The organism is Microcoleus sp. AT3-D2 (genome assembly GCF_036705715.1).
Classification (GTDB): Bacteria; Cyanobacteriota; Cyanobacteriia; order Cyanobacteriales; family Microcoleaceae; genus Microcoleus.
Genome location: NZ_JAUBVE010000069.1, coordinates 1 through 42,112, shown reverse-complemented (window position 1 = coordinate 42,112; position 42,112 = coordinate 1). Strand labels below are relative to the sequence as shown.

Genomic DNA, 42,112 nt, shown 5'->3' with positions numbered 1-42,112 from the left:
GCCGCGATGAACAATGACTATATGATGCAAATTCTCAAGTGCTTTTGTCAAGCATGATTGAGATGCTCTTACCCTGGTTAAATTACCCGTTGAGAACTCTATTTTTTAACGGGCAAAGCCACAGGAAAGCTGGTATGTGTCAACCATCGCAATGCTGTTCCCGACTTTTAATAACTGTTAGGCTGATCCCAGCCGCATCATTCCGGCTCCACCAATTAATACCTACAGGATTTATTGTCACCTCAAAAACAAACATTATATAACTACATACTACAAGCATTTCTCTTCCTTGAGGCAGCTTAGTGATAAGGTTTGAGGGGCAGTTCAACCTGAAACGTTGAGCCTTTGCCCACTGCACTCGTCACCTGTATTTGTCCGCTGTGTGCCTTGACAATTTGTTGGACGAGCGCTAACCCCAGCCCAAAGCCTCCACTCTCCTGCGAGCGATCGGTGTCTACTCGATAGAAGCGATCGAAAATATAGGGTAAGTCCGCTTCTGGAATACCGATTCCGGTATCGATAATCTGAATGACTGCCAAATTGGAATGAAGAACTAGGCGTATCTTTACAGTTCCGCCAACCGGAGTATATTTACAGGCATTGTAAAGCAAGTTTTCGACTACTTGCCGTAGCAAATCAGGATCAGCCAATAATTCAATCCGTTGTTCCGGGAATTCGCAGGTTAGTTTGATATTTTGGGCTTCTGCAAGTGCGAGAAACTGGGTTGCTAAATTGCTCAGCAACTCGTTGAGATTGATTAACCTGAGCGATTCCGGCGCAAGGTTCCCCTGATGACGAGCCAACAGCAGTAAATTATTCACGAGCGCTCCCATTGATTTTGCGCTATCTACAATGTTTTCTAAGGGAGGATGGTAACGTGAATCATCAGCCGCGATCAGCAACCCAAGCTGGGCATTAGTGAGAATGGCAGACAGGGGCGATCGCAACTCATGAGAGGCATCGGCTGTAAAGCGTTGAAGCTGTTGATAGGCTTGCCGAATGGGTTGCATGGCCAGCCCACTGAGAAACCAACCTGTGATGGCAATTAAGCCCAGTGTCAGCGGGACAGCGAGAGTTAGCACAATCTGAAGCTGAGTGAGCCTGTTTTGAGTTTCTGTCAGGGGAGTTGCAACCTGAAGATAGCCAAGCACTCCGGTTCTGCCTTCGACTGGTAATGTCACCTGACGCAGCCAGATTCCTTTTCCCAAAAGTGGATCGGTCGATCGAACTGTGAGATAACCAAAGGGCGTATTTAACTGCTCTGATGAAGGAGTCCCAAAAAAACGAACTAACCGCCTTTGTGCGTTATACCAGCGTACATAAATCAGATCTTCTGCAAGCGGATGAGACCCACTGCCTAACAGGGAGACATGACTCAGATCGACCTGGCTCTGGTTTTTGCGAACTTCATAATGTACGCTGGCAGCCATGACTCTAGTCTTGTCATAGAGCAGTCGGTCAAGGGCTTCTAGTTTATCTTTTACCTCAATCTGGTAAATCACCCCTGCAAACAGCACGAGAATGCTTCCCATGGAGAGGGTGAACCAACGAGCCAGATTGCGACGACTTTGATTAAACATGACTTGCCTTCACGATCGTTACTTTTCAGGGGAAGTGAGGCGATAACCCATACCGTAAATGCTCTCAATCCAGTCTGCAGCTCCTACAGCCTGCAAGCGTTGGCGGAGTTTGCGAATTAGAACCGCGATCGCATTGCTCTCTGGTTCAGTCCCCCATTCCCACACGGCTTGTTGAATCTGATTCCGAGTCAAAACCTGTCGAGGATGACGCATAAAATACTCCAACAACTGAAACTCGCGACTGGAGAGGGAAACGGTTGCCCCTTGTCGCTCAACAGTAAGAGTATCGAGGTGGAGGTGTAGATCCTCAAGGCTGAGCGTATCTCCTTGCCAAAGTGGTGATCGCCGTCTTAATGCCCGGACTCGTGCCATGAATTCAACCAAATCGATCGGTTTCACCAGGTAATCATCTGCACCTGCGTCTAACCCAGTCACTTTTTCAGGCGTGGTATCTCTTGCCGTGATCATCAAAATCGGCGCTGTTTTCCCTGCTGCTCGATATTGACGACAGAGATTTACCCCACTGATATGTGGCAACATCCAGTCCAAAATCAACAAATCATATTCTTTTTCTGATAACAGCCACTGTGCCGTCTCTCCATCTTTTACCCCATCCACGCTATGTCCTGCTTGAGCCAGCACTGTTTGAAGTGGCATCAGTTGCTTTGGGTCGTCCTCCACCAGCAAAACTCTCATATCTCGGCTCGCCTCCTTCGCAGCTTGCAGTTTTCAGAATTATTAGAGTTTGAGGTGATTCGCGCATCTTCTTTAAGCTAGATTTTAGGAGAGAGCAAGTTCTATTAAAGTGCCAATAGATATTATTAGCCTCAGAAGGGATGGGAAAGAATAGCGGATGATTAGACGTTGGCTAAAAGTATCAGGCGCAGAGTTTTGGTTGCCATTGCCGTTTGTGGCGATCGCGTTTTGGGTTGGTTCCAGTTTCCTAATGGCTCAAGAATTACAACAACCTCAGATCGCAAAGAATAAACTTCAGGCAGATACCCAGCTTAAAGCAACGGTGTCTGTCAATATATTGCTGATCAACGCGGTGATTAACCGAAAACAAGGAACCACCCAGGTTGCGGTAGAAACAGCAGAACCCATTTTGAAGCGATTGGAATTAGAATTGCCAATGACTGACGCAACCCAGATAGAGGCAGCGATCGCGCAAGAACTCCAGTTATCACGTCAAAATGTTCGCCAGTTAGTTCGTTACGAAATTGTTGAATAAGTTTATTGTTTCAATATTGCGATCGCATCCAGTCAAATAAGGTTGTTAAATTTATAGGTTTTCTCGCTGCGATCGAGCAATTCCTCAAGCAGCAAGAAGCGTCCAATACTCTTGCTGCTTGAGGATTAAAACTACTGAGTAACGATTTCGTTATTGATGGAAACATTCGCTGCAGTTTGCCGAGCAATTTGTTCTGCCAATGCTTTTTGTTCTGCCGTTTGAACGCGCCCTGTTAACACAATCGAATTATCCCGATCGTCTGCGTCCAAATCGAATTGCTTGAGGGTAATATCGGAGTCTAAAGCCTCTTCTACGCGATCGGCAATATCGTCAATGTCTTGATTCTGAGGCGTCTGTGCGGTCGTGGTTGCAGGCGCTGGAGTGGTTGGAACAGTCGTATTTCCAGTGGCAGTTGTGGGAGCAGAAGTAGATGGAACAGTTGTCTGTGGAGTATTGGGGGAGGTGCAAGCACCTAAACCCAAAACTGCAACTGTGCTGACGCTGATTCCTTGCACCAATAGCTTTAATAATTGCATATTCTTTGTTTGTTTTGTTTGTTGTGAAACGCAATTTTGCCCATAAACCTCAGCATGAAGTTTTTGAGCTTTCAAATTAACAAGTAAATGTACCATAGTTCATCTATCAAAAGTAATGCTTTTGACAACCCTATTAATAAAAGGCAACAATCAATCAAATCCAGTGAACTAAAGTTGGCAATTCTATAAGTTATCTTAATCGGTTCTCTGCCTCAGTATAGGAAGCAAATGTGATCCAAATATGATTAACAGAAATCAGTCCATCACTTTTGGCTCACATTCATCAATAACGCTAGAAACAAGACGAAATAACAGATAAGCACTTGGCTTGACAAGAAACGTTAAGCTGTTCAGCATTTAAATTTTTTGCCTGAAAGCCAGGGTGCAAGGAGTCTAGGGTTCAAAAATCCCAATTTAAATGCGTATCAGCTTATGACTGCAACCAATGTAGAAAAATTAGTAGAACACTCTTGGCACCACCTCTCTGTCGAGAAAGTGGCTCAGATTTTAGAGACTGACCTGGAAATAGGTCTATCTTCTGAGGTGTCAGCCGAACGGCGCGAGATCCTCGGCCCCAATCAACTAACGGCTCAAAAGCAGCAAAGTGCCTGGTTGCGATTTTTTCAGCAACTGAATCAGCCGCTAATCTACATTTTGTTAGCTGCTGGGATAGTAACAGCATTTCTGAAAGAGTGGATTGATTCAGGGGTAATTTTTGGGGTTGCTCTGACGAATGCCACCATTGGTTTCGTTCAAGAGTCAAAGGCAGAGAATGCGATCGCCGCTTTAGCAAAATCTGTTGCAACTGAGGCAACCATTCTCCGCAATGGTCAAAAGCAAGTGGTTTCATCCAGTGAACTGGTTCCTGGCGATCTCGTCTTGCTGTCTTCAGGGGATAAAGTGTCTGCAGATCTACGGCTGATCGAAGTCCGTGACTTACAGGTCGATGAGTCAGCGTTAACGGGAGAATCTGTCCCGGTTGAGAAGCAATCCCAGGCGCTAGAGGCAGACGCTGCACTGGCAGAGCGCACGAACATGGCGTATACCGGAAGCCTGGTAACGTTTGGACAGGGACGCGGACTGGTCGTCAGCATTGGTGACATGACCGAGACCGGACACATCTCCCAACTCATGCAGCAAAGTACCACACTGGAAACCCCACTGAGTCGCAAAATTGACAAATTTAGCCAAACCTTGCTCTATGTCATTTTAGGTTTGGCTGCCTTCACCTTTGTCGCAGGCATTGCCCAGAGATTTTCTTGGGTTGAGGTGTTCAAGGCATCTGTGGCCCTTGCCGTCAGCGCAATTCCTGAAGGCTTACCCGCGATTTTAACGGTGACACTGGCGATCGGGGTTTCCCAAATGGCAAAGCAGCACGCGATTATTCGCAAACTTCCGGCAATTGAGACACTCGGCAGCACCACCGTGATTTGTTCCGACAAAACCGGAACCTTGACTGAGAATCAAATGACTGTTCAGGAGATTGATGCCGGTGGAAAGCGATATCGGGTTAGCGGTGGAGGATATGCACCAGACGGGGAAATTTCTGTAAATGGACATTCCGTTGACTTGAGGAACGCACCTGCCTTATATGAATGCCTGCAAGCAGGACTGTTGTGCAACGATTCGCATCTAGAAGTGCAAGATGGAAACTGGACTGTAGTCGGTAGTCCAACGGAAGGGGCGCTGGTTGCGGTAGCCCAAAAAGCGGGGTTAATTACTGAGAAACTGGAGGAATCGCTTTCCCGGCTCGATACACTGCCGTTTGAATCTCAGTTTCAATACATGGCAACCTTACATGACGATCGTCCAGAACGGTTGATTTATGTCAAGGGTTCGATCGAGGCAATTCTCAAGCGGTGTCGCCAGATGCTCGATGAAGAGGGAGAGGCGAGATCCCTCAACGCCGCGCCGATCGAGCAAACCGTGGACAGAATGGCGAAAAAAGGGTTACGAGTTCTGGCACTTGCCAAGAAAGTTGTACCTGCTTCTCAATCTTCCATTGAGCATTCTGATATTGAGGAAGGGTTAACTTTTGTGGGTCTGCAAGGCATGATCGACCCGCCTCGCCCCGAAGCGATTCAAGCGATTCAAGTCTGTCGGTCTGCAGGAATTCAGGTCAAGATGATTACCGGCGACCATGCCAAAACAGCAGCAGCGATCGCGCACCAAATGGGACTAAATCAAACCCAAGAGGCTCCCGTTTTTACGGGTCAAGAACTCGCTCAAATGAATCCGCAGCAATTAGCCAATGCTGTTGAACAAAGCTGCGTGTTTGCTCGTGTCGCACCAGAGCAAAAGCTCCGCATTGTCGAAGCACTTCAGTCTAAGGGCGAGATTGTGGCGATGACTGGAGATGGAGTTAATGATGCTCCCGCCCTGAAGCAAGCTGACATTGGGATAGCGATGGGTATTACAGGCACCGAAGTTACAAAAGAAGCAGCGGATATGCTGTTGACAAACGACAACTTTGCTTCGATTGAGAAAGCAGTTAAGGAAGGGCGCACGGTTTATAAGAATCTGCTGCGGGCGATCGCCTTCATCCTGCCCGTGAATGGTGGAGAGTCCATGACCATCTTGATTGCCGTACTTCTGGCAACCCCACTACCCATTTTGCCAGTACAAATTCTCTGGCTGAATATGGTCAGTTCAGTTGCGTTGAGCTTACCGTTGGCATTTGAGCCGCCCTCTCCCAATGTCATGCAACAGCCGCCTCGACCTGCCAATGAACCGCTTCTGTCTCGCAGGCTGACTGCTCGGATTCTGACAGTTTCGGTATTTAACTGGATTGTGATCTTTGGGATGTTTGAATGGATCGTCCAAACCACAGGTAATGAAGCTCTAGCCCGGACGATGGCAATTCAAGCATTGGTTGCGGCAGAAGCTTTTTACCTATTAAGCATCAGTCGCTTCGTTCCGGCGATCGTCGCCAAACTACGCGGTAAAGATGAATCAGTTGGCTATGCTGTAGCGATCGGCATTGGGGCTATTTTCATTCTCCAATTCCTGTTTAGCCAATGGGGCATGATGAATCTGTTATTCAACACTGAAGCTTTGAACACAATCCAAGGCTTAATTTGTATCGGATTCGGACTGCCAATGATTGCTTTGTCAGCTTTGCTAAAGCGTTTTGCACCTCTGAATTAATACTAAATCCTGGTTTGTCATCCTGTAGATTGATCGGCGGTTAAAACCGCTTCTATACAAACACAGTCGGCCTGCGCCGACTAAAGAATAACAGAATCTCCAAACCAGGATTCGGTATAAGTAGATTGATCGGCGGTTAAAACCGCTTCTATACAAACAAAGTCGGCCTGCGCCGACTAAAAAATAACAGAATCTCCAAGCCCGGATTCGGTATAAGCGGTTTTTGTGATGCGGTCATTCAAAGCGGCTTTACACACTATTTACCAATTTTGTAGCGTTGAATATTGAATATTTATCATGACTTCCCAAAATCTCAAACGTGCTAGCGGCCTATTTACTAATTATCGAAATGTAAAGCAGGCGCTTGTTGAGCTAAAAAGCAGGGGGTTCCCCATGCACAAGATTTCAGTGATTGCTAAACCTTCTGACAATGATGATTTAGACTCTCTGGGTGTGCAGCAAATTTTTATCACAAGAGCAGCAGGCGCACAAGTAGGCGGGATCTTAGGCAGCATACGACTAGGTTCAGTAGCCTTAATTGTTGGACTCAGCAGCCTGCTAATTCCCGGTATTGGTCAGGCATTAGCGGTAGAAAGCCTTTTAGCAACTTTCGCTGGAAGTGGGATTGCTGCAACTGCTGGTGGTCTATATGGCGCACTTCAAGGATGGTTGATGCCCGAAGAACAAGCAAGAATTTACAATGACAGATTTAAGCAGGGAGATTATTTGATCGTCATGGAGGCAAGAGAAAATGAGGTTTTGATTGCTGAACCTGTCCTTAAACGTTGGGAGATTCTGACGTGGCGTGTCTATGATGCTACATAAATTTAAGGTAAGAAAGGACGAGGGAGCATCTCAATGAAAGCAGCCAAGCTAGAAATTAGAGTTGCGAGCTAGGAGCGAGGAAGAAAGAGGAAGAAGGAAGAAGGAAGAGCCAGAACAAGTGTTTTTACAAATATGAGATGCTCCCAAAGTGTGAAGTTTTACGCTCAGTATCAGATTGTTGCTTTTTTAAGGCAGTTTGGACTCAACAGAAGGTAATGACATCGCAACGATATCAGATTGTTGTCTTGGTGAGATAGTTTGGTAACAAGAGCTCAGGACGATCGCCCCTAGCGCCCAACCAACCCAGAAATCCTGTTTCAGCTTCATTGGCATTCATCCAAATAAACCATATAAATTGCAGTTACGCCTACAGCATAGTGAACCGTCTCCTGTAGACTAAAACCGTAGTTAATCTGTCAATTTCTGTGAGGAAAACGAGTTTATGACAGGAGTATCGGTGATCGAGTCGATTGTAGCGCAACCAACTCCCTTGGGCAGCGATCCTGCTACAAATAGCCAAACAGCAGGAGTTATTTCTGAATTGGTCATCATCTTGATCATTCTGCTGCTGATTGCAACTGTTGTGGCACTCGTAACCCAACGGTTGCGAATTCCCTATGTGACGGGCTTAGTGTTAGCAGGCTTGCCCATTACGGAGGTATTGTCACGTCGAATTGGTTTAGACCCCTCTTTAGTATTAAATCTTTTCCTACCAATTCTGATTTTTGAAGCAGCTATCAATACTGATATCAGCCGTCTCCGCAGCACCTTTAAGCCGATCGCCCTGCTGGCGGGCCCAGGCTCGATCTTATCCTCAGCAATTATTGCTGTTCTGGTTAAATTTGGGCTAGGGCTAGACTGGATTCCGGCGTTGCTGATCGGAGTCATTCTGGCAAACACTGATACAGTCTCAATGATCGCAGTCTTTAAGGAGATCCGTGTACCTTCCCGGCTATCCACCATCGTGGAAGGAGAAACTCTGTTCAATGATGCGGCTGCCCTGGTTTCATTCAATTTGATTCTAGTCGTTTATGCTACAGGTTCTCTTACCGTTGTGGGAGGACTTAAGGAACTGCTCGTGGTTGCCTTGGGCGGGGGACTCGTGGGTGTCATCTTAGGTTACTTGAGTCTGCCGATATTTGTTCGATTAAATGACCCGTTGAGTAGTCTCTTGCTGACCGTTGCGCTGGCGTTAGGAACATTCCAAATCGGGCAATTTTTTGGGGTATCCGGTGCGGTGGCTGTGGTTATCGCCGGACTCATTTTTGGCAATCTGGGGCTTTCTCGCACTACATCAGCCTCGGATCGAATTACGCTACTGAGCTTCTGGGAGTACGCTGGTTTTGGGGTCAATACATTTATTTTTCTGCTGATCGGCATTGAGATTAACCCGCTGACGCTGTGGAGAATTTTGCCATCCATCCTATTCGTCATTTTGGCCTATCAACTGGGAAGGATTCTTTCAGTCTATCTGTTGTTAGCGGGGCTGCGGTGGTTCGATCGTCCGATTCCCCTGCGCTGGCAACACGTTCTGTTTCTGGGAAACATCAAAGGCTCACTCTCGATGGCACTGGCGCTTAGTATTCCTCTGGGATTGACAGGACGAGATAATATCATTGCGCTGGTTTTCGGTGCAGTTTTATTCTCCTTGGTAGGACAGGGATTAAGTTTACCCTGGCTGGTAAAACGGTTACAAATCAGCCGTGTTTCTGATGTAATGCAGGAAGCTGGGCAGTTACAGATTCAGTTGATTGCTTCCAAAGCGGCTCAAGATGAGCTAGATAGTTTGCTGAAAGCAGGCGTGTTGCCGAAGGCAGTTTACGAAGAGTTATGGGCATCATATCAAGCACGAGTAGCACACTCGGAGCGAGTGCTGCGCGATCTCTACAATCAACATCGGGCCGGGCAAGTAAAGGGCGATCGCAGCGGGCTAGATACGATTCGACGGCGATTGCTTTTAGCAGAAAAAGGAGCCGTTAGCGATGCCCTCCGCAAGCGAATTGTCCCAGAGGATCTGGTTCATCCTTACATCAAAGATTTGGATGAGAAACTTCTAACGTTGGCAGATGACTAGCGCGAATGCCGAGGTAATCAATCATCTGGTGAACTAGCTCTGGACGGGTGACGACCAAGATAGTAGAGCCTGCTTCAAGAACTGTATTGCCGTTCGGAATCTCCAGATTGGCGCAGGCATGGCATTGATAACCAATAATCAGCGAACCTGTTGGAAAACGAGGGTCTTGAGCAATTTGAGCAACAGTGCGACCTGCCACCTTGCAATCGCCTGGAACTGGCAACTTTAGTACCTCGACTTGCCCGTGTTCAAAGTGCATCATAGACTCGATTTGGGGGTATTCAATCGCATTCGCCATTGATGCAACTGCCAAATCAATAGTGCTGATGATGTGACTGGCTCCGGCAAGTCGATAGGCTTCCATGAATTCGCGATCGCGCATTCGCACCACAATATGGGAAATGCCATAGCTTCTGGATAGGGTGATCAGCGCTAAATTCAGTGCATCGTCCCTGAGTGCAGCAACGACGGCGTTTGCTTGTTTAATTCCGGCTTCCAGAAGCACCGTTGTGCTCACGGCACTGCCTTCAAATGCCATCACTCCGATTTTTTCTCGAGCAAAGCGACAGGCCAGCGGGTCGGCATCGATGATTGCAACCGTATGACCGACTTTTAATAACTGCTGGGCTAAACCTAGCCCCATCATTCCTGCTCCACCAATTAATACGTACATGACTATTTGTTACCCCAAAAATGAACTTTACAGAGCGATCGCTATGAGCGATCTTGTGTTGGGTTTCTATCAGTTTAATCGGCTTGTGGGGTGGCTTATACCGGGCTTACTTATTACCTGTTCCACAGTTAATTTAATCTGTTTTTGGGGTAGGCATTGCTAGCCCGCCCCTCAAGGGATGTTCCTCAGTTAGGTGCGTAGGGGGAACGCTACATAATCTTAGGCACTTTAAAAAACTCTCCATCGCGATCGGGAGCTCCCTCCAAAATACTTTCTCCCTTAGCAAAAGGTTGCAAATCGTCCGATCGCATTACATTACTAACATCGATCGCCCGCGTTGTCGGCTGCACCTTACTTGTATCTAGTTCACTCAATTGCTCGAAATAATCCAAAATACCGTTAAGTTGACCAGTAAACTGCTCTTCTTCTTCCGGCGTTAATTCCAATCTCGCTAAATTCGCTACTTTCCGAACTTCTTCTCTGTCTATCATAAAAATCGGGAATGGGGAATGGGGAATGGGGAATTGGGCATAGGGAATTGGGCATAGGGAATTGGTTATTTGTTATTAGAGAAACGACTAACTACCAACTATTAACTACTAACTATGCCCCATGCCCCATGCCCATCCTAGTTAAAAATACACATCAATTTGCGATCGACCTGTCGTCTTCAGCCAATTTTGTACCTCAATGTAATTGTTCGGGGCCAAGCGAATAGCCTCCTTCCAATAATCCGCAGCTTTATCAAACAGCCCTTCCGCCCCTTCAATATTGCCAGCTTCCTTTTCCTTTTCCCCTTGATAGTGGTAAATCACAGCAATATTATTGAGTGCTTGTGGCATTCTCGGATTGAGATCCAAAGCCTCGCTGTAATATTCCAAAGCTTTATCGTGTTCGCCGTTGCTAGTATGGATCAGCCCCATATTGTACAAGACATAACTGCGATCGTAAGGATCTTCCTCCAGCTTCAGCGCTTCATGATAATTGTCCAACGCTTCAGCATATTCGCCATCTGCTTGAGCTGACATACCATCCCGGTAATAAGCAAAAGCTTCCTTCGCCTGCTTTTTAGCCGGCATAATCTTTAGGATGATATCAGCCATTACCGTGAAACTTTTGTCAATAAAGTTATCGTTGCGTTGAGTTCTTGGCATATGCGATTGTTTGGTTAGTGGCTAATCAGAAAAATTAGCCTGTAAAGTTTTCCTATTAATAATTGCGCCACTGTTGTAGTGGGCCGTTGTGTTGAGGGCGCTAAAAAGTTTAGTCGATCGCACCTGCGAACCTTAAAACACGCCCTTGGGTTTAACACCCGCGCAAGCTCTATCTATTTTATATAAGTCTTGCAAGACTGGCAAAAAAACTAGATTTCTTTAACATATCTCTGGCACTCTACACAAAACTTACAAAAACCCGCGCCGAAGGGAAAAGTTCTGCTGGAGGGTGCAGGGGCAATCATCCCCTCTTCGATGGCTTTCCTTCGGATTGCTTTGCTAACGCCAACGGGCGATCGCACACCGTACCTTACTAACTGTACCCATAATCCCCCCTCTTGACCCTCAGAGCAAACAAGCAAATAGCCTGCCGAGAAGAAATTCAATCACAAAGTTTTATTAAGTTATCCGAGTTCAGCCCATACTTAAAAGTTATTCGGCAAAACACTAGCAATATTTTGCCCCAAAGTCAAGGGCAGCCTAAAAAAAAATCAGAAACCCGATCGCCAAAACCAGCTCGAATTCCCGCAATATATAATAAAAATAACCGGGTAATTTTCACAGAGAGAAACCTATGGCTCCGAATCCCACCATTATGCAAGCCGTCGAACAACTTGGCTACCGCGTTACGGTTGGAGACGTGGTGGCAAAAGCTGGATTAGATGTCAATTTTGCCCAGCGAGAACTGTTAACCCTCGCCTCCGAAGCAGGTGGCAACCTGCAAGTAGCAGAATCCGGCGACATTGCCTACCTATTTCCCAAGAACTTTCGAGATATTTTGCGAAACAAATTCTTGCGATTGCAGTTGCAGGAATGGTGGCAAAAAATCTGGCGCATTTTATTTTATCTGATTCGGATATCTTTCGGCATAGTGCTGGTAGCTTCTATCCTCTTAATTTTTGTTGCTATCACGATTTTACTCTCCAGCGGCGATAACAATAACGGGGGAGGAGGAGGAGAGGGTGGCGGCGGGGGCGGCAGAGGTGGCGGCTTTTCCTTTTTTCCCTACTTCTGGAACGACTTAATCTGGATATTTTACTGGAACCATGACCAACCATACTACCAGCAGCGATCGCGCTTAACGGGCCAAAAACCCCAGATGAGTTTTCTGGAAGCAGTTTTCTCCTTTCTATTTGGAGACGGCAATCCCAATCACAATCTAGAAGAGCGCAAGTGGAGCGATATTGCGACTGCAATTCGCAACAACCGAGGCGCCGTCGCCGCCGAACAAATTGCTCCATATCTAGATAATCTCGGACAAGGATACGCCCGAGAATACGAAGAATATATGTTACCGGCTCTCGCCCGTTTTGACGGCCGCCCCGAAGTCAGCCCTGAAGGGCAAATAATTTACCATTTTCCGCAATTGCAAACCACAGCCGTCCAGAAAAATCCTCAACCAGTAGCAGCTTATTTGCGAGAAATGCTGTGGCGTTTCAGCAACGCCAGTTCCGGCCAAATCATGCTCGCAGCAGGGTTAGGAGCCGTCAATCTTGTCGGTGCGTTAGTTTTGGGGAATCTATTAACTAATAATTTAATCGTCGGTGGATTTATCGGTTTCGTGAGCGCTGTTTATCCCATGCTCCTAATTTACGGCGTCGGATTTCTCGCAATTCCTTTAATTCGCTACTTCTGGATTCAGTGGAAAAATAGCCGGATAGAAGCCCGCAATCAAGAGCGTCAGCAGCGAGCAATGTTATTAAACGAACCCGATGCCAACTTGCTCAAAAAACTGACCTACGCCCGAGAATTTGCGGCAGAAAACGTTCTGACTGGAGAAGACTTAGCTTATACAACAGAAACAGAATTAACCCAACAAGAACTAGAACAGTCAGCCAAAATAGATGCGGAATGGCAGCGCCGGATTGGTCGCTCGGACAACTTGTAATAATAATAAAAAAAACAGTTCTTTGTTGTTAAGTTAGGTTGCACTAAAATCTTGCACCCTTTTAAAGAATAGACAGGATGCCAGTTCCACAATGAAATATCTTTGTTGGGGAACTGGCTTTTATCTCGTTGCTAAGAATTGTGGAAAATATCAATCTTTATTGATGTCAGAAGTTTTTATACTCCGAGTTTTATTAAATAAGCTTAGGGCGTTTAAAAATCAAACAATTTTGGTCATACTTCGAGTCGTGATCTAGAGCCACAAGTTCCCATCCCTCCTCGCCCAAATGATTGACAAATAGATGAAGCGAGCCTTGTTTCCAATCTCGCTGTTCTTCACCGTTTACATATAAACTAATCAGCTTGTTTCCAAAAGGATACATATTCGCATCCACAAATAAATACTCCCACTTTTGCATAGCAATCCTTAATGTAGTTAGTCATGTAGTTAGTGATCAGTCATTAGTCATTAGTCATTAGTCATTAATCATTCCCAATTCCCAATTTCCAATACTTCGGCTACGCGGTTCCTGGTCTGCCACTACGCGGTTCCTGAGCGTAGTCGAAAAGCCGTACAAGTTCTCAATTCTCAATTCCCTGTATTCAGGACAGGGAAGTCACGGATACACGAATAGCTGTTTTTCCCTTCTTCCTTCTTCCTTCTTCCTTCTTCCTTCTTCCTTCTTCCTTCCCCTTGACATCCGTTACATCCGTTACATCCGAAGAAAGCGAATCCGTTGCCGAACTTTCTTGCCCATTCCCAGCAGTTACTGGACTGCAATTCTAGCCAAAGTAGCACCTCGGTAATAGTGCAACAAAATCTGCTGGTAGCCGTATCCTTGTCTGGCCAAATTGTAGGCCCCCCACTGACTCATTCCTACAGCATGGCCGAAACCTTTGCCAGCAACTTGAAAACCGGTAGGAGCTTGGCCACTGTTCCTTGGGTTCCCACCGCCCGCATACTGAGGAATCACGGTAAACCGCGTACTCCTCAAATTTAAAACCCGGCGTAAATCTGCGCCAGTCATGACCCTAGAACCGCCATCTCCAACTACTTTCATCCTCAAAACGCTGCCGTGAGCGGTAGTGCGTTCTGGCTTCATCGAGATCACATTGCCCACGCCAGAAATCTTACTGCTGATTTGAGCGCGAGAAAAATTTTCTTTCCATTGATAAACCGGCGCCCCTTGGTCGAAGTCAGGAACAGCACGCAGGTAAGGCAGGGGTTCCGTCCAAACATCTTCGACATTTTCAGTATGTCCCCCAGAGGCAGAGTGGAAAGCGGCTAAAATAATTTGACCGTTGTAGGCCAGAACTTGACCGGCGGTTGCATCGACTGCGGAATAAGTGCCAGAAGATTCTGTTTGCAGTCCTTTGTAAACCTGCGAATACTGAGTGCTGTCCACGTCGTAAAGGTCGGTTTCGCTTTTCAGGCGCTGGTGGATAGCGTAGGAACGGGCGGCGACTGCTTGGGCTTTCAAAGCCTCTTGAGGCCAATTGCCACTCATCTCGGCGCCGAGAACGCTGTAGAGATATTGTTCGATATTGACGTAGTTGATGGCAGTCAAGCCTCCTTTTTGGGGAACTAGAAGCGTGCGTCCCCGATACCAACGATCGCCAATCCAAACATAACCATTTCCCGTCGGCTCGATCCAAACTTGGTTGGCCGCCCAGCGACCAATTGCCACTGTTCCCGATCGAAATTGAGCCGACTGAGAACTGTTTGCCGACAGTTCGCCCAAATTGCGCCCGCTACCGTCGCGGATTGCAGCTTTGGTAGAACTGCCGACTTTTACCTGACTTGCTCCGTCTTGTACCGCCACTCGCAAGATCAGTGCGGCCTGTGCTGGGGCTACCATTGCCAGCCAAAACAACAGCGAAATCCAAAAGTAGCGTTTTTTTAATGTCGAAAGAACGGAAGCAAAAAATACTCCTGACTGCATTTGAAAATTTTCCTTTTATGCTGTATATGTTTGACAAGTTTTAAGGGGAAGCTGGGGTTCGGGAAAAAGGAAGAGGAACGAAAGAAAGAAAACGTTAGAATTGGGTTTGGCACTCTGTGCCGTTGTCGAAAATGATTTTAGCAACTAGATGTTCGCAGGAACAGCGATTTATCCAGGTTCCTGGCTGCGACTATTTCCTGTATGTCGGATTTGCCGCACTCTGGATATATGTAACATATTTTTAAAGACTTAATTGAGGTGATTTGACTCTTGCAGATTACATTTCTCGGAACTAGCTCCGGCGTCCCCACGCGATCGCGCAACGTTTCCAGCATCGCCCTCCGCTTGCCCCAGCGAGCGGAACTCTGGCTGTTTGACTGCGGCGAAGGAACTCAGCACCAGTTTCTCCGCAGCGACCTAAAAGTCAGCCAACTAAGCCGCATTTTCATCACTCACCTGCACGGCGACCATATTTTCGGCTTAATGGGTTTGCTGGCTAGCTGCGGTTTGGCGGGGAATGTCAAGCGCATCGATCTTTACGGGCCTCCGGGACTTGAAGAATATTTGCAAGCTGGCGTTCGCTATTCTCAAACTCATTTTTCTTACCCGGTGAAGGTGCACAAAAGTCACGAGGGAGTCATCTATGAAGATGATGAATATATTGTTAGCTGCGGTCTTTTGAAGCACCGAGTTACTGCTTTTGGTTATCGAGTAACTGAGAAAGACCGTCCGGGACATTTTGATGTAGAAAAAGCTAAGGCGGTGGGTATTCCTTCCGGGCCTGTTTACGGTCAATTAAAACAAGGAAAGACGGTAAAGTTAGAGGATGGGCGACAGTTTAAAGGTACTGATTTTTGTGGCCCGGATCAAATCGGGCGCAAGTTTGTTTATTGTACTGACACGGTTTTTTGTGAAGGGGCCGTAGAATTGGCGAAGGATGCTGATTTGTTGGTTCATGAAGCTACTTTTGCTCATCAAGATGCTCAAATGGCATTTGATCGCCTGCATTCAACTTCAACAATGGCAGCTCAAGTTGCTTTGATTGCTGGGGCTAAACAGCTAATTATGACGCATTTTAGCCCGCGTTACGCTCCAGGGAATGCGATCGTCCTGGATGATTTGCTCAAGGAAGCGCAGGCAATTTTTCCGAATACGAAAATGGCTTATGACTTTTTGACTTACGAAGTGCCGCGGCCTGTTTAAAACTAGGGTTGATCTGACCTGAGATGTGACAGCATTTTCAATAAGGGCGATCGGGCGGGCTTTCCGGCACACCCGACAAAAACATTAATCTCTTGTGGAACAGGCCCGGAAGCCTGTTGCTGAAATTAGCAACAAAAACATTAATCTCTGGTTGAACCGAGAGATTGCCTGTTACGCCCTGCAATTGTCAGTAAGCACATATACCTGGGTTGCGATCGCGACCCACCTTCACCAACTTCAATCGAAAATCCAAAATCGAAAATCCAAAATCGGTCGCTCGACCCCAGCGACGGCCCAGGAGAGCCAATGGTTGCTACAATCGGGGAGGGTATATGTTGTGGCTAACACTACAGCCCGTAACCCTGAAAGCTAATAGCTAAATTATTAAAAATCTGCCTCTCCTGCCATGTTTAAAAATCTGCTAGGCGATCCCAACGCGCGCAAACTAAGAAAATTTCAGCCTTGGGTAGCTGATATCAATATTTTGGAAGAAGACATCCGCGCACTCTCAGACGACGGCCTCAGAGGCAAAACGGCGGAGTTTCAAGAACGTCTGGCAAAAGCTAAATCTCTCAACGAGGAGAAAGAGATCCTAGACGAAATCTTGCCGGAGGCTTTTGCAGTGGTGCGGGAAGCGGGACAACGGGTTTTAGGAATGCGCCACTTTGATGTCCAACTCCTCGGCGGCATTATTCTGCACAAAGGCCAAATTGCCGAAATGAAAACCGGTGAGGGCAAAACTCTTGTGGCGACGCTGCCAGCTTACCTCAACGCCCTCAACGGTAAAGGCGTACACATCATCACCGTCAACGATTATCTCGCAAGACGGGACGCGGAATGGATGGGACAGGTGCACCGCTTCCTGGGATTGACTGTGGGACTGATTCAGCAGGGCATGGATCAGGTGGAACGAAAGAAAAATTATAACTGCGATATTACCTACGCGACTAACAGCGAAGTCGGCTTTGACTATTTGCGGGACAACATGGCTACTGTCATGGAAGATGTAGTGCAGCGTCCTTTTAATTTTTGCGTGATTGACGAAGTTGACTCGGTGCTGATTGATGAGGCGCGGACGCCTCTGATTATTTCCGGCCAGGTGGAACGCCCCAGTGAGAAGTATATACGGGCGGCTGAGGTAGCTGCTGCTCTGAGAAAGGAAAATGAAGAACATTACGAGGTTGACGAAAAGGCTCGGAATGTGCTATTGACCGATGAAGGCTTTGGTGAAGCTGAGCGGTTGTTGGGTGTTACGGATTTGTACGACCCGGCTGACCCTTGGGCGCATTACATTTTTAATGCGATTAAGGCCAAGGAATTGTTTATTAAGGATATTAACTACATCGTCAATCCCGATCGCGAAGTCGTGATTGTTGATGAGTTTACCGGCCGCGTGATGCCGGGACGGCGCTGGAGTGACGGTTTGCACCAGGCGATCGAAGCCAAGGAACGGGCGGAAATTCAGCCGGAAACTCAGACGCTGGCGACAATTACTTATCAGAATTTCTTTTTGCTTTATCCGAAGCTGTCGGGGATGACTGGGACGGCGAAGACTGAAGAGACGGAGTTTGAGAAGATTTACAAACTGGAAGTGACGCTGATTCCCACTAACCGGATTACCAGCCGCACAGACCTTTCGGATATGGTTTACAAGGCGGAGGCTGGGAAGTGGAATGCGATCGCCCAAGAATGCGCGGAAATGCACGAGGTGGGTCGGCCGGTGCTGGTGGGCACGACAAGCGTAGAAAAGTCGGAGTTGCTGTCGCGGCTGCTGCTGGAGAGGAAAATTCCTCACAATTTGCTTAATGCTAAACCGGAAAATGTGGAGCGGGAATCAGAAATTATCGCTCAAGCCGGACGCAAAGGCGCTGTGACGATCGCGACAAACATGGCGGGACGCGGTACTGATATTATTTTGGGCGGTAATTCTGAGTACATGGCGCGCCTGAAGTTGCGGGAGTATTTTATGCCCCGGATCGTGCAACCCGAAGATGACGAGGGGTTTTCGTTGGTGCAAGTGCCTGGTATTAATGCCCGCCCCGCACCTCAAGGTTTTGATCCGACTAAGAAAAAGGTAAAGTCTTGGAAAGCTTCGGCGCAGATTTTCCCGACGCAGCTATCGAAAAATGCCGAGCAAATGCTCAAGGCGGCGGTGGAATTGGCGGTGAAGGAGTACGGCGAGCGATCGCTCTCGGAATTGCAAGCCGATGATATCGTGGCTATAGCTTCGGAAAAAGCGCCGACAAAAGACCCGGTAATTCAAAAATTGCGGGAAGCTTACAATTTAACTCGCAAGGAGTACGATGCTTTTACCAGCACCGAACACGATGAAGTCGTGCAGTTGGGAGGCTTGCACGTCATCGGTACGGAACGCCACGAATCGCGCCGGATCGACAATCAGTTGCGCGGCCGGGCGGGACGGCAAGGAGACCCTGGTTCAACGCGGTTTTTCTTGAGTTTGGAAGACAATTTGCTCAGGATTTTCGGCGGCGAACGGGTGGCAGGTTTGATGAAGGCTTTTAATATTGAGGATGATATGCCGATCGAATCTGGAATGCTAACTCGTTCCCTCGAAGGCGCTCAGAAAAAAGTCGAAACCTACTATTACGATATCCGCAAGCAGGTATTTGAATACGACGAAGTGATGAACAATCAGCGTCGAGCAATCTATGCAGAACGTCGCCGAGTATTGGAAGGTTTGGACTCCAAAGAACAGGTAATTAAGTATGCCGAACAGACGATGGACGACATCGTGGGAGCATACATCAATCCCGATTTACCCTCGGAAGAATGGGAACTCGACAAACTTGTGAGCAAGGTGAAGGAATTTGTTTATTTGCTGGCTGACATGACACCGGATCAGCTAGAAGATTTGTCCGTTGAGGAAATTAAAACTTTCTTACACGAACAAGTCCGCAACGCTTACGACATGAAAGAAGCGGAAGTTAATGCAATCCGAGCTGAATTGATGCGAGATGCGGAACGGTTCTTTATTTTGCAGCAAATTGATACTTTGTGGCGGGAACACTTGCAGCAAATGGATGCTTTGCGCGAGTCTGTAGGGCTGCGCGGTTACGGGCAGAAAGACCCGCTGATCGAGTACAAAACTGAAGGTTACGAGCTGTTTTTGGACATGATGACGGATATCCGCCGCAATGTGGTTTATTCGCTATTCCAGTTCCAGCCGCAGCCGGCAATGCAAGTTTCGCCAGAGATGGTTTGAAGATAGTTAACTGTTGACTGTTGACTGTTGACTGTTGACTGTTGCTGGTTCCCAGGCTCTTCCTAGGAACCAGTTGATTTTACACCGCCCGTATTATGGAAGAAGAATAAAAGAAAACCAAATACAGATAAGCTGTTCAGCATTTAAATTTTTTGCCTGAAAGCCAGGGTGCAAGGAGTCTAGGGTTCAAAAATCCCAATTTAAATGCGTATCAGCTTATTCGCATTGAAATATTGTATAACCTGCAATTATGCCAACTATTTTACGAATAGGCCCTTACCGACTTTACTTTTACAGCCATGAACCAAATGAACCACCTCATGTTCATATTGACAGAGACAAATCATCGGTTAAATTTTGGTTGGAGCCAGTCAGTTTAGGAAACAACCTTGGTTTTAGTGCTAAAGAACTTCGTAAAATAGAGTCGGTAGTACAAGAAAATAAACAAACGCTATTGGAGGCTTGGTATGGGTATTTTGGCGATTCGAGCGGACGAGAGAGTTAAGCACATTCATTTTACAGAAGAAACCATTAGTGTTGATTTGATGGATGGACGAATCATTACCGTGCCTTTAATTTGGTATCCAAGATTGTTTCATGCAACGCCTGATCAAAGGGAAAAATGGGAAGTATGTGGAGGAGGCTATGGCATTCACTGGGAAGAAATTGATGAAGACCTCAGTACAGAAGGAATGCTGCGAGGTGCACCTGCTCCGAGGCCTAAAATTACTCATTAATTTCGATCGCTAGTTCACTTCTAAGCTTTCATAATATAGCCTTTTTCATGTAAGAGATAGAGCAGGTATTTAAGCGAGATTTGAGATTAAACCCAATCTTCTTGGTCGCTTTTTTGTTTCCTGTAAACCTCACCTGTAGCGTGAATTTTACGGGTTTGTTCGTAAAGAGTTTCTTCGGTATGATTCCATTTTTGCAGAACTTTTTTTAAGTCTAATTGAATATCTCTAGCACCGGGAAAGCCTCGGTAGCGAATTATTAATCTTGCTAATTCCGATAAATTGTAGTCGGTTGCTTCTCCTGCTAATAAAGTATTGACACTGGCTCGATCGCGCTTGTATTGCGGATGCTGCTGATCTTGATTTTTTTCTACTGAATCCATACTATTTTATGTTTCCCAATCATTTGAAAATGTTGCTACAAGCAACCGCCACCCAAAAGCGCGGACATAAATAACTATCATGAATAGAGTCTTAAATCCGCGCTTCATAAACGGTTTGATTCGGGTATCATAACAGTCAACAGTCAACAGTCAACAGTCAACAGTTCAGTCATCCCCAGAAATTTTTGTGTTTGTTCAGTAATACCAAATAGTCGATCGCCGTGACAAAAGATTTCCCAGGCACGAATTCCCATAAAACCAATACCTGCAACCGCCAAGGGCATCGCAGCGGCACCTAAAAGCGCGGCAATTGGGGGAAATATCATGCACAGCGTTAACAGAATGCCAGTAACAACACCCCCAGCAATGCCAGCTTTGGCGGTGGCGGTGGCAACTTGTTCGACTAACTCTGACTGGGTAATTTTGCCTTCCACGCACAATAGCGAGTTTTCTAAGATAGAAAATATTAACTCAATTACTGCTGCGGCGATCGCCCCTTTCATTGCAGCCCCAACGATTTCCGCAACTGCTGCTTTAAACGCTGCATCCGCTAAAACTTGCTTAGCGACTGCTAATTCTGCAGCAGTCATGTCTTTACCACCGCGAGCACGATTTACCCAAAAATATTCAAAAATCCCGTTAGCAGCTTCGCTTCCGCCTCCATTGACGTGGGCTTGGATGTGACTCCAATCTTTATCTTGACAGAAGTTGCGAATTGCTTCTGGGCCTTGGGCACGAATTTGGGCGGGTATGGATTCAAATACTTTTGCTGCTTCTTGCACATCTCGCATTCCGTCACGCATCCCAGCCCTAGCAAATTTGGATTGCAGATTTCTTGGCAGGTTTTCAAAACGGATGTTATGTGCTATTTTAAAAGCTTCTTGAGTAGCGATCGCCCCGGCACTAACAATTGAACTTGGCGCTGATTGTCCCCACGCCGTTAATACAGTTGTACTTTCCTCAACTTTAGCAGCGATTTCGTTGGCTAAGTTTTGGGTATCGGCAACAGCTTTTTGTACTTTAGCCGTTAGGAATTCGAGCGGATTCTGGTTAATTTCCATTTCGATCCAGCTTGCATCGTTAATGATTGAATCATTCCGACTATAGCATTTCTCTTCAGTAAGTGGGATTTTTTACTAAATTGCTTCTACCTTCTAACTCCGGCTGTAAATTTAGAGCTTTTTTTTGATAAAATAAACCTTCATTGATTCGACCTTGCTCTTCCAAACTTTTGCCTAAATTCCAATAAGCGACGGCTAAATCTGGTTGAAGAACTAGAGATTTTTGATAGTAAGTTATGGCGTCATCGAGCTGCCCTTGTTTGTAAAACATACTGCCCAAATTAACATATGCTTCGACAAAATTAGGGTCGAATTCGATCGCCTTGGAGTATGCACGAATCGCCGCGTCTATTTTGCCTTGGGCTTGCAGGATATTGCCTATAGTTTTGTAGGCGGCGGCGAAATTGGGTTGCTGGCGAAGTGCTTGGTAACAGGAGGCGATCGCCTCTACATATTTCTGTTGCGTATAATAAATTTCTGCGATCTTGTTGAGTGCGATCGCATTATCTGCTGGAATGGCTAGTAATTTTTGATATTGAGCGATCGCCTCCTCAAGTTTTCCTGATTTCTGGAGGCTCTCGCCCGCTGACAAATACTGCTCTGCTAACTCGGAATTTGCGGTCATAGATTTTAGTTTAACAGCCAAAACTACTTTACCACAACTGTTAGTTAGCAACCGCGATTTCTAGGGATATTCTGACTATTTTCAATTTTAAATTTGTTTTTGTACCAACAGTTCGGACAGTTTTTGATTACCAACCGTAGCATAGAGGTTTTAGGGAACTCCGATTAAAGCGAGATAAAAGTCAGCAAAGTTCTGGACGCACTCTTGACGATCTGAAACGCGGTTGCTGACTATATTTCTCGTTCCTGTTAGCAAAACTCATAGAAAGCGGGTTTCTAACACCCCATGCGTCAGCCTTGAAACTGTCCGAAGTGTTGATATATCAATTAACTGAATGTTCGATCGCCCTAGCTGTTCAAAAATTAATTGAACGGGCGATCGAAAAAATTAAGGAGACAGTCGCCACACCTTAATCGTGTCGTCAAAACTGCCACTTATCAGAGTTTTGTCTTGAGGATTAAAAGCCAAATCCACCCAGGTAGAATGACCCTTCAGCGTGCCCACCGTGTCGGCGGGACTCATCTGCCACCGCTCGCCGGGACTCATCCGCCACAGCTTGATAGTGCCGCTCAAATCGGCGCTGGCCAGCTTGTCTCCGTCGGGACTGAAAGCCAAGGACTTAACCTTGTCGGAATGGCCGATTAAAGTCCGCAGCAGAGAACCGTTGGGCTGCTGGGACTGATTATTTGCGCTGATATCCCACAACTTCACTGTCTTGTCCCAACTGCCACTGGCGAGAGTTTGCCCGTCCGGACTGATGGCGAGAGACCAAACCGCCTCGGAATGACCCCAAAGAGTTTCTTTGAATTCCCCAGTCTGCCAGTTCCACAGGCTGATCTTACCGTCGCTGCTGCCGATCGCCAAAGTTTCTCCATCGGCACTGAAAGCCACCGACTGCACCTCGTCAAAAACCCCGTTGAGAGTTTCCAACTCGGCCCCGCCTTCGACTTGCCACAGCTTCAAAGTTTTGTCCTTACCGACACTGGCAACAGTCTGGCTATCGGGACTGAAAACCACCGAGAACACGCCGTCTGTGTGTCCGTCCAAAGTCTGAATTAACTTGCCAGAATAGAAATTCCACAATTTAATCGTACCGTCCACGCCACCGCTGGCGATCGTCCTGCCGTCGGGACTGACGGCCACCGACCACACCGGCCCCAAATGTCCTGCTAAAACCTTGAGCAGCTTGCCATGACGCTTGTGCAGCAGGTGAATTGTGCCGTCGTTATTAGCGCTGACTATCACGCGGCCGTGGGGAGCTACTGCTACCGCCCAAACCGGGTTTTTGTGTTGATCCGCCAGAGTCCGTACTGCAGGCCGGGACTGCGATGACTCAGCTTTGAAATCCTGCATCGGGGGCGGATTGAACCGAATTTCGGGAATGCTAGAAACAGGCTCAGAAGAAGTGAAAGCCTGCGGTGCTGGAGATGGCAAGCGAGAGCCCAGCACTACGGACAGCAGGGCAACCGCACTTGCTCCCCACATGGCCAAAGTCCACTTGGGTTTGCTGAGAATCACGTCTACCGGTGCCGGGCCGTATTTCATGTCTGTGAGAATTGCCTCGGTTGATCGATAGCGTTTTGATGGTTCTCGCTGCACCATTTTATCCAGGATGCGGCCGAGTCGCGCCGAAACTGGTACTTTCAAATAATGCCTCCAAGCCCAACTCTCGGCTTTGATGTCAAACAAATCAAAGGGCGACATTCCCGTTAACAAGTGAATGCAAGTGACGCCCAAACTGTAGATGTCGCTGCTCTTAATTGCTTGACCTTTAATTTGTTCCGGGGCCGCGTATTCGGCAGAACCTATCACCGTTTCTGTTTTGAGTGGCCCGCTGTTTGCCGGAATTGCCGCGCCGAAATCGACTAAAACTAGCCCAGAGGCACTTTCTTGGGACACGGAATGTAAATCCTCTTTCCCTGCCAAAGCTGGGGATGCTTGGGGAGTTTTCCGGTGAATAATATTGGACGGTTTGATATCTCCGTGAATCAGTTGATTTTCGTGAACAAATTGCAGGACTGGCAACAATTCGCTCAGCAGATACCAAATTTGAATTTCTTTAACAACACCTTTTTCTGAAAGCCGATCGGCTAAATTGCGGCCTTCGATGTATTCTTGCACTAAATACTGGCAGCCTTCGAGTTCAAAAGATGCCAGCAGTTTCGGTATTTGGGGATGTTTGCCCAACTCGCCGAGAACTGAGGCTGAGCCGCGAAATGTCCGGTTTAGCTGGTTTTGACCGTCTGCGGCTGCTGCGGGTTGGCAGAACTGTTGAATGACGCAGCGGGGTTGCGAAGGTTGGTCTTCATCGACGGCTAAGAAGGTGCGGCAAGTGAGACTTTGACCGAGGGTGTGAAAGACTCGGTAGCGACCTTTTAGCAGCAGATTCGACTCGCAACTTTTGCAGACTGTCGCGCGATCGAGATTTTGGGGATTCTGGCAATGGGGATTGATGCAGTAACTCATTTGTCTTTCCGCTGGAGACCCCCGTCCGACATGGTTGCTGGTGGGGGAGGAAAGCGGGGCGGTGCGTGCCGCTTCCTGTGGACAAATTAAATAATTAATTGGAATCTTTGCTTGATCATAATTGTTTCCCAGATTTTCGCCACAATTGCTGCCGTCGATCGCGCGTAAATTATTGCTGACTTTCCTGCGAGCGAGGTTTAATAGGTCGATCGTACCGAGCTCATTCGAGCGATCGGCGGGATTTGCTGTTACCGAATTACGTTATACTGTCATTGCGAATACTTTCAGTGCGATCGCAAGCATTGCCAAAGCAATCGCGAGGCATTGCCAAATATCCGCGATTCTTTGTTCTATGGAGTGAATCTAAAACGTCAAATTTCCCACCTCAAATCGACGAACAGATTAAAACTTAGGCAATTTTCGCCCAACTAACTACTAACTTTTAACTATTACTTATGCCGTTAATTCGCGTACCCAAGTCTTGGGAAATTCTCAACCCACAAATTACCCCAGAAACAGCCTTTCTCAACCGCCGCCGGTTCATGACAAATTTAATTGGCGCCGGCGTGACGGCTTCGCTGCTGCCGCTGACCGGCTGCCAAAGCAATCCTAGCTCAAAAACTGCTCTCGATCAAGGCTCAACCCAAGCATATTCGGGATTGACCCGGAATCGGGCCTTTGCGAAAGTCGATCGAGCGATTACCGACGAAGCCTTAGCTACAAAATACAACAATTTTTACGAATACGGCGGCACAAAATCTATTTGGCAAGCCGCTCAAGCTTTGCCAACAGAAAACTGGAAAGTAGAAGTAGGCGGTTTAGTAAAAAATCCCCGCACTTATGATATTGACGACCTCTACAAAAAATTTCCTATAGAAGAACGAGTTTATCGATTTCGCTGTGTAGAAGCCTGGGCGATGGTAGTTCCTTGGGTCGGATTTCCCATGAAATTACTGATGGCTGATGTCGAACCGCAATCGAAGGCTAAATTCGTTCGCTTCACCTCATTTTACGACCCCAAAATTACTCCCGGCCCCGGTTTGATGTCGCAATTTTATCCTTGGCCTTATACCGAAGGTCTGCGAATTGAAGAAATGGCCAACGATTTAGCATTTTTTGCCACAGGCTTGTACGGCCGACAATTACCTAAGCAAAATGGTGCGCCGCTGCGGCAAGTGATTCCTTGGAAATACGGTTTTAAGGGCGCAAAGTCGATCGTAAAAATTGAATTTGTCGAAAAACAGCCAGCCACTTTTTGGAATACAGTCGGTCCTAACGAATACGCCTTTGAAGCAAATGTCGAACCCGACAAACCTCACCCCAGATGGTCGCAGGCCAGCGAACGCATAGTCGGCCCCGGTAACAGTTGGTCGTGGGAAACTCGCCCGACTTTGCCCTATAACGGTTACGGCGAATATGTAGCTAGTTTGTACAGTTAATTGACTGATTTCCCCTCGTTTCTAGGCTCTGCCTAGGAACGCAAATCAGGAGGCTATGCCTCCCTATTTCTGAGAGGTAGAGCCTCCAATCCCCTCGTTTCTAGGCTCTGCCTAGGAACGCAGATCAGGAGGCTCTGCCTCCCTATTTCTGCGAGGCAGAGCCTCGGATTCAGGCATTCCCAGGCAGAGCCTGGGAGCGAGAAAAAACATCCTATTACCCTCTATAATAAAAATTGATGAAGCTACCAAGGAATTGTTAAATGGTAACAACAACATCAACTCCCGTAGAGCAGCAAACTACCCCAGAAAACCGAGTTACTTTAAAAGGTGTCAGTTGGTCAACTTTTAAAGCATTGCTGGCAGATGTTGGGGACGATAGAGCTTGGAGAATTGCTTACGATGGAGGAGTATTAGAAATCAGGATGCCACATCTAGAACATGAAGTTCCGAAAGGACTGATAGAAAGCTTTATTGAAGCTACAGCAGACGAGCTAGAAATCGAAGTGATGAAAGCTGGTTCTCTGACTCTCGAACGAGAAGATTTAACTCGTGCTGTCGAACCTGATACTTGTTTCTACATTCAAAATGAAGCCAGCGTCAGAGGTAAAAGAGATATCAACCTCCCAGAGGATTTGCCGCCTGATTTAGCAATAGAATCGGCTTACACGAATTCTTCAGTTAATAAAGATTCCATATATGCTGCTCTTGGTGTTCCCGAACTTTGGAGGTATCGGCGGGAATCTCTGCAAGTTTATCGCCTTGTAGAGGGAAAATATGAAATGTGCGATCGCAGTTTAGCTTTTCCCTTTTTACCCGTTGCCGAAATTCCCGGTTTCATCGAACAAAGCAGAACAATCGGACAGCGTGCTGCTGTGCGTTTGTTTCGGCAAAGAATTAGAGAAATTTTACCGAGTCAAAGTTAACGAAAAAATCCGGCTTAATTTAGTTGAATAACTAGCAAGTCAATTTAACTTACATCAACGTTCATCTGCGGTAAAAAAATTAATTTCGATATAAAAAATCACTTGATAAATTCCTGCACTCTCTGCCAAACTCTTTCTAGCAAATCAGGTGCGCTAACATCAAACCATTCAATTTCAGGATAAGCTCGAAACCAGGTGCGCTGTCTCTTGGCAAATTGCCGCGTGTGCAAAATTGTTAATTCTTTGGCTTCTTCAAGCTTAATGTCGCCAGCCAAATATTGTTTCATTTCCTGGTATCCCAGCGTGTTCAATAGTGGCAAGTCGCAGCCGTATTTTTTACACAAATATTCTACTTCAGCAATCCAACCGCGTTCTAGCATTTGTTCTGTGCGCTGTTTGATACGATCGACCAAAACATCAATATCACAATCCAACCCAATTTGTAAAATAGGATAATTAGGAGGATTTTCGCCCTGCTGCTCCGATATAGGGCGACCGGTGACATAAAATACTTCCAGTGCTCTTAAAGTTCTTACTGGGTCATTGAGGTGAATTTTCTCAGCGGCAGAGCGATCGACCTGCTGCAACATCGCGTAACATTGAGATTGTCCGAGTTCTGCAAGTTGCGATCGCAATTCGGGCATCGGTGCTACCCTCGGAATTTTCAAACCGCGCACGATCGATTTAATATATAAGCCCGTCCCTCCAACCAGCAACAGAGGAGGAAACAGCGGAAAATCGACATCAGCAATTAATTTTTGAGCTTGCTGTTGGTAATCTGCTAATGTCAGAGTTTCTGTCGGACCGCAGATGTCTATTAAGTGATGCGGTACACAAGTGCGATCGACCGCCGTCGGTTTTGCCGTTCCGATGTCAAATTCGCGGTACACTTGACGGGAGTCCGCACTCAGGATCGAGGATTGCAGTCGCCCCGCCAAAGCCAAAGCCACTCCCGACTTCCCAGTCGCCGTCGCCCCGCAAATCGTCATTAATCTAGGCATAAGCTGTCGCACATTTCCCTATAAAAACTCTCAAATCCTCTCCTATCAATGCTTTCCCCTCTCTCCCTTCACTGATTCACCGCGATCGGGCTGGGCAGTCCTCAAGCAATCTCAAAACTATTCCCCTCCCTCCCCACGATAAATTTCCCTTCAGAAAGCCCTAGCATCGCCTTTAACGGTTTTGTGCTATAATTTTAGGAGTTTTCCCATTTTAGAAGCTTTCGGGGCTTTAGGCCTCATTATTGGAGCTATTTTTGTATGACCAGCAGCTACAGCGCCGACCAGATTCAAGTTCTCGAAGGTCTCGAAGCAGTCCGTAAACGGCCGGGGATGTACATCGGTACCACCGGTCCGCGAGGACTCCACCATCTAGTTTACGAGGTTGTGGACAATTCCATTGATGAGGCGCTGGCTGGCCACTGCACTCACATCGAGATTGACCTCAACGCTGACGGTTCCGTTACCGTGACAGACGACGGACGGGGCATTCCGACCGGCATAGTTGCCAAGACTGGCAAATCGGGAATAGAAACAGTAATGACTGTACTCCACGCCGGCGGTAAATTTGGCGGTGGTGGCTACAAGGTTTCTGGAGGATTGCACGGTGTAGGTATTTCTGTTGTTAACGCGCTGTCCGAGTGGGTAGAAGTGACAGTTTGGCGCGACCAAAAAGAACATTTACAGCGCTACGAAAGAGGCAATCCAGTTACTGAACTTACTGCCAAGCCCAACAAAGGCAGTCGCACCGGCACTTCAGTTTCTTTCTTGCCAGATACTCAAATATTTAGCACTGGCATTGAATTTGATTACACTACACTCGCCGGGCGCTTGCGAGAATTGGGTTACTTGAATGCGGGCGTGAGAATTACGTTTAGCGACCACCGTTTGGAACTCCTCAAAAGTAGCGAACCTCGCATCGAAACATACTGTTACGAGGGCGGAATCAAGGAATATATCGCCTACATGAACCGCGAAAAGCAGCCTCTGCACGAAGAAGTGATCTACGTGCAAGGCGAACGCAATAACGTGCAGATAGAAGTGGCTTTGCAGTGGTGTGTTGATGCTTTTAGCGACAACGTTCTCGGTTTTGCTAACAACATTCGGACGATCGACGGTGGCACGCACTTAGAAGGTTTGAAGGCTGTTTTGACGCGGACAATGAATTCGATCGCCCGCAAGCGCAACAAAATCAAAGAAAACGAGCCCAACCTCGCCGGCGAAAACGTTCGCGAAGGTTTGACAGCAGTGATTTCGGTCAAAGTCCCAGACCCGGAATTTGAAGGCCAAACTAAAACTAAACTGGGCAATACCGAAGTCCGGGGAATTGTCGATTCCTTGGTAGGCGAAGTATTGACAGAATATTTAGAGTTTCGCCCCCAAGTAGCCGACGCTATTTTGGAAAAAGCAATTCAGGCATTTAAGGCCGCTGAAGCAGCCCGTCGTGCCCGCGATTTAGTCCGCCGCAAATCAGTCTTAGAATCGTCTCCTTTGCCTGGAAAATTAGCGGACTGTAGCTCCAGAGACCCCGCCCTGTCTGAGATATACCTGGTCGAGGGCGATTCCGCGGGGGGCTGTTTTTTTTCATCTCAAGAAATAAAATTAGCTGACGGTACGACAAAAACTATCAAACAGATAGTTGACGAACAAGCAGAAGGCAAAGAACACTTTTGCTACACCATTCGCGAGAGTGGAAACATCGGGTTTGAGCGAATAACTAATGCTCGGATGACTAAAGCAAATGCTGAAGTTGTCAAACTGACATTAGACAATGGGGAGACAATAACTTGCACTCCCGACCATCCATTCATGTTGCGGGATGGCACTTACAAAGCAGCCGCCATGCTGACACCGGAAGATTCATTAATGCCGTTCCACAGCAAGTTGTCGGAAAAAACCAAACAGGGTCAGGGACTTAACGGTTACGAAATGGTTTGGAATCCCAACAGTGATAAGTGGATTTACACCCATCTTTTAGCGGATTTCTACAACCTGAAACACGGCGTTTATCTCGCATCTGACGGCAATCACCGCCATCACGTTGACTTTAACAAACTCAACAACAATCCGACAAATATTCAGCGATTGCCTGCTGAGGATCACTTGGCTCTTCACCGCGCGAACCTTGAGAAAACCTTGCACAGGCCCGATGTCATTGAAAAGAGCCGTCAAGCTCACATGACCGATGAATTTCGGGCGATGATGAAAGAGCGGATGCGGCAGCCCGAAACGCGACAAATTCTTTCAGAACAGGCGAAAGCTCAGTGGGAAGATGAAGAGTATAAAGCTTACATGACGAGCAAGTGGCGGGAGTTTTACGATACTGATGAAACTTATCGCCAGCAGAATAATGAACTGCTGAACCAAGCCCAGCAAGAGTATTGGAGTTCCGAAGAAAACCGTTTGGCTCAGTCGGAACGGGTTCGCAATCATTTTGCTAACAATCCTGAAGCACGGCAGACTAATTCGCAATTTGCGAAAGAGCAGTGGCAAGATGAGAATTTGTTGGACTGGCGGCGCGAAAAAACTAAGGAACAGTGGACGCCGGAGTTTCGCCAGAAACGTAAAGAAGCTTTGAACGAAACTTATTACCGCAAAACTCTTGAAGCTTTGAAGGCTGTTGAGATGAAAATGGGCTGGATTGATGTTGATTATTACAATATCTACCGCCGCACGAAAAAAGATAAGTGTTTGTTGAAGTATGAGAGTTTTTGCGATCGCTACTTTAATGGTGATGCACTATATGCTCGCCAAGCGGTTCGGAATTACAACCACCGGGTTGTCAAGATCGAACATTTGGAGGAGCGGTACGATGTCTACGACATCGAAGTGCCCAACAGTCACAACTTTGCATTAGGGGCGGGAATTTTTGTCCATAACAGTGCCAAACAAGGGCGCGATCGCCAATTCCAAGCAATCCTGCCTTTGCGCGGTAAAATTCTCAACATTGAGAAAACAGACGATGCCAAAATCTACAAAAATAACGAAATTCAATCGTTAATTACAGCCCTGGGTTTGGGCATCAAAGGCGAAGAATTCGATCCGGGGCAATTGCGGTATCACCACATCGTAATTATGACTGACGCTGACGTTGATGGTGCCCACATCCGCACCCTGTTGTTGACTTTCTTCTACCGCTATCAGCGCGCACTTGTAGAACAAGGTTACATCTATATTGCTTGTCCTCCTCTCTATAAAGTGGAACGCGGACGCAATCATTACTACTGTTACAGCGAACGCGAAAGGAATGCTCTCATCCGCAATGAATTTCCGGCGAATGCTAACTACACCATTCAGCGGTTCAAAGGTTTGGGTGAAATGATGCCGACACAGTTGTGGGATACAACGATGAACCCAGAAACTCGGACGCTGAAACGGGTGGAGATTGAAGACGCTGCTGAGGCCGATCGCATATTTACGATCTTAATGGGCGATCGTGTCGCCCCCCGCCGCGAATTCATCGAAACCTACGGCCCCAAACTCAACCTCCTCGACTTGGACATCTAAATTAGCCAGTAGTCAGTAGTCATTAGTCATTAGTCAGTAGTCATTCGCTAACAGCCAATGACTGAGGACTAATGACTAAACTGTTTGTGCCTTCTACCTTCGGATGCCTTCTACTGAGTCTAGGTTTTGTTATAAAAATTAATACAATCTCTCATCAAATCGATCTAAGGTAAATGCTTAGGTAAATTTTAGATTTTTGGCGCATCCATCAACTACCACAAAAATAGAAGGTTGGACAATATAGCATGAGCATCAATTTAGCGACCAAATTGCGTGAGGGAACCAAAAAGTCCCACACAATGGCAGAAAACGTCGGTTTTGTCAAGTGTTTTTTAAAAGGCGTTGTAGAAAAAACTTCTTACCGGAAGTTAGTAGGAAACCTCTACTTTGTCTACTCGGCAATGGAAGAGGAAATGGAACGGCAAAAGCAGCATCCGGTTGTTTCAAAAATATACTTTTCTGAGTTGAATCGCAAACAAAGCTTAGAGCAAGATTTATTTTACTACTACGGTGCCAATTGGCGCGAACAAGTAGCTCCGTCAGCCGCAGCTAAAGCTTATGTGCAGCGCATTCACGAGATTTCGGCGACCGCACCGGAACTGTTAGTAGCTCACTCTTACACTCGCTACCTTGGCGATTTATCTGGCGGACAAATCCTGAAGGGAATTGCCCAGCGCGGGATGAATCTTTCCGAGGGAGAAGGCACTGCTTTCTATGAATTCCAGGATATTCCTGATGAAAAAGAATTCAAGGCTAACTACCGTCAGGCAATGAATGAACTGCCGATTGACGAAGCAACAGCAGAGCGAATTGTTGACGAAGCTAATGCAGCTTTTGGCATGAACATGAAGATGTTTATGGAGTTAGAAGGCAATTTAATTAAAGCTGTCGGTCAGATGCTTTTCAATACCCTGACGCGGAAGCGCGGTGGCGCCAGTACGGAATTGGCTACTGCTGATTGAGTTAAAGCTCACTGGGAATAATTTGAGCCTCGTTTAAGAGGAAAAACTTAAATCCTGGGGGTTTGATGGCTGCTTTTACAGTCACCAAATCTCCGGGATTTTGCATTGTGTTCCTCTGCAAAATCAGTCCGCGCGAGCGGAGCTATCTCGAAGGGAATCATCCGCCAGTAACTCCTCAAATTTTTCCGCTGTATCTCCGGCTACACCCAGAATTTGACCTGTTAAGGGAAACATCGCCGGCAACAGTTCAATCAACGCCACCATTTCCACCATCCGCACAATTCCCAACGCTTTCGCCTCAGTTGGTAGCAGTGCAGGTGTGGGGTATTTCGCCTCCAGATCAACCAGAATTGCCAGCGACTCAACCAAAGTCAAATCTTCATCTATTCATACAGGAATGCGATGGAAAGGGTTGATTGCGGAGAATTCCGGCCCAAATTGGTCGCCATCTAGGTTAAGGGCGATCGGCTCAAAAGCAATCTGCTTTTCCAGCGCCACCCACAGGCGGCGATCGTTCAGAGAAATTGGAGTGTAGTACAACTTCAGCATCGGATTCACCACCCGCGACACTACCAGTTTAGCTCCCAAACATCTTGATTGATCAGGGGTTTACCGAATAGGTAATTAGTCATGTCACATACTTTTGGACAGGCTTGACTGCAAGTGCGATCGCCCCCTTGGGTTGTAGTACGCGAAGTCAAGCGCCACCCCGTCCAAACAGCAATTTGTGAGGCTGTAGCTCAATTGGGAGAGCGTCGCTCTGTCACAGCGAAGGTAGCGGGATCGAAACCCGTCAACCTCGTCTCCGTTTCCGGGAGTTACGAGTTTTAAAGTCCCATAGGCAAATTGGTTTAAGCCGTCTGCCCCTCAAGCAGAAGATTGCGAGTTCAAACCTCGTCGGGAATCCCAGGTTAGGTGGCCGATCAGAAGTATTTTTAGATTGGCAATTCTGAGATAGTTAAGTTAAACTTCTAAGTGTTAAATAAGAGTTTGTGTATTGCAGGCAATGAATAATTTTGTTCTTGAACCAACTCATGAAAATCTCGAACGCTATAAAAGAGTACAAGGTGAAGAGACTTATTGGCATACCGCAGATTTCTTTCTGTTTGACCCCAACATTAAAAATGAACTCTCGATCATTTTCGATTCTTATATGGAGGCATTTATGGAGTCTGACGAAGATGAGGCTAGTCGCAAAATTGCTTTTTCGCTTGGCAGAATGATCGTCAAAGCAGCTAGAGAGATTGGAGTCTCACCCAAAGACTTTCGAGATCAGTTTAATAACTACGCAACAGTGATTTGGACTCCCATTTGTATATGGCGGAAGGATAATTTAGGTGAAATCAGCTATTCCTTAATGAGTGGTTTACAATGCAGCTCAGAAAAAATTTTATTACCCCCTTTCTAAAACAAAAAATAGCGAACGCCTATATTATTAACCTTTCCAGGGCGATCGCTTTAGTTGTTATCGCTTTAGTTGTTGAGGTAATTGCCTCGTGATGACGATGGCTTAGTTTGCAAAAGCGGGAATTGAGCCTATCCCCAACCCAATTTTGATAGCTTCCATCCACTGTTGCACCATATCTTTCAAGGTTTCTTTGATGTCTGGCAGTGGTTCTCCTTCATACTCAGCTTGCTTATATATTTTCATCGCCTCGATATAGGCAAGAGCTAGAAAACCTGTGCAGAGAGCAGTAGTAACAGCAGCAATACATCTGAAAATGGGGAATCCACTTACTGGATTGAAGTTGTCCAACCCTGGTAACAAATCGATTAGTTGATCTTTGAAGGGTAGTGCATCTGTCATTCCGTTAAGCATAACACCAAATTGAGATAAAACGTCATGAACAGTTTGGATATTGTCATAATTAACTCCTGGCAAGTTGTTGAGAATTTGAGCCAGTTCAACCTCAATACCTGTTGTACCAATTACTGCACACAATTCTGAAAGAAGTTTCCCATCAAAATTGTAACCAAAGGTTTTGGAAATATCTGCAAGCATCCAAGATTGTAGAGTAGCTACTAGCGGTGTTTGCATCATTGGAACTGGCAACAATCGAGCGGTAAGTACCTTAGCGCATCCATCTATACACAAACCAAAAGATTTATCTGCCTTGGATTTCATCGCATTCAAAATTGCTGTTTTAGCAATCTCTTCTAGTAAATGTTCAGTGCCAAATAGTAAAGAGTCTAAACCGTAAGGTTTAATGTCGTAATGAGGTGTTTTTTCTCGCACTGCCATGACTGGGATCACTTTCTTAATTTCCGAAATGCCCCTGAGAAAAGGTTCTAACCAGCTTTTTTCCACTCCTGAAGTGCGAGTAATTACAGCAATAACTGGAAGTTCTTTCGCAATTGACGAAATCCAACGCCGATCGATTAGTGTTTCTCTTATAACTTGAGAGTTTACACAGTACCAAATTGCATGGATTTGGTCTTCTGGTTCTTTGTATTTCTGTTGCTTGATGAACTTAGCAATTTGCTCCTTGACCCTATCCTGCTGTTTTTTATTATTTTCAAGTCCCGGTGTATCATAGATTGCTATTGGTAGTCCTGGCTTTTGATATGGTGGGTTTGAAATGCTGTTTGTAACAGAGTCGCTAATGGGAAAATTCAACATTGAACTAATTAGTGTACTCTTCCCAGCCCCGGTACTGCCAATCACCAAAACGTTACATCTTTTAATCTGCTTGATAGCTGTTGGAAATCTATGACCAAAGCTTAAAACCATATCCAGCCACCGCTTTTTTATTTAAAGTTACGTCTATCAATGTATCAGTTTTCCCTACACTCCCGCATCCGATTTTTCTGAATAAGTATTTTTCTCTCAGCCTTCAAATGGTTGTGATTGCTTGAGACATATCTCATGATCGACGCCGGAAGGGTGATACCGCTGGCATTTCCCGACATTCGCGTTTCCGTTGAGAGACTTTTGGGGTGAGTCAGGGCGATCGCACTAAATTTGAAAAAGTATTGACAAAATCAATCAGCTATGTTATGAGCCTAGATGCGGGAGTATAGCTCAGTTGGTTAGAGCAGGTGACTCTTAATCTCAAGGTCGAAGGTTCAAGTTGACAGTAGGGTGCGTCGCTATCAGATTTTTTAGGTTTTTCAGTAGATGGCTGATGGCGACGCACCCTACGGCTATAATTTTTAAATCCAAAATCCAAAATTTAAAATCCAAAATTCAAAATAATTCACCTTCCCACGCCGCGATCAGGAGGCTGCTCGTCCGGGACAGGCAAAGAACTGGGCCTTGCCTGCCGCTCCAAATACTTGCTCAAAGCGTAAGCGATATCCCAGCGAGTCATCGGCTTCAAAGGATTAATCTTATTAGTTCCGAACTCAACATTAACAAACCCTTCATAAAGTGCAGTAGCTATAGACTTTCTAGCCCAATTAGGGATTTCCCCTGCATCTGGATACTTAGCTAAAATCTCGGAAATGCTGGCATCGGGAAACTGAAAAACCCCGTAAGCTTGAGCAAAAATCGCCAAAGCTTCAGCCCGAGTTACCCTTTGATTTGGGAAAAATATCCCGTCGCGATATCCACTCATCGTCCCCGTTTTCAAAGCAGTTTGAATCGCACTGTAAGCCCAGTAACTCTTCGGGACATCCGGCAATTCCATATCCGGTTTCTGAGCTGTTCTCCGCCGTTCCAAACCAAAAGTTTTTACTAAAATCACCGCCAAATCTGCCCGACTGACAAGACCCTCAGCATTAAAATTACCACTAGCATCTTTATTCATCAATCCTGCACTCACAACCCGATCGATCGGGTCAATTATTTGTTGAGATTGAACCGCCATTGGGACTCCTTGCACTAGCGCGATCGCCAAAAAAATACTCACTAACTTTTTCACGATTTTAATCCTTTCTGTCGCTAAAACCATCATGAAAACAGCAGTAATATTTTTTATGGTTCCATCGGTATTATTCTGTGGTTTCGGCGGTACGCTAGATTTGGGGATTATATATTAAAATCAAACATTAGCTTCCGGCAAAGCGCCCTGCATTTTACCCAGCCAATCAATCAAATTATCCAATTGCTTTTGGGCCGTCAAAACCGCCATACCCCGAATAGTAACCTTCCCCTTGCTGTAGACAAAACGAGAGCGCAAATGTTCCGGCAAATTAGCCTTGAGCAAATTCCAAGCAGGCTCTTCCATCGCAGTTTCCAAAACTATGTTCTGCTTATTCTCCGGTTTGATCCGAGAAAAACCGATTTTTTTAGAGATTTGTTTGAGTTCGACAACACGGATAAGTTGCTGGGCTGGCAGAGGAATTGGCCCATAACGATCGCACCAATCAGCCTGAATCTGCTGTAATTCTTCAGGGGTATTAGCAGAAGCCACAGACCGGTAAGCGCTCATCTTTTGATCTAAATCTGCGATGTAATCGGCAGGAATAAATGCCGTCAAAGTGAGGTCGATTTGCGCGTCCTCAACTTTCGGAATTTCCTGACCCTTAATTTCCCGAATAGCCTCCTCTAACATTTCAGCATACAAATCAAAACCGATCGCCTCCATTTGACCAGATTGTTCAGTACCCAAAACATCACCCGAACCGCGAATTTCCATATCTCGGACAGCCAACTGATAGCCTGATCCCAACTGCGCGAACTCTTGAATTGCCCGCAGCCGCTGCCTTGCAGCATCAGAAAGTTGGTTCTGCTTCGGATAAAACAGCCAAGCATGAGCTTGAATCCCCGCGCGTCCCACCCGTCCCCGCAACTGGTAAAGCTGACCCAAACCAAACTTCTGCGCGTCTTCAATTAAAATAGTATTGACTCGCGGAATATCCAAACCCGACTCAATAATCGTCGTGCACACCAAAATATCGAAATCTGCCGCACTGAAAGTCAGCATGATTGATTCTAGTTCCGAAGCATCCATTTGACCGTGGGCGATGGCAATTCTGGCAGACGGAACCATCTCCTGCAACTGAGTGGCCAACTCATCAATCCCCTCAATCCGCGGCACCACGTAAAAAACCTGACCGCCCCTGTCCAATTCTTGACGAATTGCCGATCGCACCGTTTCCGGGTTATAGGGAGCCAAATGCGTCTGAATCGGGCGCCTGGAAGGAGGCGGAGTCGAAATCAAACTCATCTCGCGAATCCCCGACAGCGACATATACAAAGTCCGGGGAATCGGCGTTGCTGTCAGAGTCAGAACATCTACCTCTGTTTTGAGAGATTTAATTGCTTCCTTTTGCTTAACTCCAAACCGCTGTTCTTCATCCACCACCAACAAGCCCAAATCCCGAAATTTAATCGCTTTGCTCAAAACAGCTTGAGTACCGACAATCACATCTAATTCCCCAGTCGCTAAACGCTTGTGAATCTCCCGGCGCTCGGTTTCAGTGCGAAAGCGATTGAGCAAACCAACTTCGATCGGATAAGGGGAAAAACGCTCCGAGAGCGTGTGATAGTGCTGTTGGGTTAAAATCGTCGTAGGCGCGAGCAAAGCCACCTGCTTGCCCGCCGTAACCGCCTTAAAAATCGCTCTCAGAGCCACTTCTGTCTTACCAAAACCGACATCGCCACACACCAAGCGATCCATCGGTCGATCGCCCTCCATGTCACGTTTCACATCCTGAGTTGCCTTCAACTGATCCGGGGTTGGCTGGTAAGGAAAAGAATCCTCTAATTCTTGTTGCCAAGGCATATCAGGAGGAAAAGCGTAACCTGTTTGTTTAGCTCTTTTAGCATAAAGATTCAGCAAATCCACTGCCAATTTTTTAACAGCTTTGCGAACCTTTGTTTTAGTTTTTTCCCAAGTTTGACCTGTCAGCTTGTTTAGATCCGGTACTTTATCGGCTACAGTCCGAAACCTCGACAAAGCGCCCAATTGATCTGCCGCCACTCTCAGGGTACCGTCAGCGTATTGAATCAACAAATATTCGCGAGTTTCACGATCGATCGTCAAACGTTCCAACTTGATAAATTTACCCACTCCGTGCTGGCGGTGAACCACATAATCACCAGGGCTTAATTTATTCGGGTCTACTTGCTTAGAAGCAGCACGGCGGCGCTTGCGGACGTAGCTAAAAGTAGCGAGAGAATGCTGACCGTAAAATTCCCGATCCGTAATTAAAACAATCCGAAAAGTCGGCAGAATAAACCCTTCCAATTCGGCTAGCCCGCTGTACTTCAAAGCAACCGGAACGTGCTGCAATTGCAACTTGTCGATCGCCAAATAATCGCGCGGATTCACCACAAACTGAGCCGGACAGTCGTGTTCCGAAAGCAGAGAAACCGATCGACTCGGTTGAGCAGAAACCAGAAAAATGGTAAAACCGCGATCGCGCTCTTCTCTGAGCATTTGAGACAACTTAGCAAATTGGTGAGGCATCACCGGCACAGGCCGAGAAGCCAAATTAATCGCAGACGGTAGCTGGTCGCCATCTGCAGAGCTGTGAATTTTTTTAGTAGTAGAATCTTCTGCCAATTCTGAAAGTTCTAGCCGCTCGAAAGCTGCGACATCTGCCATAGATTCAGCAAAAGTTCGGTGAATTTTCGGAACTTTCAAATTAGCAATTGGCAACTTTTCTGTTCCCGCCTCAGCAACTTCCGATTCCCTATTGCAATTATTCCACTGTTCCTGTGCATTCTCAAACCAGCGGTCGCTGTGAGCTTCGCACCCTTGCGGTTCGTCAATAACAACTAAAGTATTTTCAGTCAAATAATCCAACAAAGATGCAGGTTGCTCGAACGCTAAACCCAACAGCCTGCGGACAAATTTTTCTGCTTCATTTTCGCCTTCATTTTCGGGGTCTAAAGAGCCTAGGCGGTTGATTGCGTCAAGCTTTTTTTCTGATAAAACTGCTTTAATAATTGTGTTAAAATTAGTGGGAGTTAAAACTAATCGATCGACCTTATCGAGCGATCGCTGGGAAGACGGATCGAACTCCCGAATTTGCTCCAAATTATCTCCGAACCATTCCAGCCGTACTGGCAACTCCGCCGCTACGGGAAAGACATCGACAATATCGCCCCGGCGACTCCATTGGCCCTCCATTTCCACCAGAGTCACCCGATCGTACCCCATCGATACCAGTTGACGATCCAGTATCTTTGAGTCTTGAACCGCACCTCGCTTCAGCGTCAGACAGTAGGGCTCAAAAGCAGCAGGCGGCGGCAAGTGAGACTGGAGAGCTCTTTCGGTAGCTACAATCGCGATCGGCTTAGAATTAGCGTTTGTTTCTTGTTTCTTGACCAAATCCGCCAGCACCTGCATTTGCCCCCACGTCATTTCATTCTCGTCGGAGTAAGATAGCTCGTAGGGCGAAGCCTCCGAAGTTGGGTAAAAATGCACAGTCTGCCAGCCCATAGCCTCCAGCCCTGCCACCCAACGGCCGGCTTCTTCTAGAGTTGCCGTCACTACCAGTAAACTCCGCCCTTCTTGCTGTGCGAGGGCGGAAGCTACTAAACCTTTAGGCAAACGGGCTACACCGGACAGTTGCACGTAGCGATGGCGCTTGAGCTTGTTGAGGAGTTCTGTTGCTAGGGGCGATCGCCCGAGGGTACGAATTATTGAAGAGAAAGTCATGCGCTTTTAATTTTAATCCCTGATCGGCGAAGGCTCTTTCCCTTTGCCTGTTAAGGAGATTGTACGACAAACATCCATGATTGTGCCGCTCTGCTGTGGACCGAAAGCATCCAGGATACAAGCCCCCGGATTCATCCGTGGGGTCAAGGCTTCAATCTAAAATCTAAAATCTAAAATCGATTGACGCCTTGGAACTTAACTGGAGATAGATTTCTGCTTTAATATGTCAATCCTGCGATCGGGATCGAGCCAGTTCCGTTAATCTAGTGACAGGTTTAGAAAAAATTTCGATTTTGCGATGATCGAGATTCGCAGCTTCCAGACCTCTCCTGTGACTGCACCCAAAGACGGATACCCTGCCACGTACTCAAGTTGTGAAGATCGAAAAATTTTAGACATTAGGGAAATCCCCCAGATACTGGCTGCGGAGTCAATCTAAAATCTAAAATCTAAAATCTAAAATCGACTAACCGGGCAGAGCGCTTCGCCGTTACTACCGAAAATTTTAGAAATGTCCTCAAGTACCGATATTCTGATTGTTCTCCTGCTAATTTTCCTCAATGGCTTGTTTGTGATGTCAGAGATGGCCATCATCTCTGTACGGAAGGTGAGACTGCAACAGATGGCCAACCAAGGTTCGATCAATGCCCGTGTAGCTTTGGATCTGGCTAATGCCCCCAATCAGTTCTTGCCGACAGTTCAAATCGGGATTACGATGCTGGCCATTCTGTCGGGCGCTTTCGGAGAAACGACGATTTCTAGAAGGGTAGAGCCTTTGTTGCGGCTGATTCCTGCCCTTGCGCCCTATTCTCAGACGATCGCCTCAGTAGTAGCAGTTTTAACCATCACTTATCTGACCTTAATTATCGGCGAACTCGTGCCGAAGCGACTGGCACTCAACAACCCGGAGCCGATCGCTTCAAGCGTAGCAATTCCTATGCGAATGCTCTCAAAAATTGGGGCTCCTGCGGTTTATCTGTTAAGTCATTCCACTGACTTAGTGATGCGTATCATGGGGATTGTGCCTTCTACAGAACCGCAAGTTACAGAGGAAGAAATTAAAGTTTTAATCGAGCAAGGGACAGAAGCCGGAACCTTTGAAGAAGCCGAACAAGACATGGTAGAAAGAGTGTTTCGTTTGGGCGATCGGCGAGTCAGCGCCTTAATGACCCCGCGTCCCGATCTTACCTGGCTCGACCTCGACGATTCAGTCGAAGAAAACCGCCAAAAAATGCTCGGCAGTGGTCATTCTCGGTTTCCCGTTTGTCAGGGAGGGCTCGACAACGTTGTCGGTTTAGTACACGTTACTGATATGCTGTCTCGGACTTTAACTGGTCAACCCCTAGATTTAAGCGCTTCTTTACGACGACCGTTATTTGTACCGGAAAGCACGCGGGGTTTAAAAGTATTAGAACTTTTCAAACAATCTAGCAATCAAATTGCCTTGGTAGTAGACGAATACGGCGTCATTCAAGGATTGGTTACAGTCAACGACATTTTAGTCGAACTCGTTGGCGACTTTCCCTCGATTGAAGATGCTGACGAGCCGGAAGCCGTGCAGCGTGAAGACGGTTCTTGGCTGTTAGACGGAATGCTAGCAGTCGAAGATTTTTTTGAGATATTTGGAATCGAAGAATTGTCAGCAGAACACAAAGGAAGTTACCACACAATGGGCGGTTTTGTGATTACAAATTTGGGCAAAATTCCCACAGCAGCCGAGCATTTTGAGTGGAACGGTTTGCGCGTGGAAGTAGTCGATATGGACGGGAACCGAGTTGATAAAGTCTTGGTAATGCCGATCGACTCAACGGGCGATCGACCTAGAACCCAACCAAAAACCTAAAATTTAAAGGGAGCATCCCGGTTTTGCAAAAGCCTCAAATAGCCAAGAGGTCGTTGAGGTAAGCACAACGAAGTTTTAGCAT

Annotated in this window: 33 protein-coding genes and 2 tRNA genes; 17 read left to right on the top strand and 18 right to left on the bottom strand. The window is 46.6% G+C overall.

Going from position 1 to position 42,112, the window contains the following annotated elements; genetic code table 11:
* Positions 1-299: 299 nt before the first annotated feature.
* Positions 300-1,580, bottom strand: coding sequence for a HAMP domain-containing sensor histidine kinase (locus QUB44_RS23735; RefSeq protein WP_333371291.1), 1,281 nt, complete (start codon positions 1,578-1,580; stop codon positions 300-302).
* An 18-nt stretch (positions 1,581-1,598) separates the two neighbouring features.
* Positions 1,599-2,276 (bottom strand): two-component system response regulator RppA, encoded by a 678-nt coding sequence (rppA, locus tag QUB44_RS23730; RefSeq protein ID WP_333371289.1) that lies wholly within the window; start codon positions 2,274-2,276, stop codon positions 1,599-1,601.
* A gap of 157 nt (positions 2,277-2,433) precedes the next feature.
* On the opposite strand from rppA, the gene QUB44_RS23725 reads away from it, so the two are divergent.
* Positions 2,434-2,811: a hypothetical protein gene (locus QUB44_RS23725; protein ID WP_333164523.1), complete on the top strand. Its 378-nt coding sequence runs from the start codon at positions 2,434-2,436 to the stop codon at positions 2,809-2,811.
* Between the two features lie 131 nt (positions 2,812-2,942).
* Here QUB44_RS23725 and QUB44_RS23720 read toward each other — a convergent pair whose 3' ends face one another.
* The gene (locus tag QUB44_RS23720; protein ID WP_333371287.1) at positions 2,943-3,443 is read right to left on the bottom strand and encodes a BON domain-containing protein; all 501 of its coding nucleotides are present in this window, start codon (positions 3,441-3,443) and stop codon (positions 2,943-2,945) included.
* Positions 3,444-3,779: 336 nt separating this feature from the next.
* On the opposite strand from QUB44_RS23720, the gene QUB44_RS23715 reads away from it, so the two are divergent.
* The 3 genes from QUB44_RS23715 (at position 3,780) to QUB44_RS23705 (ending at position 9,393) form a co-directional block, all read left to right on the top strand.
* Positions 3,780-6,494, top strand: a complete 2,715-nt coding sequence (locus QUB44_RS23715) for a cation-transporting P-type ATPase (protein WP_333371285.1) — start codon at positions 3,780-3,782, stop codon at positions 6,492-6,494.
* A gap of 297 nt (positions 6,495-6,791) precedes the next feature.
* On the top strand, positions 6,792-7,319 hold the full coding sequence (locus QUB44_RS23710) for a hypothetical protein (RefSeq protein ID WP_333164532.1): 528 nt from the start codon (positions 6,792-6,794) through the stop codon (positions 7,317-7,319).
* A 442-nt stretch (positions 7,320-7,761) separates the two neighbouring features.
* Positions 7,762-9,393, top strand: coding sequence for a sodium:proton antiporter (locus QUB44_RS23705; protein ID WP_333371284.1), 1,632 nt, complete (start codon positions 7,762-7,764; stop codon positions 9,391-9,393).
* Here the strand turns inward: QUB44_RS23705 and QUB44_RS23700 are convergent.
* From QUB44_RS23700 to QUB44_RS23690, 3 genes are all read right to left on the bottom strand, one after another.
* The gene (locus QUB44_RS23700; protein ID WP_333215071.1) at positions 9,350-10,066 is read right to left on the bottom strand and encodes a TrkA family potassium uptake protein; all 717 of its coding nucleotides are present in this window, start codon (positions 10,064-10,066) and stop codon (positions 9,350-9,352) included. The genes QUB44_RS23705 and QUB44_RS23700 overlap by 44 nt on opposite strands.
* Before the next feature lie 209 nt (positions 10,067-10,275).
* The gene (gene gatC, locus QUB44_RS23695; RefSeq protein ID WP_006635952.1) at positions 10,276-10,557 is read right to left on the bottom strand and encodes an Asp-tRNA(Asn)/Glu-tRNA(Gln) amidotransferase subunit GatC; all 282 of its coding nucleotides are present in this window, start codon (positions 10,555-10,557) and stop codon (positions 10,276-10,278) included.
* A gap of 141 nt (positions 10,558-10,698) precedes the next feature.
* Positions 10,699-11,220: a photosystem I assembly protein Ycf3 gene (locus QUB44_RS23690; RefSeq protein WP_333039118.1), complete on the bottom strand. Its 522-nt coding sequence runs from the start codon at positions 11,218-11,220 to the stop codon at positions 10,699-10,701.
* A gap of 634 nt (positions 11,221-11,854) precedes the next feature.
* Between QUB44_RS23690 and QUB44_RS23685 the strand changes: the two genes are divergently transcribed.
* A complete protein-coding gene (locus QUB44_RS23685; RefSeq protein WP_333371282.1) occupies positions 11,855-13,168 on the top strand; it encodes a hypothetical protein in 1,314 nt (437 codons plus the stop codon).
* 193 nt (positions 13,169-13,361) lie between these two features.
* On the opposite strand, the gene QUB44_RS23680 is transcribed toward QUB44_RS23685, so the two are convergent.
* The gene (locus tag QUB44_RS23680; RefSeq protein WP_015174403.1) at positions 13,362-13,586 is read right to left on the bottom strand and encodes a hypothetical protein; all 225 of its coding nucleotides are present in this window, start codon (positions 13,584-13,586) and stop codon (positions 13,362-13,364) included.
* Between the two features lie 348 nt (positions 13,587-13,934).
* Positions 13,935-15,110: a SpoIID/LytB domain-containing protein gene (locus QUB44_RS23675; RefSeq protein WP_333371280.1), complete on the bottom strand. Its 1,176-nt coding sequence runs from the start codon at positions 15,108-15,110 to the stop codon at positions 13,935-13,937.
* Positions 15,111-15,380: 270 nt separating this feature from the next.
* On the opposite strand from QUB44_RS23675, the gene QUB44_RS23670 reads away from it, so the two are divergent.
* The 4 genes from QUB44_RS23670 (at position 15,381) to QUB44_RS23655 (ending at position 20,273) form a co-directional block, all read left to right on the top strand.
* On the top strand, positions 15,381-16,313 hold the full coding sequence (locus QUB44_RS23670; protein ID WP_333371278.1) for a ribonuclease Z: 933 nt from the start codon (positions 15,381-15,383) through the stop codon (positions 16,311-16,313).
* Positions 16,314-16,719: 406 nt separating this feature from the next.
* The gene (gene secA / locus QUB44_RS23665; RefSeq protein ID WP_333371275.1) at positions 16,720-19,536 is read left to right on the top strand and encodes a preprotein translocase subunit SecA; all 2,817 of its coding nucleotides are present in this window, start codon (positions 16,720-16,722) and stop codon (positions 19,534-19,536) included.
* A gap of 250 nt (positions 19,537-19,786) precedes the next feature.
* Positions 19,787-20,041 (top strand): DUF4160 domain-containing protein, encoded by a 255-nt coding sequence (locus QUB44_RS23660; protein WP_333164549.1) that lies wholly within the window; start codon positions 19,787-19,789, stop codon positions 20,039-20,041.
* Positions 20,004-20,273 (top strand): DUF2442 domain-containing protein, encoded by a 270-nt coding sequence (locus QUB44_RS23655; RefSeq protein ID WP_333108088.1) that lies wholly within the window; start codon positions 20,004-20,006, stop codon positions 20,271-20,273. Before QUB44_RS23660 ends, QUB44_RS23655 begins: the two co-directional genes overlap by 38 nt.
* A gap of 86 nt (positions 20,274-20,359) precedes the next feature.
* Here QUB44_RS23655 and QUB44_RS23650 read toward each other — a convergent pair whose 3' ends face one another.
* The 4 genes from QUB44_RS23650 to QUB44_RS23635 form a co-directional block, all read right to left on the bottom strand.
* Positions 20,360-20,653: a DUF3288 family protein gene (locus tag QUB44_RS23650; protein WP_333371273.1), complete on the bottom strand. Its 294-nt coding sequence runs from the start codon at positions 20,651-20,653 to the stop codon at positions 20,360-20,362.
* 143 nt (positions 20,654-20,796) lie between these two features.
* Entirely contained in the window at positions 20,797-21,714 is a 918-nt protein-coding gene (locus QUB44_RS23645; protein WP_333371271.1) for a hypothetical protein, read from the bottom strand.
* Positions 21,715-21,769: 55 nt separating this feature from the next.
* Positions 21,770-22,339 carry a tetratricopeptide repeat protein gene (locus QUB44_RS23640; RefSeq protein ID WP_333371269.1) on the bottom strand — a complete coding sequence of 190 codons (570 nt, stop codon included), beginning with the start codon at positions 22,337-22,339 and terminating at the stop codon, positions 21,770-21,772.
* A 387-nt stretch (positions 22,340-22,726) separates the two neighbouring features.
* Positions 22,727-24,805 (bottom strand): serine/threonine-protein kinase, encoded by a 2,079-nt coding sequence (locus tag QUB44_RS23635; RefSeq protein WP_333371267.1) that lies wholly within the window; start codon positions 24,803-24,805, stop codon positions 22,727-22,729.
* A 455-nt stretch (positions 24,806-25,260) separates the two neighbouring features.
* Between QUB44_RS23635 and msrP the strand changes: the two genes are divergently transcribed.
* Positions 25,261-26,244, top strand: coding sequence for a protein-methionine-sulfoxide reductase catalytic subunit MsrP (msrP, locus tag QUB44_RS23630; RefSeq protein WP_333371265.1), 984 nt, complete (start codon positions 25,261-25,263; stop codon positions 26,242-26,244).
* 260 nt (positions 26,245-26,504) lie between these two features.
* The gene (locus QUB44_RS23625; protein WP_333371263.1) at positions 26,505-27,167 is read left to right on the top strand and encodes a Uma2 family endonuclease; all 663 of its coding nucleotides are present in this window, start codon (positions 26,505-26,507) and stop codon (positions 27,165-27,167) included.
* Positions 27,168-27,265: 98 nt separating this feature from the next.
* On the opposite strand, the gene miaA is transcribed toward QUB44_RS23625, so the two are convergent.
* Entirely contained in the window at positions 27,266-28,168 is a 903-nt protein-coding gene (gene miaA / locus QUB44_RS23620; RefSeq protein ID WP_333371261.1) for a tRNA (adenosine(37)-N6)-dimethylallyltransferase MiaA, read from the bottom strand.
* Between the two features lie 258 nt (positions 28,169-28,426).
* On the opposite strand from miaA, the gene gyrB reads away from it, so the two are divergent.
* Together gyrB and QUB44_RS23610 are read left to right on the top strand one after the other, a co-directional pair.
* Positions 28,427-31,672: a DNA topoisomerase (ATP-hydrolyzing) subunit B gene (gene gyrB / locus QUB44_RS23615; RefSeq protein WP_333371259.1), complete on the top strand. Its 3,246-nt coding sequence runs from the start codon at positions 28,427-28,429 to the stop codon at positions 31,670-31,672.
* Positions 31,673-31,917: 245 nt separating this feature from the next.
* Positions 31,918-32,634: a heme oxygenase (biliverdin-producing) gene (locus QUB44_RS23610; RefSeq protein WP_333371257.1), complete on the top strand. Its 717-nt coding sequence runs from the start codon at positions 31,918-31,920 to the stop codon at positions 32,632-32,634.
* A 123-nt stretch (positions 32,635-32,757) separates the two neighbouring features.
* Here the strand turns inward: QUB44_RS23610 and QUB44_RS23605 are convergent, their stop codons facing one another.
* Both QUB44_RS23605 and QUB44_RS23600 read right to left on the bottom strand, forming a co-directional pair.
* Positions 32,758-33,009 (bottom strand): hypothetical protein, encoded by a 252-nt coding sequence (locus QUB44_RS23605; RefSeq protein WP_333252520.1) that lies wholly within the window; start codon positions 33,007-33,009, stop codon positions 32,758-32,760.
* Positions 33,010-33,021: 12 nt separating this feature from the next.
* Positions 33,022-33,222 (bottom strand): glutathione S-transferase family protein, encoded by a 201-nt coding sequence (locus tag QUB44_RS23600; RefSeq protein ID WP_333145486.1) that lies wholly within the window; start codon positions 33,220-33,222, stop codon positions 33,022-33,024.
* 141 nt (positions 33,223-33,363) lie between these two features.
* Between QUB44_RS23600 and QUB44_RS23595 the strand changes: the two genes are divergently transcribed.
* From QUB44_RS23595 to QUB44_RS23585, 3 genes are all read left to right on the top strand, one after another.
* Positions 33,364-33,436 (top strand) — tRNA-Asp (locus QUB44_RS23595).
* 29 nt (positions 33,437-33,465) lie between these two features.
* A tRNA-Glu gene (locus QUB44_RS23590) sits at positions 33,466-33,543 on the top strand.
* A gap of 97 nt (positions 33,544-33,640) precedes the next feature.
* Positions 33,641-34,042, top strand: a complete 402-nt coding sequence (locus QUB44_RS23585; protein ID WP_333252521.1) for a hypothetical protein — start codon at positions 33,641-33,643, stop codon at positions 34,040-34,042.
* 102 nt (positions 34,043-34,144) lie between these two features.
* Here the strand turns inward: QUB44_RS23585 and QUB44_RS23580 are convergent, their stop codons facing one another.
* From QUB44_RS23580 to mfd, 3 genes are all read right to left on the bottom strand, one after another.
* Positions 34,145-35,365, bottom strand: a complete 1,221-nt coding sequence (locus QUB44_RS23580) for a GTPase domain-containing protein (protein WP_333371255.1) — start codon at positions 35,363-35,365, stop codon at positions 34,145-34,147.
* Positions 35,366-35,831: 466 nt separating this feature from the next.
* Positions 35,832-36,485 (bottom strand): S-layer homology domain-containing protein, encoded by a 654-nt coding sequence (locus QUB44_RS23575; RefSeq protein ID WP_333371253.1) that lies wholly within the window; start codon positions 36,483-36,485, stop codon positions 35,832-35,834.
* 132 nt (positions 36,486-36,617) lie between these two features.
* Entirely contained in the window at positions 36,618-40,187 is a 3,570-nt protein-coding gene (gene mfd / locus QUB44_RS23570; RefSeq protein ID WP_333371250.1) for a transcription-repair coupling factor, read from the bottom strand.
* Between the two features lie 511 nt (positions 40,188-40,698).
* Here mfd and QUB44_RS23565 point away from each other — a divergent pair.
* The gene (locus QUB44_RS23565) at positions 40,699-42,030 is read left to right on the top strand and encodes a hemolysin family protein (RefSeq protein WP_333371249.1); all 1,332 of its coding nucleotides are present in this window, start codon (positions 40,699-40,701) and stop codon (positions 42,028-42,030) included.
* Positions 42,031-42,112 lie beyond the last annotated feature (82 nt).

Bases quoted from the DNA above. Each gene is read 5' to 3' on its own strand.
- QUB44_RS23735 (WP_333371291.1), bottom strand. From the start codon at position 1,580: ATGTTTAATCAAAGTCGTCGCAATCTGGCTCGTTGGTTCACCCTCTCC.
- rppA (WP_333371289.1), bottom strand. From the start codon at position 2,276: ATGAGAGTTTTGCTGGTGGAGGACGACCCAAAGCAACTGATGCCACTT.
- QUB44_RS23725 (WP_333164523.1), top strand. From the start codon at position 2,434: ATGATTAGACGTTGGCTAAAAGTATCAGGCGCAGAGTTTTGGTTGCCA.
- QUB44_RS23720 (WP_333371287.1), bottom strand. From the start codon at position 3,443: ATGGTACATTTACTTGTTAATTTGAAAGCTCAAAAACTTCATGCTGAG.
- QUB44_RS23715 (WP_333371285.1), top strand. From the start codon at position 3,780: ATGACTGCAACCAATGTAGAAAAATTAGTAGAACACTCTTGGCACCAC.
- QUB44_RS23710 (WP_333164532.1), top strand. From the start codon at position 6,792: ATGACTTCCCAAAATCTCAAACGTGCTAGCGGCCTATTTACTAATTAT.
- QUB44_RS23705 (WP_333371284.1), top strand. From the start codon at position 7,762: ATGACAGGAGTATCGGTGATCGAGTCGATTGTAGCGCAACCAACTCCC.
- QUB44_RS23700 (WP_333215071.1), bottom strand. From the start codon at position 10,066: ATGTACGTATTAATTGGTGGAGCAGGAATGATGGGGCTAGGTTTAGCC.
- gatC (WP_006635952.1), bottom strand. From the start codon at position 10,557: ATGATAGACAGAGAAGAAGTTCGGAAAGTAGCGAATTTAGCGAGATTG.
- QUB44_RS23690 (WP_333039118.1), bottom strand. From the start codon at position 11,220: ATGCCAAGAACTCAACGCAACGATAACTTTATTGACAAAAGTTTCACG.
- QUB44_RS23685 (WP_333371282.1), top strand. From the start codon at position 11,855: ATGGCTCCGAATCCCACCATTATGCAAGCCGTCGAACAACTTGGCTAC.
- QUB44_RS23680 (WP_015174403.1), bottom strand. From the start codon at position 13,586: ATGCAAAAGTGGGAGTATTTATTTGTGGATGCGAATATGTATCCTTTT.
- QUB44_RS23675 (WP_333371280.1), bottom strand. From the start codon at position 15,110: ATGCAGTCAGGAGTATTTTTTGCTTCCGTTCTTTCGACATTAAAAAAA.
- secA (WP_333371275.1), top strand. From the start codon at position 16,720: ATGTTTAAAAATCTGCTAGGCGATCCCAACGCGCGCAAACTAAGAAAA.
- QUB44_RS23660 (WP_333164549.1), top strand. From the start codon at position 19,787: ATGCCAACTATTTTACGAATAGGCCCTTACCGACTTTACTTTTACAGC.
- QUB44_RS23655 (WP_333108088.1), top strand. From the start codon at position 20,004: ATGGGTATTTTGGCGATTCGAGCGGACGAGAGAGTTAAGCACATTCAT.
- QUB44_RS23650 (WP_333371273.1), bottom strand. From the start codon at position 20,653: ATGGATTCAGTAGAAAAAAATCAAGATCAGCAGCATCCGCAATACAAG.
- QUB44_RS23645 (WP_333371271.1), bottom strand. From the start codon at position 21,714: ATGGAAATTAACCAGAATCCGCTCGAATTCCTAACGGCTAAAGTACAA.
- QUB44_RS23640 (WP_333371269.1), bottom strand. From the start codon at position 22,339: ATGACCGCAAATTCCGAGTTAGCAGAGCAGTATTTGTCAGCGGGCGAG.
- QUB44_RS23635 (WP_333371267.1), bottom strand. From the start codon at position 24,805: ATGAGTTACTGCATCAATCCCCATTGCCAGAATCCCCAAAATCTCGAT.
- msrP (WP_333371265.1), top strand. From the start codon at position 25,261: ATGCCGTTAATTCGCGTACCCAAGTCTTGGGAAATTCTCAACCCACAA.
- QUB44_RS23625 (WP_333371263.1), top strand. From the start codon at position 26,505: ATGGTAACAACAACATCAACTCCCGTAGAGCAGCAAACTACCCCAGAA.
- miaA (WP_333371261.1), bottom strand. From the start codon at position 28,168: ATGCCTAGATTAATGACGATTTGCGGGGCGACGGCGACTGGGAAGTCG.
- gyrB (WP_333371259.1), top strand. From the start codon at position 28,427: ATGACCAGCAGCTACAGCGCCGACCAGATTCAAGTTCTCGAAGGTCTC.
- QUB44_RS23610 (WP_333371257.1), top strand. From the start codon at position 31,918: ATGAGCATCAATTTAGCGACCAAATTGCGTGAGGGAACCAAAAAGTCC.
- QUB44_RS23585 (WP_333252521.1), top strand. From the start codon at position 33,641: ATGAATAATTTTGTTCTTGAACCAACTCATGAAAATCTCGAACGCTAT.
- QUB44_RS23580 (WP_333371255.1), bottom strand. From the start codon at position 35,365: ATGGTTTTAAGCTTTGGTCATAGATTTCCAACAGCTATCAAGCAGATT.
- mfd (WP_333371250.1), bottom strand. From the start codon at position 40,187: ATGACTTTCTCTTCAATAATTCGTACCCTCGGGCGATCGCCCCTAGCA.
- QUB44_RS23565 (WP_333371249.1), top strand. From the start codon at position 40,699: ATGTCCTCAAGTACCGATATTCTGATTGTTCTCCTGCTAATTTTCCTC.